Here is a 56,004-nt window from a genome sequence, read left to right on the forward strand (position 1 = left end):
TTTCAAAAGTGAGCCGCTGTAAGAGCGGAACCAATCGAAGCCGTAACCGAAGAAACGGATATGCCCCCAATCACCGCACCCGCCCTAAAAACCCCTCAATCAACCCATTCACCTCATCCGGATTCTCCAGCGCTGCGAGATGCGCAGTCCGCGCCATCACCACAAACTCCGCCCCGGGAATCACCTGTGCCATGGCCCGGGTTTCCACCACGGCAAACGTGCGATCTTCTTCACCCGCCACCACCAACACCGGCGCACGAATCGCCGCCAGCAACGCCCTCTGATCCGGCCGCTTGGGCACCACGCTGTCCACCGCCCAGGCGACCGAATCCACATCACATTCCGCCAATGCCTGATGAATCCGGGCGATCGCCTCAGGCCGTTGCCGCTCGGTAGTCGGCCCGACAAAAGCGCGGGTCGCCGTACCCACCATCCCCAGCCGAAACCCACCCAACAGCCGAATAACCACCGCCAGCAGCGGAAACTCAAGGCGATGCCGCAACCCCGCCGGCGACGCCGTACAGTTCATCAACACCGCCGCCTCGACCCGCGTCGGATACATTGCTGCAAACGTCCCGCCAATCATCCCGCCCCAGGAGTTCCCCACGAAGGTGCAGCGCTCAATCCCCATCCCATCCAACACCTCACTCACACACCGCGCACACTCGGCAAAGGTAAACGCGCGGCTCAGCGCCTCACTGTCACCATGCCCCGGCGGGTTGATCAGCACCACCCGATAGCGCGGGCTGAAATACCGCGCCTGGGCCATCCACATGCGCGCATCCATCAACAGGCTGGACCAGAACACCATCGCCGGGCCCTCGCCGACACTGCGCACGCGCAAGCGGCCGAGGCAGGTGGGGACGTCCTGAACCTGAAGATCCTGATAATCAAGCAGCGCCATGACGGCCTCGCGCACAAGGGAGATGAACGCCTTAGCCTATACCTGCCGGGCTGCAGGCGGCGTTATCAGCCCATATCAGCCGCGGTGATAAATCGCCGAGCCAGAAACCCATACAGCAGATAACCAAACGCCAACACCAGCATCGCGCCAAACACCGCTTCCTCCCCGCAGGCATAAATCGCATACAGCGAATACCCCACGGCAATCAGCATCACCGCCGTATTACGCGCATAAACCGATGCAGCCACCCGCGCCTTGTGCATGATCACCAACAACCCGGTAAGCGCGGTGACGTAGGGGATCAAATTGGTCACCACCGCCAGGTTCACCAGCTTGCTGAACTGGGCGCTGGCGGTGGGCGAGATGGTCGACAAGGCAATCAGGCTCTGCAACGCCCCGCACGCGATCAGCCCCAAAACGGGCGCCTGCGCGCCGCTCACCCGGCTGAAGAAACGCGGAAACAGGCGCTGGTCTGCCGACATCTTGGCCGTCTGCGCCAGGGTGAACTGCCAACCCAGCAGCGAACCAATACACGCCACCACCGCCAGCGCCATGATGATGTCGCCCACCAATGGCGTGAAGATCTGCGCATACACCAGGGCAAACGGCGCTGAAGACTCGGCCAGCTCGGCATTGGGCACGATGCCCTGGATCACGCTGGTGGACAGCACATACACCAGCGCCGCACCCAGGGTACCCAGCAGGCAAGCAAGGGGCACGGTGCGCCTGGGGTCTTCCACGGCGTCATAGCCCTGGGCAGCGGACTCCATGCCCAGGAAGGCCCAGAGCGTCAGCGGAATACTCGCGCCAACGGCGTCCCACAGTTGCAGTTGGTTGGGGTTCCAGGCGGCGCTGAACACCTCGGTCTTGAAATAGAACCAGCCGATCACACTCAAACCCGCCACGGGAATGATCACGCCCCACACCGTGACTACGCCGATCCGGCCGGTCAGGCGCGGGCCGCCGAAGTTGGCCACGGTGGTCAGCCAGATCAGCCCGAGGGTGCCGATAAACAACGGGATCGGCCCGCTGCCCAACCACGGGATAAAGGACGACAGATAGCCCACCGCCGAAATCGCGATCGCCACATTGGCGATGATCAGCGACAGGAAATACAGGAACGAACACAGGAAGAACCCCGACTTGCCGTGGGCCTCTTCGGTATAGGCCGACATGCCGCCCGTGCGCGTACAGAAGAGGCCGCATTGGGCAAAGCAATACGCGATCGCCATCGAGCCCACGGCGGTGATCACCCACGACAGCAGCGAGATCGCGCCCAATTGCGCCATGCTGGCCGGCAACATGATGATGCCGGAGCCCATCATGTTGATTGCCACCAGAGTGGTCAGGCCTAAAAGGCTCATCTTCTTGCGTGGTTCGGCCATCGGCAACTCCTTGTCGTGGGGGCGTGCGATGGCAGGCTAGCACGCGGTGGTCACTTCGCCTTCGGGCCGCGGTTTTCACCCAGGATTCGCGCCGCGTCCCGCGCCGGTGGCAGGCCGAACACCCGGGCGTAATCCCGGCTGAACTGGGTCGGGCTTTCATAGCCGACCTCAAAGGCGGCGCTGGTAACGTTTTTGGCGCCGGCTACCATCAGCGTGCGGGCCTGCAGCAGGCGCACGCGTTTTTGGTACTGCAACGGGCTCAGGTTGGTGACGGCCTTGAAGTGGCGGTGGAAGGCCGACACGCTCATTGCGGCTTTCTGCGCCAGGGCTTCCACCCGGATGGGCTCGGCGAAGTCCCGGCGAATCCACTGGATGGCCTGGCTCACCCGGGCCATGGCGGTGTCCGGCGCGGCTATCTCCCGCAGCATCCAGCCGTGGGGGCCTTGCAGCACGCGGTAGAGAATCTCGCGCTCGTAAACCGGGGCGAGGGCTGCGATTGCCTCAGGGTTGCCCATCAGCCGCAGCAGGCGCAGCCAGGCGTCCATCAGTTCGGGCGTAACGGCGGCCACCGAAAACCCCGCCTCGTGGTCGTAGCGCCCGGCAGGTTTGGGCAAGTCGCCGAGCAGCGTCGCGAGTATCGCCGGGTCCAGTGTCAGGCTGACCGCCAGGTAAGGTTCACCGGTGGCCACCGGGTGCACGGTGCCCACGGCGGGCAACTCGATGGACATCACAAAATAGGTCGCCGGGTCGTAGCGCAGCGTGCGGTCGCCTACGGTCATGGATTTGCTGCCCTGCAGGATCAGGTTGATCATCGGGTCATACACGGCAGCCAGCATGTGCTCGGGAATCGCGCCCTGGACCATGGCCACGCGCGGGATGCCCGTTTCAGTCCGGCGGTTTTCGGCCTTGGCAGCCAGGGCGCGCAGTTCGGTCAGTTGTGTGTTCATGCCGGCCATGCTGAGCGCCGAGGGGTTGCCTGTGCAAGCAAAAAGCAGAAACAGGCAGGTTTCGAGCAGGAACGGCTGCGCCGGTGCAGGCGGGCAAGCCTACTGTGGTGACTCATTTGAGCAAGCAGTGGAGCCACACATGGGCGTTACCCTCATTACCGGCGGCAGCCGTGGCATTGGTGCCAGCACTGCAGAGTTGTGTGCCCGTAAAGGCATGGGTGTGATCCTGACCTACAACAGTCATCCGCAAGCCGCCCAGGCGCTGGTGCAGCGCATTGAGACGGCCGGCGGCAAGGCCGTCGCGCTGCCATTGGACGTGGCTGACGTCAGTTCCTTCGAGGGTTTTGGCGAGGCGGTAAAACAGGTGCTGTCGGCAACCTTTGGTGAGAGCGGCTTGAGTGGCCTGGTGAACAACGCAGGTTTCGGCCTGTTCAACCCCCTGGAATCGGTCACCGAGGCCCAGTTCGACGGTCTGCTGAATGTGCACCTCAAAGGCCCGTTTTTCCTGACTCAAGCCTTGCTGCCGTTGCTGCAGGCACACGCCTGCATCGTCAACCTGACCAGCGCGACCACCCGCGTGGCTACCGCCGGCGTCGCGCCTTACGCCGCCTTCAAGGGCGCGCTGGATGTGCTCACCCGCTACATGGCCAAGGAGTTTGGCGAGCGGCAGATCCGCGCCAATGCCGTGTCTCCGGGGGCGATCCGCACTGAGCTGGGCGGCGGGCTCAATGATGAGTTTGAAGCGCTGCTGGCGTCACAAACGGCTCTCGGCCGAGTGGGCGAACCTGAGGACGTGGCGCGTGTGATCGCCATGTTGCTGTCGGACGAAGGCCGCTGGATCAATGCCCAGACGATCGAGGTCGCGGGCGGTTACATCATCTGAAGAGCGAGGCTACAGCATGCTGGATCATATCTTTTTGTCGGTCAGCGACATTCAACGCGCCATCGATTTCTATCAGGCCGCACTGACCCCACTGGGCATCACCACGCGCCACGACTACGCCGGCAAGGACGGCCCGCCGGGCCATCCGGACCTCAAGGGTTTCGGCGCCAACGGACGGATATTCTTCTGGTTGCGCGAGGGCGTGGTTGAGGGCAGGGCGGTGCACGTGGGTTTCGTCGCCAGCAGCCGCGCCGAGGTTGATGCGGCCTACCAGGCGGCGATGAGTGCTGGTGCCGTCGACAACGGCGCCCCGGGCGCGCGTTTGCACTATGACCCGAACTACTACGCCGCCAACGTGCTGGACCCTGACGGCTATAGCCTGGAATTCGTCTACAAGAACTGGCAGCACGCCCAGTCGTAGCAGCTGTCGGAGAGGGAGGCGATCAGCCCGCGGCCTGCGGCTGCATCCTCAACTCACCTTCCACATCCTTGACCAACCCGCTGGCCAGCAACAACGGCGCCAGGCGTTTGTGCAACTGCGGCTCGACAAACTCCTTCACCGTGTCCAGGGCCAGCGCGCCGCTCAACGGCAACTCGGCCTTGGTGTAGGACAGCCAGGCTTTCTTCAGCATCAGCAGCACATCGCTGCCGGCGGTGGAGGCGAAGCGGCGGTGGACTTTCTTGCCGTCGAACTCGAAGGTGTGCTGGAACTCGTAACCCGCCTCGTTGCCTTCGCTGGCGACGCAGCGGATGCAGGTGCAGCGGCCATCGCCGAAGGCGCTGCGCAGGTAGCTGTTGAAGTCCACCACGGGCTTGAGTGACAGGCGCTTGTCCACCTCGAACAGGTCACCGGTCATTTTTTCGTCTGTGTTCAAGGTCCATTTCCTCGCAGCGGTTTTTTCAAGGGCGGCACGATACCAGCGCAAGACGTCGGCGGGCAGTGTTTTTCGTATATCCATAGATCCCGATATTCTTTTTCGGGCGCTACGTTGATCGCTACGCTCGCAACCCTTCTCAACCTCGCGGCAGCTCCTCATGCTAATAAAACGTCCCTCATTGAACCTGTTGGCGGCCTCGCTGGTGGCAGCCGGTGTGCTCCTCAGCCCCGGCGCCCAGGCCGAAGGCAAGATCAGCATCGCCCAGCAATTCGGTATCGGCTATTTGATCCTCGACGTGGTGCGCGACCAGAACCTGATCGAGAAACACGGCAAGGAGCAGGGCCTGGACATCAAGGTGGAGTGGAACAGCATTTCCGGCGCCACCGCGATGAACGAGTCGCTGCTGGCCGGTGCGCTGGACGTGGTATCGGCGGGTGTGCCGCCGATGCTCACGCTGTGGGACCGCACCAAGGGCAAGCAGAACGTCAAGGCCATCGCCTCGCTGGGCTCGATGCCCAACTACCTGCTGACCAATAACCCGGACGTGAAGACCCTCAAGGACTTCAGTGAAAAAGACCGCATCGCGGTGCCGGCGGCAGGGGTGGGCTTCCAGTCGCGTACCTTGCAGATTGAAACGGCCAAGCAGTTCGGGAATGACAACTACAAGAAGTTCGACGACATCTCCATCAGCCTGGCGCACCCGGACGCCACCGCCGCGCTGATTGCCGGCGGCTCGGAGATCAACGCGCACTTCTCCAGCCCGCCGTTCCAGTACCAGGAGCTGTTGAATCCCAAGGTGCACAAGGTGCTGAGTTCCTACGACATTCTCGGCGGCCCGGCCACGTTCAACGTGCTGTACACCACCGAAAAATTCCACGACGAAAACCCCAAGACCTACAAGGCGTTCTATGACGCGCTGGCCGAGGCCGAAAAAATCATCAAGGCCGACAAGCCGGCTGCGGCCCAGGCTTATATTCGTGTAGAGCAGTCGAAGCTACCGCTGGCGCTGGTGGAGAAGATCGTCCAGGACCCGGAGATCGACTTCACCATCGTGCCGCAGCGTACCTACATCTATGCCGAGAAATTGCAGGAGCTTGGGGTGCTGAAAAACAAGGCGGGGAGCTGGAAGGATTACTTTTTTGAAGAGGCCCATGGCGGTGACGGGAGCTGACACCGTCCCGGATTGAAACGCGCACAAAAATGTAGGAGCTGGCTTGCCTGCGATGGCGGTGGATCAGTCAATACATGTGTTGGCTGACCCACCGCCATCGCAGGCAAGCCAGCTCCTACATTTGATCTGCGGTGTTTTCAGGTCCCCGCAAGACTGGTTTTGATCCAGTCATACAAGTGATTCCCCTCACTCGACAACTCGCTGTTGGCCCGCCGGCACAGGTAGTACTGGCGGCCATCGTCGACCTGCAAATCAAACAGTTTCACCAACTCCCCATTCGCCACATGCGGCGCCACCAAAGGCTCGCGCAGCAGTGAGCAGCCCAGCCCGGTAAGCGTCGCCGTCAGCGCCAACTGACCATCCTCCAGCAGCAAACCATTCAACGCCGTGCCGTGATGCACCTCTGCCGCCTGGAACCATTGGCTCCAGGTGCCGCGCTCTTCGTCGTGCAACAACGGCAACTCACTCAGGGCTTCGGGCGAGTCGATCGGGCCGTGTTGCTCCAGGAACGCCCGGCTGCAATAGGGCGTCACCGCTCCCGAGATCAACGGCTCGCTGTGGTACCCCGGCCAGTGCCCGGTGCCGAAGCGGATCGACAGGTCGGCCGCGTCGCTGGGGTAGCTGCGGTGGTTGGCGTAGGTGACGTTGATGTCCAGCGCCGGATGGTCCTTGAGGAACTGCGCCAGGCGCGGGATGAACAGGTTGATGCCGAACAGCGGGATCAGGCTGATGGTGACCTGGCGCGTGGCGCTTTTTTCCCGCACGTGTTCGGTGGCGCTGCGCAATACGGCAAAGGCCGAGCGGATCGCGCGGTAATACTCGCGACCTTCTTCGGTGAGCACCAGGTTGCGGCCCTGACGCAAGGTCAACGGCTGCTGCAAAAAGCTTTCCAGCAGGTGCAGTTGATGGCTCACGGCGGAGGGCGACACATCCAGCTCGCGGGCGGCGGAATTCACCCCGCCATGGCGGGCAAACGCTTCGAAGGTGCGCACGGCACGCAGCGGTGGGTCATTGGCTAACTGTTCTAAATTATTCATGTGTTGAATTAAATACCAAGTGAGTTGGTAAATAAAGAGCCATAAATGCCGTATTTATGGCGTTTATAGCGCTTTATTCGTTTGGCATAACCATATGAATTTCTGATATTTGATAAAAACAGAATAGATGCTTAGTGTGCCGCCCTCGTCAGTAGTGAGGTCGATGGTTTCCATGGATGCGTTTATCCAGCAACTGCTCAATGGTTTGATGACGGGCAGTCTCTACGCGCTAGTGGCCTTGGGTTACACCATGGTCTACGGCATTTTGCGGATCATCAACTTCGCCCATGGCGATGTGTTGATGATTGGCGCCCTGGTGGGCCTCTCGGTGATTCGCCTGTTGCAGGCGACATGGCCGGCGATGCCGCCGGTGCTGGTGCTGCTGGTGGCCACCGTGATCGCCATGGCGTTCTGCGCGGTACTTGCGGTGCTGATTGAGCGCGTCGCCTATCGACGCCTGCGCAACGCGCCGCGCCTGGCGCCGTTGATCAGCGGCATCGGGGTGTCGTTGTTGCTGCAAACCATCGCGATGCTGGTGTGGACGCGCAACCCGCAGATGTTCCCGCAACTGCTGCCGCTGGAACCGATTGAAGTACTTGCCGGCGCTTCGGCGCATCCGGCGATCACCAACGCCACAGCCCTGACCACCATTGCCGTCGCACTGTCGGTGATGGTCGCGTTGCTGGTGCTGGTGGAACGCACCCGCTTTGGCCGGGCCATGCGCGCCGTGGCCGAGAACCCGCAGGTAGCGAGCCTGATGGGCATCAACCCGAACCGCATCATCGTGCTGACCTTCGCCATCGGCGGCGCCCTGGCGGCGCTGGCCGGGATCATGATGGCGAGCAACTACGGCAGCGCGCATTTCTACATGGGCTTCCTGCCGGGCATCAAAGCCTTTACCGCAGCAGTGCTGGGCGGCATCGGCAACCTCAAGGGCGCGATGCTCGGCGGCCTGCTGCTGGGCTTGATCGAGGCCTTGGGCACTGGCTATCTGGGCGCCGCCACTAACGGTGTATTCGGCAGCAATTACCAGGATGTGTTTGCCTTTATCGTGTTGATCGCGGTGCTGGTGTTTCGTCCTTCGGGGCTGTTGGGCGAACGACTGGCGACCCGCGCATGAGTGTCCTGAATACTGCCAGCCAGCGCGCCAGCCTCGGCCTTGTGCTGTTTGCCGTGGCGCTGGTGCTGGCGCCGTGGATTGTCGGGCATGCCGGTGGCAACACCTGGGTGCGTACCCTCGATTTCGCCTTGCTGTACATCATGTTGGCCCTGGGCCTGAACATCGTCGTGGGCTACGCCGGGTTGCTGGACATGGGCTTTATCGCGTTCTACGCGGTGGGCGCCTACCTCGCGGCGTTGTTGTCGTCGCCGCACCTGCTGCAGCAATTCCCGGCGCTGATGGCGTTGTTGCCGGCGGGCATGCACACCTCGATCTGGTTGATCCTGCCATTGGCAGCATTGCTGGCGGCGGGTTTCGGCGTATTGCTGGGGGCACCCACCTTGCGCCTGCGCGGCGATTACCTGGCCATCGTCACCCTGGGCTTTGGTGAAATCATCCGCATCCTGCTGCGCAACCTCGATCGCCCGGTGAACATCACCAACGGTCCCAAAGGCATTGCCCAGGTCGACCCGGTGAGCCTGCTGGGGATCAACCTCGGGCGCACCCAGGAGCTGTTCGGCCTGCGCCTGCCTTCGGTCTATCTGTATTACTACCTGTTCGCGGCGCTGGTGGTGCTGATCCTGTTTGCCTGCATCCGTCTTGAGCGTTCACGCATCGGCCGGGCCTGGGTGGCGATCCGCGAGGACGAAGAAGCGGCCCAGGCCATGGGCGTCAACACGCTGCGCTTGAAGCTGTTGGCGTTCGCCATCGGCGCCGGGTTTGGCGGGGTGAGTGGGGCGTTATTTGCTTCGTTCCAGGGCTTTGTCTCGCCGGAATCCTTCACCCTCAACGAGTCCATTGCGGTACTGGCGATGGTGGTGCTCGGCGGCATGGGGCACATCCCGGGGGTGATTCTTGGCTGCGTATTGCTGGCGGCATTGCCCGAAGCGCTGCGCGCAAGCATGGGCCCGTTGCAGCAGGCGCTGTTCGGCCAGGTGCTGGTGGACCCGGAAATCATCCGTCAGTTGTTCTACGGGTTGGCGCTGATCCTGGCGATGCTCTATCGCCCGGCAGGCCTGTGGCCAAAAGGAGTGGCGCGATGAGTCAGCCGTTGTTGCAGATCGACCAGGTGAACAAGCATTTCGGCGGGGTGGCGGCGCTCACCGACGTGAGCCTGAGTATCCAGCCCGGAGAGATCTATGGATTGATCGGCCCCAATGGCGCCGGCAAAACCACCTTCTTCAACGTGATGACCGGCCTGTACACCCCGGATTCCGGGCGCTTCCAGCTCGACGGCCAGGACTACAAACCGGCCAGCGTGCATCAGGTGGCCCAGGCCGGCATTGCCCGGACCTTCCAGAACATCCGCCTGTTCAACGCCATGAGCGCCCTGGAAAACGTCATGGTCGGCCGCCATGTGCGCACCCGCAATGGCTTATGGGCCGCCTTGAGCCGCCATCGCCGGGCCCGGGAAGAAGAAGCGCAAACCCGCGCCCATGCCCATCGCCTGTTGGCGTATGTGGGGCTGGCGGGGTTCGCCAATTACCGCGCCGACAGCCTGTCCTACGGCCATCAACGCCGCCTGGAAATCGCCCGCGCCCTGGCCACCGAGCCGCGCTTGCTGGCCCTGGACGAGCCAGCCGCCGGGATGAACGCTGCCGAGAAAGTGCAACTGCGCGGCCTGCTGGAAAAGATCCGCGACGACGGCCACACGCTGCTGCTGATCGAGCACGACGTAAAGCTGGTGATGGGCGTTTGCGACCGCATCAGCGTGCTCGATTACGGCCAGGTGATTGCCGTGGGCGCGCCCGCCGAGGTGCGCCGCGACCCGGCCGTGATCCAGGCCTATCTGGGAGCCAGCGCGCATGTCTGAACCGCTATTGAAAGTCTCCGGCTTGCAGGTGCGCTACGGCGCCATTGAAGCGGTCAAGTCCCTGGATTTGCACATCGGCGAAGGCGAGCGCGTGACCCTGATCGGCGCCAACGGTGCCGGCAAGACCTCCAGCCTCAAGGCCCTGACCGGATTGTTGCCGGCAGCGGCGGGGCAGATCCAGTTTGCCGGGCGTTCGATCCTCGGCCAGGCGCCGGACCAATTGCTGCGCCAGGGCATCGCGATGGTGCCGGAAGGGCGCGGCATCTTTGCGCGCATGAGCGTGCTGGAAAACCTCCAGGCCGGTGCCTTCCTGCGCCGCGACACCGAACAGGTCAACCGCGAGATCCGCCAGTTGTTCGAACACTTCCCGCGCCTGGAAGAGCGCCTGCAGCAGTCCGCCGGCCTGCTGTCCGGCGGCGAGCAACAAATGCTCGCCCTGGCCCGGGCGCTGCTGTCCAAACCGCGCTTGCTGGTGCTGGACGAACCGTCCATGGGCCTGGCGCCGATCATGGTGGAGAAGATCTTCCAGGTGATCGACGACGTGTGCCGCCAGGGCATGACCCTGCTGCTGGTGGAGCAGAACGCCCGGCTCGCGCTGCAGGTCACCGACCGCGCCTATGTGATGGACACCGGGCGCATCAGCCTCAGCGGCCCGTCCCATGAATTGCTTGACCACCCCGAGGTGCGCAGTGCCTACCTCGGCGAATGAATTAACCCCTGACGCTACCGGACGCCCGGCGTGTTCCGACCAGCCCGTAAAAAAGCAGGAACCACTGATGAAGACTTTCAAGCACACCCTATTGATCGGCCTGGCCCTGAGCAGCCTGGCGAGCGCCGTGGCCCAGGCCGACCAGACTGTACTGATCGGCCTGGCCGGACCCTTGACCGGCCCGTCGGCACGGATCGGCAAGGACCTGGAAAACGGCGCGCAACTGGCCATCGACGCAGCCAACGCCAGGCACCCGAAAATCAACGGCGAGGCGGTGACGTTCAAGCTGTTGTCCGAGGATGACCAGTCCGACCCGCGCACCGCCGTCACCGTGGCCCAGCGCCTGGTGGACGAAGGCGTGGTGGGCGTGGTTGGCCACTGGAACACCGGCACCAGCATTCCGGCGGCGCGGGTTTACCACGATGCGGGCATCGCCCAGGTCGCACCGGTGGCCACCGGGCATGCCTATACCCAGCAGGGCTTCGACACCAGCTTCCGGATCATGGGCCATGACGATGATGGCGGCCAGGTGGCCGGCGACTATGCTTTGAACACCCTCAAGGCGCGACGCATTGCGGTGATCGACGACCGTACCGCGTTCGGCCAGGGCCTGGCGGACCAGTTCGTCAAATCCATCGAGGCCGGCGGCGCCAAGGTGGTGTCCCGCGAATACGTCGACGACAAGACCATCGACTTCAGCGCGGTGCTGACCAATATCCGCAGCCAGAACCCGGACCTGATTTTCTTCGGCGGCGTTGATTCCCAGGCCGCACCGTTGGCCCGGCGCATCAAGCAGTTGGGCATCAAGGCACCGTTGATGGGCGCTGGCGGGTTTGTCAGCCAGACCTTCCTGCAACTGGCGCAGAACGAAGGCGAGGGCGTGATTGCCCTGGAACCGGGTTTGGCGGTTTCGCAGATGCCAGGCGGCAAGGCGTTTGAACAGGCTTACAAGGATCGCTACAAGGCGCCGATCGAACTGCATGCGCCGTTTGCCTATGACGGCGTCGGGGTGTTGGTGGCGGCGATTGAAAAGGCCGATTCGGTGGACCCGCAAAAGTACCTGCCGGTGCTGCGCGCCATCAGCTACCAGGGCGTGACCGGGACTATCGCGTTCGATGCCGAGGGCAATCTGAAGAAACCGTCGTTCACCGTGTATCAGGTCAAGGGTAATCAGTGGCAGCCCGTCAGCGTGGCAGGCGGCAAGTAACAACCACCCTTGTAGGAGCGAGCTTGCTCGCGAAAAACGTTCAGTCAACGCAGCGATGCGCCTGAAATATCTTCGCGAGCAAGCTCGCTCCTACAGGTTTTACGGAGGCACACAATGAGCAAGCTGGAAGGTGAACTGGGCATCCTGGCCCGGCGGCGGATCGAAGCCGAAATCATCAAGCCGATCTACGAGATCTTGGTGCGCGAGCAGGGCAAGGAGTTTGCGGCGGCGGTGATCGGCGAAGCGGTGGGCAACGCGGCGATCCAGGCCGGCAAACACTTTGCCGAACTGGAAGAGCAGGGCGCCGACCTCGAGAGTTTCGTCGAGCTGCAAGTGCTCTGGGAAAAGGACGATGCGCTGAAGGTCGAGATCATCGCCAGCGACGCCGAGCACTATGACTATGACGTGAAGCGCTGCCGCTACGCCGAGATGTACCACGAGATGGGCCTGGGCGAGATCGGGCACCTGCTGTCCTGCAATCGCGACGAGTTGTTTATCGTCGGCTACAACCCGGACATCAAGCTGACCCGCACCCAGACCATCATGGGCGGCGCCCATCACTGTGACTTTCGCTACCGGGCCAAGCCCCAGGAGCCGCGTTCATGAGCGACTTGGCACGGGTCAATGGCGAGCGCCTGTGGGACTCTCTGATGGAAATGGCGCAGATCGGCGGCACGGAAAAGGGTGGGGTTTCGCGCCTGGCCCTCACCGATGAGGACCGCCGGGGTCGTGACCTGTTTGTGCAATGGTGCGAGGCGGCGGGTTGCAGCATCCGGGTGGATGCCATGGGCAATATCTTTGCCCGTCGCGCCGGGCGGCAGGATCACCTGGCGCCGGTGTTGACCGGTTCCCATGGCGACTCCCAGCCGGCGGGCGGCAAGTACGATGGCATCTATGGGGTGCTGGCCGGGCTGGAAGTGCTGCGCACCTTGAATGACCTGGGGATCGAGACCGAGCGGCCGATAGAAGTGGTGAACTGGACCAATGAAGAAGGCTCGCGGTTCGCCCCGGCGATGATTTCTTCGGGGGTGTATGCCGGGGTGTTTGACCTGGAATATGGCCTGTCCCGGGAGGACAAGGCCGGCATCACCATCGGCCGGGCGTTGCAGCAGATTGGTTATGCCGGCACGCACCCGGTGGGTGGTCAGGCGGTGCATGCCGCGTTTGAGCTGCATATCGAGCAGGGGCCGATTCTTGAGGCCCAGGACCTGACCATCGGCGTGGTCACCGGTGCCCAGGGCCAGCGCTGGTATGAAGTGGAACTGAGCGGGCGCAGTGCCCATGCCGGTACCACGCCGATGGATCATCGCCTGGATGCGTTGCTCGGGTTTGCCCGGGTGGTGGAGGCGGTCAACCAGATTGGCCTGGAGCAGGGCGCCGAAGGGCGGGCGACGGTGGGCATGGCGAATATCTTCCCCAATTCACGCAACGTGGTGCCGGGGCGGGTGTTTTTCAGTGTTGAGTTCCGGCACCCGGATGAAGCGGTGCTGGGGTATCAGGACCAGCAGCTGCACGCGGCGGTGGCGCGGATTGCCGAGGGGATTGGCTTGCAGTACAGCGTGAAGCAGATTTTCCAGTACGCGCCGATTGCCTTCGACAGCGGGTGCGTGGACGTGGTGCGGGCTTCGGCGCAAGTGCTGGGGTATAGCCATCGCGACATGATTTCCGGGGCCGGGCATGACGCCTGCTACCTGAACCGGGTGGCGCCGACGGCGATGATTTTTGTGCCGTGTGTGGATGGGCTGAGCCATAACGAGGCGGAGGAGATTTATCCGCAATGGTCGACGGCGGGGGCGGATGTGTTGTTGCAGGCGGTGTTGGCCAAGGCGGGGGAGTGAGCGAGCGCGATTCAACGGTTCAACTGTATTCCCTGTGGGAGCTGTCGAGCTTTAGCGAGGCTGCGATGGCGGCCCGACTGTCGACATCTCTATTGCCTGACAGGGCCTCATCGCAGCCTCGCTAAAGCTCGACAGCTCCCACAGGGGACCAAGTCCTCACAGGGGACCAGGTTCTCACAGGGGGCCAGGTTCTCACAGGGGGCCAGGTTCTTACAGGGGACCAGGTTCTCATTCTGGGTCTTTGTTGTCTGGTGGTCAGCGGAAGAATTCGCCGGGTGTGGCGTCGAATTGCTGGCGGAAGGCGTTGATGAAGGCTGAGGTGGATTCGTAGCCGCAGGCCAATGCCACGTCGGTCACCCGCTCGCCTTGTTCCAGCGCGGGCAGGGCACTCAGCAGTCGCAGGCGCTGGCGCCAGGCGCGGAAGGTCAGGCCGGTGTCGCTCAGGAATAGCCGGCTGAGGGTTTTTTCGCTCACTGCCAGTTTCTCGCTCCACTGCCGCAGGGTGGTTGGCTGCTCGGGGTGCAGGTTCAGGCTGCGGTAAATCTGGCGCAAGCGGCTGTCGGCGGGCAGCGGCAGCATCAGGTCGACCTTGGGCGCCGCGGCCAGTTGGTCCAGCACCACTTGGGCCAGCCGCCCGTCCGGGCCGTCCTCGGCATATTCCACCGGCAACTCACTGAAGCTGCGGATCAACTCCCGCAACAGGCTGTTCACCGCCAGCACCTGGCAGCGGTCGGCCGCCCAGCCGGTGACGCTGCAATCGAGGTACAAGCTGCGCATCTCCGTATGGGGCGAGCTGAACACCCGGTGCGGCATGCCGGCGGGGATCCATACGGCTCGCTGGGGGGGCGCGACGAAGCGGCCGGCGCTGGTCTGGATCTCCAATACCCCGGAAATCGCATAGGACAACTGCACCCACGGGTGACTATGGCGCCGCGTGAGTGCGCGGTTGGGCAGGGACTCGGTGCGCCCGTACACCGGCCTCGGCAGGCTGGAAAGCCCGGGCACGCTGCGGCGTACGGTTTTGTCATGTCCTTTAGGCGGCATTTACTGGCTCATTGGCGTTAGTCGGTAACAAGCCGTTACGTTAGAGTCGCGACGATGCTCTTGGCAACCCCTGGAAGATTGGCCTATGACCCGCCCACGCTTTTTACCTGACAACTTCACCCTGACCCTGGTGGCCACGGTGATCCTCGCGTCCCTGCTGCCCGCCAGCGGCCAGACCGCCGTGGCCTTCGGCTGGGTGACCAACCTGGCCATCGCGCTGCTGTTTTTCCTGCACGGTGCCAAGCTGTCGCGCCAGGCCATCGTCGCCGGCGCTGGCCACTGGCGCTTGCACCTGCTGGTGTTCAGCCTGACCTTCGTGCTGTTCCCGCTGCTGGGCCTGGCGCTCAAGCCGGTGCTGTCGCCGCTGATCGGCAAAGACCTGTACATGGGCATGCTCTATTTGTGTGCGTTGCCCGCCACCGTGCAGTCGGCGATTGCCTTTACTTCGCTGGCCCGGGGCAATATCCCGGCGGCGATCTGCAGTGCGGCGGCTTCCAGCCTGTTCGGGATCTTCCTCACGCCGTTGCTGGTGACCCTGCTGCTGAATGTGCATGGTGACGGCGGCTCCACTGTTGATGCGATCCTGAAGATCAGCGTGCAACTGCTGCTACCGTTCATCGCCGGGCAAATCGCTCGCCGCTGGATCGGCGAGTGGGTAGGGCGCAACAAATCCTGGCTGAAATTCGTCGACCAGGGTTCGATCCTGCTGGTGGTCTACGGCGCGTTCAGCGAAGCGGTCAATGAAGGCATTTGGCACCAGATTCCGTTGTGGGAGCTGGGCGGCCTGGTGGTGGCGTGCTGTGTGCTGCTGGCGCTGGTGCTGGTGGCCTCCACGGTGCTGGGCAAGGCGTTTGGGTTCAGCCAGGAAGACCGCATTACCATTCTGTTCTGTGGCTCCAAAAAGAGCTTGGCCACTGGTGTACCCATGGCCCAGGTGTTGTTTGCCGGGGCGAGCATGGGCGTGTTGATCCTGCCGCTGATGCTGTTTCACCAGATCCAGCTGATGGTGTGTGCGGCCTTGGCCCAGCGTTATGCCAAGCGTCCGGAATCGATTCCGGAGTTGATGGGGCAAGTCGATCCCTGAACCGTCGTGTTACTATTTTTTGCGCGCAGCTCAAGGGGCGGCATCGGGCCGGCTTGATCTGCGTGCACATGAGTACGACGACCTGTAAATGAGCATTTCCGCCGCAACACCTCAAGCCAACTGGCAACCGGTCTTCGCCCTCGCGTTGGCCGCCTTCGTTTTCAATACCACCGAATTTGTGCCGGTCGGTCTGCTGAGTGCCATCGGCGCGAGCTTCGACATGCCCATCGCCAGCGTCGGCCTGATGCTGACCATCTATGCGTGGATCGTGTCCCTGACCTCGCTGCCGGTGATGCTGCTGACCCGTAACGTCGAGCGGCGCAAGCTGTTGATCGTGCTGTTCGGCATGTTTATCGCCAGCCATATCCTTTCCAGCGTGGCCACCAGCTTTGGCATTTTGATGCTCAGCCGGGTGGGCATTGCGTTGTCCCATGCGTTGTTCTGGTCGATTACCGCCTCGCTCGCGGTGCGCCTGGCGCCGGAGGGCAAGCAGGTGCAGGCCCTCGGGTTGCTGGCCACCGGCACGTCCCTGGCGATGGTGTTGGGTATTCCGCTGGGCCGCCTGCTGGGTGAAGCCATGGGCTGGCGCACCACATTTCTGGTGATTGGCGCGTTTGCGGCCGGGCTGGTGTTCTGGCTGGCGCGCACCTTGCCGCTGTTGCCGAGCCAGAACTCCGGCTCGTTGCGCAGCCTGCCGCTGCTGTTCAAGCGCCCGGCGCTGGTGGCGTTGTATGTGCTGACGGCGATGGTGGTGACGGCGCAGTTCACGGCCTACAGCTACGTTGAGCCGTTTGTTGAAGGTGTTGCGGGTATGAGTGGCAACACGGTGACCCTGATCTTGCTGGTGTTCGGTGGTGCGGGGATCATCGGTTCGCTGCTGTTCAGTCTGGTGCACCGCTTTAACCCCCATCGTTTCCTGATCACTGCGGTGACTATCCTGGCGCTGTGCCTGGCGCTGTTGCTGCCGTTGAGTGGCGAGGTGTCGTACCTGGTGACCCTGAGTGTGTTCTGGGGCATGGCCATCATGGGCTTTGGCCTGGCGTTGCAATCGAAGGTGTTGGTGCTGGCGCCGGATGCTACCGATGTGGCCATGGCGATGTTTTCCGGGATCTACAACATTGGGATTGGCGGTGGGGCGTTGATGGGCAGTTGGGTGGGCAGCCACTTTGGGTTTGCCTGGATTGGCGCGGCGGGCGGGTTGTTGGCGGCGGTGGCGTTGATCGGGTATTGCCTGGCGATTTATCGGTTTGGGCAGGGCGTGGCGCGTCGCCCTCTTTAGGTGCGGTATTCTTGATGCAGTGTATTTTTCCAGGGATTTAGTATGAAAGCAGGGTTGCTGTTCGCTGTTTTATTGATGCTGGGTGGTTGTGTTACCAATCAGCTGCATTTCGCTTCGTATACTTCTGATGCGGAGTTGGCCAGCATTAAGAATAGTGCTGTTCAGTCGGATATTGTCGGGGTGTCGGGTTACGAACGTTGTGGGCCCTGTACCGAGCGCAGCAAGATTGTATGGCATGCCGCGAACCACGAAATGGTCAGCCTTTACGAGGGGATGGCCAATGTCCCTGTTGATGATTGGGTTGGCTTTACCAGGCAGGCGATAGGGTCTGATTCGACATCGTCCATTAAAGCCCGGGTCGAGATTGATCGGGTCTTCGTAAAAACCTGGAGTGATCCCGAATACTATGCGGCTGATGTAGAACTTTCGGTCTATATCGGCGGTGTCAAATATGCCGGGCATTCACGTATCAAGATAAAAGGCGCAGGCCAGAAGGTGCTTCAGCGGGATAAGGTGGCTTTCAATTCAGCCACGCTTGATGCAGTCAGCTTGGGGTTGAAGGCCGCTTATCTGGATGCGTTTGCGAAGTTTAAAAACTCAGTCCACTGATTAGCCCTCTGTAGGATTGGGTGTCAGGTTACCCGCGTTATCGTTGACGTCCATCGCGAGCAAGCTTGCTCCTACAGGAGGATATTTTCATGGTGGTTCGTTTGATTAAACCGGCGGTATTTGCGGTGCTCGCGGGGTTTTCCGTGTTGTGGGTAAGCCCTGTAAGCCTGGCGGCCAGTTTTGACTGTGACCGGGCGAAGGCGTCTGACGAGAAAACCATTTGTGCCACGCGTTCGCTTAATGATCAGGACGTGACCATGGCGCTGCTTTATGACCTGAACCGGCACTTTATGGCCATGGGCGGGCGCGGTTCGTTGATGGATGATCAGGCTGTGTGGCTCAAGCAGCGGCATACGTGCGGGACTCAAGTGAGCTGCCTGAGCAAAGCGTATACGCAGCGTATTGCGATGTTGCGTAGCTTTATTGATGAGCGCGTGATGACGAAGGGGCCGTTTTGAACGGCCGCTTACTGTAGGAGCGAGCTTGCTCGCGAAAAACCTGAGGGCTCCGTTGGGGGTCAGGCTTCCCGAGTTATCGTTGACGTCCATCGCGAGCAAGCTTGCTCCTACAGAAGCAGGGTGTTGGATCCGGCGGCCTATCACGTCCATCAGGTCACAGCCATCGCGTAGCGGAATGGCGAGCAGGCGTGCAAAGTCGTGAAGCACGACGGCGTCGCTGCTGATTTCTTCGCGGAAGGCAATGTTTTCCAGCAGTTGGGTCACGGCGTTGATGCGGTAAGCGGCAGCCTGGTGGAGTACGTCGAGCGGCGCCTGGGTGTCGATGAGCAGGGAAGGGATGTCGCAGTCGTTGCCTGTCAGGGGCATGTATCGATTCATGGTAAAGCCTCGGTCTAATTAATTGAGGCTGTCACCTATCGTCGCCAAACGAATGGGTGACAGCTGTACGCAGGTTGGCGAACCGGGACCGAGTTCCGGCAGACCCGAAGGTCTCCCGCGCACAGCTGCCATAAAGCAGCTTTGCGGGTGCGAAAGTGCCTGCAATCAAGCAGAGCGCTTTCGCATACGGTCAACGGATCGCCAAATCCGATCGCCATGTCGGGCGACCGGCGGACTATAAGCGCTGCCCTTCAACCCATGCAAGGCAATCGTCGACACGCTATCTATTACAGATCTTGTAATAGTTTTGCATTGTAGGAAATTACCGTTTCGCCTGTACGATTCAAGTCCTTTTTCTGCAACAGGACCTACATGAACACCCTCTCGGAGCCCCCCAGTCGTCTTTCCCCAAGACATTCGCTGCCGCCGTTCCCGTTGATCGCCTGCCTTCAGGCCAAGCACCCCGTATTCCGATTGCCTACCCTTACCCGGTCCCTCGACCGTGCGTTGCCGTGCCCGGCATTCTGAAAAACTTGAAGAGATACTGAAAAATGGAATGGTTAGCGGATCCAACGGCCTGGCTCGGCCTGTTGACTTTGATTGTGCTGGAGCTGGTGCTCGGCATCGACAACCTGGTGTTTATTGCGATCCTGGCGGCCAAGTTGCCGCCGGAGCAGCGTGACCGGGCGCGATTGATCGGTTTGTCCCTGGCCTTGCTGATGCGCCTGGGCTTGCTGGCGAGTATTTCGTGGTTGGTGACGCTGACCCAGCCGCTGTTCGAGGTGTTCGACAAGAGCTTCTCGGGCCGTGACCTGATCATGCTGTTTGGTGGTGTGTTCCTGTTGTTCAAGGCCACCATGGAGTTGCATGAGCGCCTTGAAGGGCATGTCGCCCAACGTACCGGCAACGTGGCTTATGCGATGTTCTGGCCGATCGTTGCGCAGATTGTGGTGCTGGATGCGGTGTTCTCCCTCGACGCGGTGATCACCGCCGTGGGCATGGTGGATGAGCTGGCGGTGATGATGATCGCGGTGATCATTTCCATCGGCCTGATGATCATTGCCAGCAAGCCGCTGACCCGTTTCGTCAACGCGCACCCGACAGTGATCATGCTGTGCCTGGGCTTCCTGATGATGATCGGTTTTGCCCTGACCGCTGAAGGCCTGGGTTTCCATATCCCTAAAGGCTACCTGTACGCGGCCATTGGTTTCTCGATTCTGATCGAGGTGTTCAACCAGATCGCCAGGGCGCGCCGCAAGAAGTCGGCGCAAGGCACGCGGCCGATGCGTGAGCGTACGGCCCATGCCGTGATGCGTTTGCTCGGCGGTCGCAACCTGGCGGTGGAGGAGGTGGGCGAAGAGGTGGCCGACCTGCTGGACAACCCCGATGCCAACGGCGGGCCGCTGTTTGACCGGCGTGAGCGGGTGATGATCAGTGGGGTGCTGCAACTGGCTGAACGCCCGATCCGCAGACTGATGACGCCCCGGGCCAAGGTGGACTATATAGATCTGTCGGACGATCCCGACACTATCCGCCTGAAACTGATGCATTCGTCTTACTCGCGGCTGCCCTTGATCCGCAACGGTGCTGTCGACGAGCCATTGGGTTTCGTGCACAAGAAGGAGTTGCTCAAGGAATACCTGGCCGGCAACGAGCCGAACCTGGAGCACCTGGCGCGCCGGGCGATCAACCTGCTGGAGAGTTTTTCGATCCTCAACGCCCTGGAGCAGATGCGCCAGGAGTCCACTCACATTGCCTTCGTGATCAACGAATTTGGCGACTTTATCGGGGTGTTGAGCATGACTGACATCCTGGAGTCCATCGCCGGTGAGTTGCCGGATGCGAGTGAAGTCGAAGGGCCGGATATCGTCGAGGAAGCGGGCGGTTTCCGGGTCAACGGTGCCTTGAACCTCAACCTGATCCGTCAGCGTACCGGTTTCAAGGCGGTGGCGACGGAGGATTACCAGACGCTCGCCGGGCTGGTGATGAGCCTGCTGGATCGCCTGCCGGTGGTGGGCGATAGCCTGGAACATGAAGGCTGGCGCCTGACCGTGGCTGCGGTTGAGGAGCGGCGGGTCACGCAGGTGTTGCTGGCGCCTCTGTAGCTGGATAGCATCGCCGCTCACTGAACCGTTAAGGAAGGGTTACCCGAATGACTTTGGACGTGCTTAAGATTTCTGCATTTTGTGACGGTAACCAGGGCGGTAATCCGGCAGGCGTATGGATCGGCGACAATTTGCCGGAAGCCGCAGAGATGCAACGCATTGCCCACGAAGTCGGGTTTTCGGAAACCGTATTCGCCTGCCCGCAGGACGATGGCTGGCGTGTGCGCTACTTCGCGCCAGATGCCGAAGTCGCCTTTTGCGGCCACGCCACCATCGCCCTGGGCGCCGCTTTGAGCCTGGCGCTGGGCGACGGTGAATTCCACCTGACGTTGAACAATGGCGATATTTCCGTCAGTGGCCGCAGCGAAGGCGAGCTGATCGAGGCCGCCCTGCAATCCCCGCCCACCCGCAGTGCACCGGCAGACGATGCGCTGGTGGACGCGGGCCTGACGTTGTTCGGTTACACCCGTAACGACCTGGACCCGAGTATCCCGCCGGCGATCATCCATGGCGGTATCGACCACCTGGTGCTGGCCTTCGACAGCCGCGCCAAGCTGAGCCAGATGCACTATGAACTGGAAGCCGGTCGCCGCTACATGACCGACGCTCGCCTGGGTACCGTGGTGCTGGTGTTTGCCGAAAGCCCGACGCTGTTCCACACCCGCAACCCGTTTGCGGTGGGCGGCGTGTACGAAGACCCGGCCACCGGCGCCGCGACTGCCGCATTTGCCGGCTACCTGCGGGACCTGGGCTGGCCGCACAACGGCTGCATCGACATCATCCAGGGCGAGGACATGGGCAGCCGTTCACGCTTGCAGGCGCAGATCAGCGATGAGAAGGGCGCCTCGATTCGGGTGTCCGGCACTGCTCGCCTGATGCTGGATGACCTGTAACGCTCGCCGGTTGCGTATACCGACCGAAACACGCCTCGACGGTCTTCTCGGCAAGCCCGGGGAGTGTTTCCAGTAGCACGTTATGTTGGTAGACCAGCAGCATCGGGACGCGGGTGACGCTGGGATGCCGAGGTGTGTTCGTACAGTCCAGGATCAGCACCTTCACTTGCTCCTGGTACCTGCTGGCAATCCCCGCAAACGTCGGCAGCGCGTCTTCGCATGCGGTACACCCCCGCGAAGTGAACACCACAAACACGGGCAATGGAGTGTCCAATGCCCGCTCAAACGCTGCTTTATCCTCAATGACCGCATTTACGTAGTTCATCGCGCATCTCCTGTGGCACCTCGGCTCACGCTAAGCCAGGAGATAAAAACGGTCTACTGTCAAAACCAACAGGTCCCCCAGCAAAGTGCTTTTTGTGGCGAGGGAGCTTGCTCCCGCTGGACTGCGCAGCAGTCCCATAAGCTTCAACGCTCCGCCCGTTCCCGAGCCTTCTTCGCCAACCCCACACACTGCTTATAATCGCCCTGATCCTTGGCATCCTTGGCCCGACGATAACCATGATGATTCTGCGTGGTGTAGTTCGTACTGAACGCCGCCTTCAGCTTGACCAGCTCGGCCTTGCATTCACGACGGTCATCCTTGGCGAACACCTGGGTGGCACACACCAGCGACAGCAACATAAAAACAAGGCTGATCTTCATCTGAGCGCATTCCTTGGGGGTCGATCTCCTGCAAAGGCTAGTCCAGCCACGGGATTTTTCCATTCTGCCACTGCACCCCAGCGGTGCACGGTAACGACCCGCCCCCGCACCCAAATGTGGCCTGTCACCCCGGTGTGTGGCCAACGGTAGCAATCTGATTGCAACGACTGGCCAAGCGCCTTCCCAGCAACAAAAATTTATCCCGTTGATTTAAAAAGAAATTAATCCCGCAATATTTTTCTGTTACCGCGTGTGGCACACTTTCTGCTGTCTATTCCGTTGTTACATACTAAGTTCCGGTATAGCGGAATACACAACCCCTGGAGTGCTTGTCATGCATCACCGACCTTCCGTGTTCAAAGCGTGTGTTTTTCTCTTCGCCGCATCGGCTTCCCTCGCAAGCGTAGTGCACGCGGCGGACAGCAAGCTCGATACGGTGCTCAAGCGTGGGCACCTGATCGTGGGTACAGGCAGTACCAATGCGCCGTGGCACTTCCAGGGAGCGGATGGCAAGTTGCAGGGTTTTGATATCGACATCGGCCACATCGTGGCCAAGGGTCTGTTCAACGACCCGAGCAAAGTCGAATACGTGGTGCAGTCCTCCGATGCGCGGATTCCCAACCTGTTGACCGACAAGGTCGACATGAGCTGCCAGTTCATCACCGTCACCGCCAGCCGTGCGCAGCAAGTGGCCTTCACCCTGCCGTACTACCGCGAAGGCGTGGGCCTGCTGCTGCCGGCCAACAGCAAGTACAAGGAAATCGAAGACCTGCAGGCAGCCGGCGACGGCGTCACCGTGGCCGTGCTGCAAAACGTCTACGCCGAAGAACTGGTGCACCAGGCACTGCCTAAAGCCAAGGTCGACCAGTACGACAGCGTCGACCTGATGTACCAGGCCGTGAACTCCGGCCGTGCCGACACCGCCGCCACCGACCAGTCCTCGGTCAAGTACCTGATGGTGCAAAACCCGGGCCGCTACCGCAGCCCGAGCTACGCGTGGAGCCCGCAGACCTACGCGTGCGCCGTCAAGCGTGGCGACCAGGACTGGCTGAACTTCGTCAACACCGCGCTGCATGAAGCCATGACCGGCGTGGAATTCCCGATGTACAAGGCCTCGTTCAAGCAATGGTTCGGTGTGGATCTGCCAGAGCCGGCGATCGGTTTCCCGGTTGAGTTCAAGTAATTCGTAAACCCTGGGGCGTCGCGTACGGCGCCCCAATCAGGTACTGCCGACCATGAACTATCAGTTGAACTTTGCCGCTGTGTGGCGCGACTTCCCCAGCTTGCTGGCGGGGCTCGGCCTCGGCCTTGAACTGGCACTGCTGTCCATCGCCATCGGCTGCGTGATCGGCCTGTTGATGGCGTTTGCCATGCTGTCCAAACACCGTGCGCTGCGCATCCTGGCCTCGGTGTATGTGACGGTGATCCGCAACACCCCGATCCTGGTACTGATCCTGTTGATCTACTTCGCCTTGCCCAGCCTTGGTATCCGGCTGGACAAGATCCCCTCGTTCATCATCACCCTGTCGCTGTACGCCGGTGCCTACCTGACCGAAGTATTCCGCGCAGGCCTCTTGAACATTCCCAAGGGGTTGCGTGAAGCGGGCCTGGCCATTGGTCTTGGCGAATGGCGCATTCGCGCGTACATCACCGTGCCGGTGATGCTGCGCAACGTGCTGCCGGCGCTGTCGAACAACTTCATCTCGCTGTTCAAGGACACCTCCCTGGCGGCCGCCATCGCGGTGCCGGAGCTGACCTATTACGCCCGCAAGATCAACGTCGAAAGCTACCGGGTGATTGAAACCTGGATGGTCACGACCGCGCTCTACGTGGCTGCCTGTTACCTCATTGCCATGCTGCTCCGTTACCTGGAACAGCGTTTGGCGATTCGCCGCTAAGGAGCGCCCATGTACGAATCCCCCAGCTGGCTGCATGAGTTGTGGATCGCCCGGGAAACCCTCTGGGCAGGGTTCCAGACCAGCGTCTACTGCTCGGCCCTGGCGATTATCTTCGGCACCCTGATCGGCATCGTTGCCGGGTTGGTCCTGACCTACGGCAAATTCTGGATGCGAGCACCGTTTCGCCTGTACGTCGACCTGATCCGCGGTACGCCGGTGTTTGTGCTGGTGTTGGCCTGCTTCTACATGCTGCCGGCGCTTGGCTGGCAGATCACCGCGTTCCAGGCCGGTGCCGTGGGCCTGACGCTGTTCTGTGGCTCCCACGTGTCCGAGATCGTGCGCGGCGCGCTGCAAGCCATTCCCAAGGGGCAACTGGAAGCCGGCAAGGCCATCGGCCTGACGTTCTACCAGTCCCTGGGCTACGTGCTGTTGCCCCAGGCGCTGCGGCAGATCCTGCCGACCTGGGTCAACTCGTCCACGGAAATCGTCAAGGCATCCACCTTGCTGTCGGTGATCGGCGTGGCCGAATTGCTCCTCAGCACCCAACAGGTCATCGCCCGGACGTTCATGACCCTGGAGTTCTACCTGTTCGCAGGCTTTATGTTTTTTGTCATCAACTACGCCATCGAATTGTTGGGGCGTTACATTGAAAAGCGGGTGGCTTTGCCATGAACCAACTCTCAAAAGAAAGCCAGCCACTGCTGAACATTCGCGGCCTGCGTAAACAGTACGGCCCGGTGGAAGTGCTCAAGGGCGTCGACCTGAGCATGCAGCGTGGCAACGTCGTGACGTTGATCGGCTCCAGCGGCTCGGGCAAGACCACGCTGCTGCGTTGCGTCAACCTGCTGGAAGAATTCCAGGGCGGCCAGATCACCCTCGACGGTGAGTCCATCGGCTACAGCGAAGTCGGCGGCAAGCGCGTGCGCCACCCTGAGCGGGTGATTTCCCAGCACCGTGCGATGACCGGCATGGCGTTCCAGCAATTCAACCTGTTCCCGCACCTCACCGCGTTGCAGAACGTCACCCTGGGCCTGCTCAAGGTCAAGAAAATGGGCAAGGACGAGGCGGTGGCGCTGGCGGAAAAATGGCTGGACCGTGTCGGCCTGCTGGAGCGCCGCAATCACTTCCCGGGGCAGTTGTCGGGCGGGCAGCAACAGCGCGTGGCGATTGCCCGGGCGATTGCGATGAACCCCAGCCTGATGCTGTTCGACGAAGTCACCTCGGCCCTCGACCCGGAACTGGTGGGCGAAGTGCTCAGCGTGATCAAGGGTTTGGCAGAAGAGGGCATGACCATGTTGCTGGTCACCCACGAAATGCGTTTTGCCTATGAAGTCTCGGACAAGATCGTCTTCATGAACCAGGGCCGCATTGAAGAACAGGGGCCGCCGAAAGACATTTTCGAACGCCCGCAATCGCCGCGACTGGCGGAATTTCTCAAGAACATTCGTTTTTAATTCACTCGTTTCAGGAGATCCATTATGAGCATTACTCGTTACGGCACCGGCGCCACTGCAGGCGGCGGCCAGCCTCGTCCTTTCGCCCGCGCGGTGGAAGCGGATGGCTGGTTGTACGTGTCGGGCCAGGTGCCGGCGGTGGACGGTGAAATCATCACCGGCGGGATCGTCGAGCAGACGCACCAGACCATGCGCAACGTGGTAGCGATTCTCGAAGAAGCCGGCTATGCCCTTGAAGACGTGGTGCGCGTTGGCGTATGGCTGGAAGACCCACGGGATTTCTGGAGCTTCAACAAGGTATTCGGCGAATACTTCAACCCGGAACACGCCCCGGCGCGGGCCTGTGTGCAGGCGAACATGATGGTCGATTGCAAGGTTGAGATTGATTGCGTGGCCTACAAGAAAAAGGGCTAAATGCCCGACCGCAACTTGCAGTGATGAAACTCGTTGTGGCGAGGGAGCTTGCTCCCGCTGGAGTGCGAAGCGCTCCCGTTTTTTGGGGCCGCTACGCAGCCCAGCGGGAGCAAGCTCCCTCGCCACAGAGAACTTATCTGCTGCGATTTTAAGCCTTTGACGGGACCCGAAACTGCCATGACCGAAGACACCATCAAACGCCGCGCCAAAGGCCTCGACCGGGCATTCGATATCCTCGATTTCCTCAAGGAAATCGGCCAGCCCCTGCGCCCGAATGATATCGCCAGCGGCATCGGCAGCCCCAAGTCCACGGTCTACGAGCTGGTGGCCTCGCTGCTGGAACGGCGCATCCTCGAAACCGTCGGCAAGGACGGTCACGTCTACCTCGGCCGCCAACTGTACTTCCTCGGCCAGGCCCACCTGCGTCACTTCGACCTGACCCGCGAAGCCGACCACGCCCTGCAGGAAATCGTCAGCCAGACCCACGAAACCGCCCAGATGTGCCTGCTCAATGGCCGCAAATACACCGTGGCCCTGATGCGCGAAGGCGAGCGGCATTTCCGCATCTCCTCAGACATCGGCGAAAACGCCCCAATCCCCTGGACCGCCTCCGGCCGCCTGCTGCTGGGCCACCTGAGCGACCAGCAAATCATCGACCTGATCGACTACGACGACTTCATCCTCCCGGACGGTCAGCGCCTGCCCCTGGAAACCTTCCTCGGGCAAATCCGCCAGGCCACCCTCGACGGATTCTTCTCCTTCGACAGCGTCGCCGACACCTTTACCCATTGCTTTGCCGCCCCGGTGCGGGACGCCCAAGGCATCAGCATTGCGACCCTGTGCATCGTCGCCCCACGGGCCGATGCCATCACACACTACAACGACTATCGCCGGGTGCTGATCGACAGCGCGAACAACCTGGCCCGTCGCATCAACGAATAGGAAACCCTTATGTCTGCCTTCAATGCCGTTGAAAAAGGCGCCGCCGAAGTCGGTGCACATCTGGTCCGTGACGTCAGCCTGCCGGCCCTGGTGCTGCACCGCGATGCCCTGGAACACAACATCCGCTGGATGCAGGACTTCGTCAGCAACAGCGGCGCGCAACTGGCGCCCCACGGCAAGACCAGCATGATGCCAGCGCTGTTCCAGCGGCAGATCGAGCAGGGCGCCTGGGGCATCACCCTGGCCAACGCCGTGCAGACCCGCGCTGCGTATGCCGGTGGTGTTCGCCGGGTATTGATGGCCAACCAACTGGTGGGCGCACCGAACATGGCGTTGATCGCCGACCTGCTGGCCGACCCGGAATTCGACTTCCACTGCATGGTCGACCACCCGGACAACGTCGCCGACCTGGGTGCATTCTTCGCCGCCCGCGGCCTGCGCTTGAACGTGATGATCGAATACGGTGTGGTCGGCGGGCGTTGCGGTTGCCGCACTGAACAGCAGGTGCTCGACCTGGCCAAGGCGATCAAGGCCCAGCCTGCGCTGGCCCTCACCGGCATTGAAGGCTACGAAGGGGTGATCCACGGCGAACACGCCATCAGCGGCATCCGCGACTTCGCCGCGTCCCTGGTGCGCCTGGCCGTCGACCTGCAAAACAGCGGCGCGTTCGACCTCGGCAAGCCCATCATCACTGCCTCGGGCTCGGCCTGGTACGACCTGATCGCCGAATCCTTCGAAGCCCAGAATGCCGCCGGCCGCTTCCTCAGCGTATTGCGCCCGGGCAGCTACGTGGCCCACGACCACGGCATCTACAAAGAAGCGCAGTGCTGCGTACTCGACCGTCGCAACGACCTCAACGAAGGACTGCGCCCGGCGCTGGAAGTCTGGGCCCATGTGCAATCCTTGCCGGAGCCGGGCTTTGCCGTGATCGCCCTCGGCAAGCGTGATGTGGCCTACGACGCCGGCCTGCCGGTGCCGCTCAAACGCTACAAGGCCGGCGTGCTGCCGGCGGTGGGTGATGACGTGAGCGCGTGCAAGGTCACCGCCGTGATGGACCAGCATGCGTTCATGGTGGTGGCGCCGGGGGTTGAGTTGCGTATCGGCGACATCATCTCCTTTGGTACTTCCCACCCGTGCCTGACGTTCGACAAGTGGCAAGTGGGTAATTTGGTGGATGAGCAACTGCAAGTGATCGAAAGCCTGCATACCTGCTTCTAGACCGAGTCGCGCCCATCGCAGGCAAGCCAGCTCCCACATTGACCGTGTTCCTTCAGGTACAACCCGGTCAACTGTGGGAGCCGGGCTTGCCCGCGATGAGGCCCTCAAGCACCCCCGAGAATCCCCAGCCATGAACACAAAACCCCGCATCGCCCTCATCGGCGAATGCATGATCGAACTCCAACACCGCGCCGATGGCAGCCTGCAACAAAGCTTCGGCGGCGACACCCTGAACGCCGCCGTCTACCTGCGCCGCGAACTGGGCGAGCCCAGCACCGTCGACTACGTCACCGCCCTGGGCGATGACAGCTTCAGCGACGCCATGTGCAAGCACTGGGCTGAAGAAGGCCTGGGCCTGGGCATGGTCCAGCGCCTGCCCGGACGTCTGCCGGGCTTGTACTGCATCCAGACCGATGCCAGGGGCGAACGCAAATTCCTCTACTGGCGCAACGAAGCGGCGGTACGCGACTGCTTCACCACACCGGCGGCCGAGCCGATCCTGGCAGCACTGCCGACCTACGACGTGGTGTATTTCAGCGGCATCACCCTGGCGGTATTGGGAGAAGTGGGCCGTGAGCGGTTGCTGAAAACCCTGATCGAAACCCGTAAGCGCGGCGGCAAGGTGGTGTTCGACAACAACTACCGACCCCGTTTGTGGGCCAGTCTGGAAGCCGCGCGCGCGGCATATCACACGGTATTGGCCGAGGTGGATATCGCCTTGCTGACCGAAGATGACGAGCGCGCGTTGTTTGGTTATGAGGACAGCGAACAGGTGTTTGCGGCATACCCGACGATTGCCGAAGTGGTGCTCAAGCGTGGCGCGGATGCGTGTTTGATTCGCTGCGAAGGTGAGCGATTCGAGGCGCCGGCGCTGGTGGTGGAGAAGGTGGTCGACACCACCGCGGCGGGGGATTCGTTCAGCGCGGCGTACCTGGCCAGTCGGCTCAAAGGTGGTTCCCCGCAAGAGGCCGCACTGGCCGGGCATCGCCTGGCGAGCCGGGTCATTCAAGTACCCGGTGCACTGATTCCCCGAGATTGAGGTGTTTGGCCGCCTGCGGCGGATCGCGGGCAAGCCCGGCTCCCACAGTTGACCGTATTCTTGAGAGAGAACTCGGTCAACTGTGGGAGCTGGCTTGCCTGCGATGGCGGCCTAAAGCCAACCCCTCAATCTCGGTAAAACACCTGCACCAGGTGATACCCGAACTTGCTCTTGATCGGCCCATGAACCACCTTCACCGGCTTCTTGAAGATCACCGCATCAATCACCCCCACCATCTGCCCCGGCCGCACTTCACCCAAATCACCGCCGCGCTTGGCAGACGGGCAGGTGGAGTACTTCTTGGCCAGCACATCAAACGCTTCGCCCTTGGCAATACGCTGCTTGAGCTGTTCGGCTTCCTCGCTGGTTTTCACCAGAATGTGACGGGCTTGGGCTTTCATTGATCGGTCCTGATGTGAAACGGCGCGCGATTATGCCTGAAGTCAGGCCTCTGAGCTGATCATGCTGCGGATTTTGTTAGCCAGAAGGTCTATCGAAAACGGCTTGGCTACCATGTCCATGCCTGCCTCCAGGAACCCTTGGCGTTCGGCGGCTTTCTCGGCATAACCGGTCATGAACAGCACCTTGAGTTCCGGCCGGTGTTGCCGGGCGATCTCCGCCAACTGCCGGCCATTCATCCCCGGCAAGCCCACATCGGTCACCAGCAAGTCCACCCGCAAATCAGACTCCAGCAACGGCAGCGCCGCCCGTGCATCGGCGGCCTGGTGCGCGGTGTAGCCGAGTTCATCCAGTACATTCACCACCAGCATGCGCACCGCCGGGTCATCCTCGACCACCACCACTGCTTCGCCCGCCAGCGCCACCGGGGCTTCGCCCTGGCTGGCGGGCACGCTCCGTTCCAGCGCCGTGCCATGCAGGCGCGGCAAATACAGGCGTACGCAAGTGCCTTGGCCTGGTTCACTTTCAATGGTGACGTGGCCACCGGATTGCTGGGCAAACCCGTAGATCATCGACAACCCAAGGCCCGTGCCCTGGCCGATGGGCTTGGTGGTGAAGAACGGGTCGAAGGCCTTGGCGAGGATCTTCGCGGTCATGCCGGCGCCGTTGTCGCTCACGCCGAGCATCACGTAGTCGCCGGCCTTGACTGGCTCCAGCGTGGTGATATCCGTGCCGTCGAGGTAGCTGTTGGCGGTCTCGATGCACAGTTGCCCGCCGTCGGGCATCGCATCCCGGGCGTTGATCACCAGGTTGAGCAGGGCGTTTTCCAGCTGGCTGGCGTCGGTGTTCACCGGCCACACGTCGGCGCCCAGGTTCACCTTGAGTTCGATGTGCGCGCCCTTGGTGCGGCGGAACAGGTCTTCCAGGGACGCCACCAACTGATTCGGGTCCACCGGCTTGCGGTCCAGCGACTGGCGCCGGGAGAAGGCCAGCAAGCGATGGGTCAGTGCGGCGGCGCGATGGGCCGAGGACACGGCGGCGTCGGTGAATCGGCCGATCTCGTCGCTGCGCCCGGCGGCGATGTAGCGTTGCATCAGGTCCAGGCTGCCGATGATCCCGGTGAGCATGTTGTTGAAGTCATGGGCGATGCCGCCGGTGAGCTGGCCGACCGCTTCCATTTTCTGGGCATGGCGCAGGGCGTCTTCGGCGCGCTCGCGTTCGAACATCTCGTTTTGCAGGCGCTGGTTGGCTTCGGCCAGGGCCTGGGTGCGCTGGCTGACGCGCTCTTCGAGGTTCTCATTGAGGTGACGCAGCGCTTCTTCGGTGAGTTTGCGCTCGGTCTCGTCGATCACAAAAATGTAGAAGCCGTTGACCGAACCGTCGGCACTGAACCGCGGCAGGTACTTCATCAGCGCGTGGCGCGGCCGCCCGTCATGGTGCGGCGTGACGGTGACAAAGCTGCAGGCCTTGCCCTTGAGCGCCGCTTCGATTTTGTCGACGCGCCCGGCATAGACTTCATCCCCCAGCACCTCGCGGATGGACTTGCCATACAGCTCCTGCGGGGTCATGCCGTACCAGTCCAGGTAGGCGCTGTTGTTCAGGCGAAAACGCTGCTCATGGTCGACATAGCCGATCAGCACCGGCATGGCGTTGATGATCAACTGCAGCTCGGTCTGGCTTTGGCGCAGGGCCTGCTCGGTGTGCTTGCGTTCGGTCAGGTCGAGGGCCGCGCCGAGAAAGCGCGCCGGGCGGCCATGATGGTCCTTGTAGCAGCGGCCCCGGGCGAACACCCAGCGCACTTCGCCATCGGCTTGCAGCAGGCGGTATTCCTCGGCGTATTCGGTGCCGTGGGTGATGCAGTGCTTGATGCTGCGGGCCACCATGCCGCGGTCTTCGGGGTGCACGCCTTGCAGGTAGTCGCTGATGGGCAGCAGGCCGGCATCGCAGGGATCAACGCCGTGCAACTGGGCAAAATGCGCGTCGGCGATAAACCGGTCTTCGCCGATGTCCCAGTCCCAGGTGCCCACGGCGTCGGTGGCGGCCAGGGCCAGTTGCAGGCGCTGCTCGGTGTTGCGCTGGGCCTTGAGGCTGTTTTCGGTGCGCTGCTGCAGTTCCAGGGCGATGCGCCGGCGTTCGTTGGTTTCGATGGCGGTGATCAGGATCCCGGCGACCTCGCCACGTTCGTCCCGGATGGGACTGTAGGTCAGGTCGAGCCAGATCTCGGTGTCGCGGTGGTTGCGCTGCAGGACAAATCGCTGCTCGGTGAAGGTGCGCACCTGGCCGGTGAGGACGGCGCTGTAGATCGGGTCGGTGAATGGCTTGAGTTCCGGCCAGATCAGGTCGGCGGGCTGGCCGAAGGCGGCAGGGTGCTTGTTGCCGGCCAGCATCGCGAAGCCGTCGTTGTAGATCTGGGTGAGTTCGGCGCCCCACAGCAACAGCATCGGCATGGGTGAATGGATCACGATGTCGACGGCTGTACGGAGGCTTTGCGGCCAATCAATGGCGTCACCGAGGGGGCTTCGTGCCCAGTCCAGCCGCGCAATCAGTGCCGCGGCCTCGCTGCCGGTGGGTGATACGTTCATGTAGATGCCCTGCGCGTAACGCTTGAAGAATGACAAAATCCGATTATCCCGTGAGTGGGGAACGGCTTTCCACCCCCGAAAAATAGCATGCTTGAGGGGTTTGTCTTCAAATGAGTGCCTAAGGGCTAAAACGTTTCATCTTTCTGCCAGCTCCCGACGGTCGCGAAATTGCTCCAGGGCTTCGGGGTTGGCCAGGGCATCGGTGTTCTTGACCGGCTCGCCGTGCACCACGTTGCGCACCGCCAGTTCGACGATCTTGCCGCTGATGGTGCGCGGGATGTCCGTCACCGCGAGGATCTTCGCCGGCACATGGCGCGGCGTGGTGTTGGCGCGGATCACCTGGCGGATCTGCTGCTCCAGGGCGTCATCCAGTTCGATGCCGTCGTTGAGCCGCACAAACAGCACCACTCGCACATCGTCCTGCCAGCGTTGGCCGATGGCCAGGCTTTCCAGGACCTGGGGCACCTTTTCCACCTGGCGATAAATCTCTGCGGTACCGATGCGCACGCCGCCGGGGTTGAGCACCGCGTCTGAACGGCCGTGGATCAGCAGGCTGCCATTGGGCCGTTGTTCGGCGTAGTCGCCCTGGGCCCATACGCCGGGGAACTGGCTGAAATACGAGGCCCGCAGCTTTTCCTGATGCGGGTCATTCCACAGGCCGATGGGCATCGCCGGGAAGTGTCGGGTGCACACCAGCTCGCCTTTTTCGCCCACCAGCGGGCGGCCCTGGTCGTCCCACACTTCGATGGCCATCGCCAGGCTCTTGCACTGCATCTCGCCACGGCGCACCGGCAGCACCGGGTTGCCGATCACAAAGCAGGAGACGATGTCGGTGCCGCCCGACATCGACGACAGGCACAGCTCGGGCTTGATCTCGCGGTACACGTAATCGTAGCTCTGGGGCGACAGCGGCGAGCCGGTGGAGATCAAACCCTTGAGGCTGCCCAGGTCATGGCTCAGGCGCGGTTGCAGCCCGGCTTTTTCCAGGGTCGCGAGGAATTTCGGGCTGGTGCCGAATACGCTGATTTTCTCCTGATCGATCAGGTCCATCAGGCGTTCCGGCCCCGGGTGAAACGGCGAGCCGTCATACAGCACCGCCGTGGCGCCGATGGCCAGCACCGACACCAGCCAGTTCCACATCATCCAGCCGCAGGTGGTGTAGTAGAACAGGCAGTCGTTGCGGGACAGGTCGGCGTGCAGGCCGTGTTCCTTGAGGTGGGTGAGCAGCACGCCGCCGGTGCCATGGATGATGCACTTGGGCACGCCGGTGGTGCCGCTGGAATACAGGATGTACAGCGGGTGGTCGAAAGGTACGGCGACGAAGTCGGGCTCACCGCCGGGGGTGTAGAAGTCGTCCCAGAGTGCGACGCTGGCTTGGGTTTGATAGTCCTCGGGGCGCGCTTGCGGGCGGGCGTACGGCACGATGATCAGTTGTTGCAGGGACGGCAGCCGCTCGAGGATTTCATTGAGCTTGCTGCTCTGGTCAATGACCTTGCCGGCATAGCGGTAGCCGGCGCAGGTGATCAGCACCTTGGGTTCGATCTGGCCGAAGCGGTCGATCACGCCCTGGGTACCGAAATCCGGCGAGGAGCATGACCAGATCGCTCCAAGGCTGGTGGTGGCGAGCATGCCCACCAGGGTTTGCCAGGTGTTGGGCATGCACGCGGCCACCCGATCACCCACGCCCACCCCGGCGGCCCGCAGGCTGCGTTGCAGGCCGGCGACGTGGTGGGCGAGTTCGGCGTAGGTCAGTTGTTCGCGCTGGCCGTCTTCGCCAATGGCGACCACGGCGGGGTGATCATCGCGGCGGCGCAGCAAGTGTTCGGCAAAGTTCAGGGTAGCGCCGGGAAACCACTGGGCGCTGGGCATCTCGGCGTCTTCAATCAGCACTGCGCTGGGCGGTGTGCGGAATTGCACGTCGAAGAACTCGACAATCGCCCGCCAGAAGTCCGGGCGCTGGTCGATGCTCCATTGGTGCAGGGCCGGGTAATCGCTGATCTGCAAGGCGTGGCGATCATTGATGAAGCGCCGGAACTGGTCCATCCGGGTGGCGTGGATGCGTTCGGGGGAGGGTTGCCAGAGTATTTCGGACATAAGGAAATCTCTTGTTCTTGTGTCAAATCTGCCAAACAACACAGGTCAAAAATGTGGGAGCTGGCTTGCCTGCGATAGCGGTGTGTCAGGTGCCAGTGATGCAAGCTGACTCACCGCTATCGCAGGCAAGCCAGCTCCCACATTTGATCTCCGGTGTCTTGGGGGTCGTCGTTTACTGGGCCAGCCAGCCGCCGTCGATATTCCACGCCGCGCCGCGCACCTGGCTGCCGGCTTCGCTGCACAGGAACAGCACCAGTTCCCCCAGTTGCGGCGGCGTCACGAATTCCAGCGACGGCTGCTTCTCCGCCAGCAAGTCATGCTGCGCCTGTTGCGGGTCCACCCCGGTCGCAATGCGATCATCAATCTGCTTCTGCACCAGCGGCGTCAACACCCACCCCGGGCAGATCGCGTTGCAGGTGACATTACTCTGGGCGGTTTCCAGCCCCACCACCTTGGTCAACCCGATCACCCCGTGCTTGGCAGCGACGTAAGCCGCCTTGCCCACCGACCCCACCAGCCCATGCACCGAAGCGATATTCACGATCCGCCCCCAGCCCCTGGCCTTCATGCCCGGCAAGCTCAGGCGGGTGCTGTGGAACACCGAAGACAGGTTGATCGCAATGATCGAATCCCAGCGCTCCACCGGGAACTCATCCACCGGCGCCACATGCTGGATCCCGGCGTTGTTCACCAGGATGTCCACGCCACCAAACTCGCGCTCGGCGTAGGCGATCATCTCGGCGATCTGTGCCGGGTCGCTGACGTCGGCCGGGTGATGCCCGACCTTGCCGCCGAAGGCCTGCACCTGGGCGATCACCGCGCTGGCGTCGCCGAAGCCGTTGAGGATCAGGTTGGCGCCGGCCTTGGCCAGGCTCAGGGCGATGCCCAGGCCGATGCCGCTGGTGGAACCGGTGACCAGGGCGGTCTTGCCGTTCAATGTCGTCATATCAACCTCACACAATGCCGGTGGCGTAGAAAGTACCAATCACCACGAACACCGCGAGGGTCTTGATGATCGTGATGCCGAAAATATCTTTATAGGCTTCGCGGTGGGTCAGCCCGGTGACCGCCAGCAGCGTGATCACGGCGCCGTTGTGGGGCAGGGTGTCCATGCCGCCACTGGCCATGGCCGCGACCCGGTGCAGTACTTCAAGGGGGATATTGGCCGCATGGGCCGCTGAAATAAAGCTCTCCGACATGGCTGCCAGCGCGATGCTCATGCCGCCCGAAGCGGAACCGGTGATACCGGCCAGCAGGGTCACGGTAATCGCTTCGTTGACCAGCGGGTTGGGGATGCCCTTGAGCCAGTCGGCCAGTACCAGAAAGCCCGGCAACGAGGCGATCACCGCCCCAAAGCCGTATTCCGACGCAGTGTTCATCGCCGCCAGCAGTGCACCGCTGACCGCGCTCTTGCTGCCTTCGGCAAGCTTGCTGCGAATCGCCGAGAAGCCGAACACCAGCACCACGATGATCCCCACCAGCAAGGCCGCCTGCACCGCCCAGATCGCTGTGAGCTTGGCGACTTCGGTCTGCACCGGCGCGCTCATGCCCGGCAGGCTGAGGGTGTGGGTCTTGCCGTACCACAGCGGAATCCAGTGGGTGAACAGCAGGTTCATGATGCCCACCAGCAACAGCGGCGACAGGGCGATCCACGGGTTGGGCAGCTGGATATCTTCGGCGGTTTCCGGCTCGTTGCGCAGGTTGGTGCCATAGCCTTCACCGGCGCGCTGGGCCTTGTTGCGCTGGCGGGCCAGGTACAGCATGCCGACGCAGAACACGAAGATCGTGCCGATCAGCCCCAACCACGGCGCGGCCCAGGCGGTGGTGTTGAAGAAGGTGCTGGGGATGATGTTCTGGATCTGCGGCGTGCCGGGCAGAGCGTCCATGGTGAACGAGAACGCACCGAGGGCGATGGTCGCCGGCAACAGGCGCTTGGGGATATTGCTTTGGCGGAACATCTCGGCGGCAAACGGGTACACCGCGAACACTACGACGAACAGCGACACGCCGCCGTAGGTCAGCAGGGCGCACACCAGCACGATCACCAGCATCGCCTGGCGGGTGCCAAGCAAGCGGATGGCGGCGGCGACGATGGAGCGCGAGAAGCCGGAGATCTCGATCAGCTTGCCGAACACCGCGCCGAGCAGGAACACCGGGAAATACAGTTTGAGGAAGCCGACCATTTTCTCCATGAACACCCCGGTGAAGGCAGGGGCGACGGCGGACGGGTCGGTGAGCAGCACGGCGCCGAGGGCGGCGATGGGGGCAAACAGGATGACGCTGTAGCCACGGTAGGCGGCCAGCATCAGCAACGCCAGGGCTGCGAGGGCAATGATCACACTCATGGTGTGTCTCCATCTGATTGTTATTTTTGTGGGGGTGAGGCTGTGGGGAGGGGCTATAGCGAGATGTGTGCCAAGTACTTAACTTGTTGAAATATATAGATAATATTGTTTTTTGAGTTTTGGGTTCTGAAGTTTGTCTCTGACTTGAGACTGACGGTGATCAAATGTGGGAGCTGGCTTGCCTGCGATGGCGGTTTGTCAGTTGATGAATGTGTTGGCTGACCCACCGCTATCGCAGGCAAGCCAGCTCCCACAGTAGATTGTCTTTGATATGAGATTTGTGTCTCTTTTTTGAGACTAGGCGATACCCAGAGCAACCATCTTCTTGTACAAGGTCGACCGGCCGAGCCCCAGCCGCTTCGCCGCCTCCACCACATTCCCCTCACACTGCTTCAACGCCGCCCCAATCACCTGCCGATCAAACCGCTCCCGGGCCGCACTGAAACTCTCGCCCTCAACGGTCTCTACCGAACTGTGCTCCACCGGACTGAACGTACCAATGGCTGCGCGAATTTCACTGGCATCCAGCACCAGGTCGTCACTCAACAACGCCGCCCGCTCCAGCACATTGCGCAGCTCGCGGATATTGCCCGGCCACGCATGCTGTGCCAACAACGCCAAGGCCTCGCGGTCCAGCTCATGCTGGCTGCGCAACTCCTCCAGAATCGCTTCACTCAACGCCGGCAAATCATCCAGCCGGGCGCGCAACGGCGGCACCTGGATCGGCAGCACATTCAGCCGGTAATACAGGTCTGCCCGAAACTCGCCGCGCTTGATCGCCGCTTCAAGATCCATCGACGTGGCGGCAATCACCCGCACATCACTGTGGATCATCTCGTTGGAGCCCACCGGCTCGAACTCTTTCTCCTGCAACACCCGCAGCAGCTTGCTTTGCAGCGGCAGGGGCATGTCGCCGATCTCATCGAGAAACAGCGTGCCGCCCTGGGCGATTTGCAGCTTGCCGGGACGACCCTTGCGGTCGGCCCCGGTAAACGCGCCCGGCGCGGTACCGAAGAATTCTGCTTCCAGCAGGTCGTGGGGAATCGCCGCGCTGTTGATGCTCACAAACGCCTTGTGCGCCCGGGGCGATGCACCGTGAATCGCCTGGGCCAGCAATTCCTTGCCGGTACCGGTTTCCCCCAGCAGCAACACTGGCGACTCCGCGCTCGCACTGCGCCGTGCCCGGCGTTTGACTTCCAGGCTGGCCGCGCTGGTGCCGATAAAGTGCGCGAAGTTGTACTTGCTCTGCCGCGACCTCAGCAGCGAACGGGTAGAGGCCAGTTCCTGCTGCATGCTCAGGTAGCGCTCGATCAGCGGCGACAGGTTGCGCAGCTCATCAAACAGCGCAAACCCGATGGCGCCGATCACCTTGCCCCCATCGTCGTGGATCGGCAGGCGCATCACCACCAGCGGGCCCTTGGGGGTGTCCTGGATATCCAGCAGAATCGGCTGGTCATTGCGCACCACCTGGCGCAGCAGGCTGTTGGAAATCACCTGCTCGCAGGGTTGGCCGATGGCTTCGTCGGCGCTTTTCAGGCCGAAGCGCTTGGCGTAGCGCTCGTTCATCCAGACGATATTCGCGTCGCCGTCGACAATCACCGTGCCTTCGCTGGACTGCTCGATGATCTCGAACAACGACTGGATCGCCAGGCCGCGAACGTGCTGGTAGTCCTTGAGGCTTTCGCTGTTGTTCATGGGCGGGACCGCTAAAAATAATGATGAGAATATGCCCCTGCAGGAGCCGGCTTGCCGGCGATGGCAATCTTGAGGACGCCATCGCCGGCAAGCCGGCTCCTACAGGGGGATGTGCGCTGCGGCCAGCAGTTCCCGGGTGTAGGGGTGTTGAGGCGCGGCAAACACTTCATCGCTCGGCCCGCGTTCCACCACCTTGCCGTCCTTGATCACGATCATGTCGTGGGCCAGGGCCCGCACCACGGCCAGGTCATGGCTGATAAACAGGTAGGTCAGGCCGTACTTTTCCTGTAGCTCAAGCAGCAGGGAGACTACCTGTTTCTGCACGGTACGGTCCAGCGCCGAGGTGGGCTCGTCCAGCAGGATCAGCGCCGGCTTGAGCACCAGGGCGCGGGCGATGGCGATGCGCTGACGCTGGCCGCCGGAGAATTCGTGGGGGTAGCGATGGCGGCTGGCGGGATCCAGGCCCACATCCTCCAGCACGCGGATCACTTGGGCTTCGCGGTCCTTGAGGCTGCACGGGGCATGCACTTCCAGGCCTTCGCTGATGATCTGCGCCACCGACATCCGCGGGCTGAGGCTGCCGAACGGGTCCTGGAACACCACCTGCATCTGCTTGCGCCACGGCTGCATCTGCTTTTGCGTCAGGCCCTCGAGCGCTTCGCCCTGGAAGCGAATCGCGCCGCTGGCATCCAGCAGGCGCAAGATCGCCTGGCCCAGGGTGGACTTGCCCGAGCCGGACTCGCCGACAATCCCCAGCGTCTTGCCGCGCTGCACCGTCAGGCTGATGCCGTCCACCGCCTGCAGGTACTGTTTGCGCCGGAACAGCCCGCCGCCCAGCGGGAACTGCACGCTCAGGTCATCCACCTGCAGCACCGTCTCGCGAACCTCGTGATTCAAGACGATGCCTGCCGGCTCGGCATCCAGCAGCAGGCGGCTGTAAGGGTGCTGCGGGGCGCAGAACAGGGTCTCGCATTCGGCTTGCTCGACAATCTCCCCGGCCTTCATCACGCACACCCGTTGGGCAATGCTGCGCACCAGGTTGAGGTCGTGGCTGATCAGCAGCAGCGACATGCCCAGGCGTTGTTGCAGGGACTTGAGCAGCAGCAGGATCTTGCGCTGCACCGTCACATCCAGCGCGGTGGTGGGTTCGTCGGCAATCAACAGTTCCGGCTCGCAGGCCAGGGCCATGGCGATCATCACCCGCTGGCGCTGGCCGCCGGAGAGTTGATGAGGGTAGGCCTTGAGGCGTTCCCGGGGCTTCTGGATGCCCACCAGTTCCAGCAATTCAAGGATCCGCGCCTGGGCTTGTTTGCCGCCCAGGCCCTTGTGCAGCAGCAGGGTTTCGCCGATCTGCTTCTCGATGCTGTGCAGCGGATTGAGGGAGGTCATCGGCTCCTGGAAGATCATCGCAATCCGGTTGCCCCGCAGTTTTTGCAGGGTGGCGGGGGAGGCGCCGAGCAGTTCCTGGCCGCGATAGCGCACCGAGCCGGTGGTTTCGGTGCCGGCCTCGGGCAGCAGTTGCAGGATCGAATGGGCGGTCACCGATTTGCCCGAACCCGACTCGCCCACCAGCGCCAGGCATTCGCCGGGGCGCACGTCGAGGCACAGTTTGCGCACCACGGCCTGGCCATTGAAGGCGACGCTCAGATCGCGAATCTCGATCAGGTTTTCAGTCATCTCAAAGCCCTTCATGAGCGTGGGTCGAAGGCGTCACGCAACGCCTCGCCGATAAACACCAGCAACGACAGGATCAGCGCCAGGGTGAAAAACGCGGTCAGCCCCAGCCACGGCGCCTGCAGGTTTTGCTTGCCCTGGGCGATCAGTTCCCCCAGTGACGCGCTGCCGGTGGGCATGCCGAAGCCAAGGAAATCCAGGGCGCTCAAGGTGGAAATCGCCCCGGTCAAAATGAACGGCAAGTAGCTCAGGGTGGCGGTCATCGCGTTCGGCAGGATATGCCGGCGGATGATCTTGCCGTCCCCCAGGCCCAGCGCCCGCGCAGCCTTGACGTACTCCAGGTTGCGCCCCCGCAGGAACTCGGCGCGCACCACGTCCACCAGGGCCAGCCACGAAAACAGCGCCATGATCCCCAGCAACCACCAGAAATTCGGCTCGACAAACCCCGACAGGATGATCAGCAAATACAGCACCGGCAGCCCGGACCACACCTCCAGGATGCGTTGCCCGAGCAAGTCGACCCAGCCTCCGTAGTAACCCTGCAAGGCCCCGGCGGCGATGCCGATGGCGGCGCTGATGGCGGTGAGGGCCAGGGCAAACAGGATCGACACCCGTGCGCCGAAGATCACCCGCGCCAGCACGTCGCGGGACTGGTCGTCGGTGCCCAGCCAGTTCACGCTCGAGGGCGGGCTGGGGGCAGGGCGGGTCAGTTCATAGTTGGGCGTGTCGTCGCTGAACGGGATCGGCGGGAACAGCATCCATCCGCCGTCCTTCTTGATCAGGTTCTGCACGTACTCACTGCGGTAATCCGCCTGGAACGGCAGTTGCCCGCCGAACTCCTGCTCGGTGTAGCGCTTGAACACCGGGAAATACAGTTCGTTCTGGTAGCTGAGCACCAAGGGTTTGTCGTTGGCGATCAACTCGCCGCCGAGGGTCAGGATAAACAGGCCGATAAACAGCCACAGCGACCACCAGCCGCGTCGGTTTTTCTTGAAGCGTTCAAAGCGTCGACGGGCCACGGGAGAAAGCTTGAGCATCAGGCGTTCCTCGCGGCGAAGTCGATACGCGGGTCCACCAGGGTGTAGCAGAGGTCACCGATGAGTTTTATCAAGAGGCCAAACAACGTGAAGATAAACAACGAACCGAATACCACCGGGTAGTCCCGTGAAACTGCGGCTTCGTAGCTCATGCGGCCGAGGCCATCGAGGGAGAAAATCACCTCGATCAGCAGCGAACCGGCAAAGAACACCGCGATAAACGCTTGGGGAATCCCCGAGATCACCAGCAGCATGGCGTTGCGAAACACATGCCCGTACAGCACCCGGCGCTCGCTCAAGCCTTTGGCTCGGGCGGTGACCACGTATTGGCGGGTGATTTCATTGAGGAACGAGTTTTTGGTGAGAATGGTCAAGGTGGCGAAACCGCCGATCACCAGGGCGCTGACCGGCAACACCAGGTGCCAGAAGTAGTCGGCGATCTTGCCGACGGTGCTCAACTGGTCGAAGTTTTCCGAGACCAGCCCGCGCACCGGGAACCAGTTCAGCGAGGTGCCGCCGGCGAATACCACGATCAGGAACATCGCAAACAGGAATGCCGGCATCGCATAGCCAATCACGATCGCGGTGCTGCTCCACACATCAAAACTGCTGCCATGACGCACCGCCTTGCGTATCCCCAGGGGGATCGACACCAGGTAGGTGATCAAGGTGGCCCACAGCCCGAGGGAAATGGTCACCGGCATCTTTTCCAGGATCAGGTCGATCACACTTTTGCCACGGAAGAAGCTGTTGCCGAAATCCAGTTGGGCGTAGCTCTTGAGCATCAGCCACAGGCGTTCCGGGGCGGATTTGTCGAAGCCGTATTGTTTTTCGATTTCCTGGATCAGTTTCGGGTCCAGGCCACGACTGGCCCGTGAGCCGACGGCGGCACCATCACCGCCGCCCGTACCGATGCCGCCGCCGCCAATCCCCTGGAGGTGGGCGATGGCTTGTTCCACCGGCCCGCCGGGCGCGGCCTGGACGATGACGAAGTTCACCAGCAGGATAATCACCAGGGTGGGAATGATCAGCAGCAAGCGCCGCACGATATAGGCAAACATCAGCGGGCTCCCGGGCGTTTGGTCAGTTCGGCTTTCATCTGTTCATTGGTCAACGGCGTGGGGCTGATTTCCCACCAGGTTTCCAGGGCTTCATCGGTCTTGGCCTCTACGGCCGGGCGGCCGAAACGGTTCCACCACGCGGCGGAAGTGCCGGGCGGGTAGTAGTTGGGAATCCACAGGTAATTCCATTGCAGCACGCGGTCCAGGGCATGGGCGTAACTGAGCATCTGCGACTGGGTGTTGGCCTTCACCAGGCCGTTGATCAGGCTGTCGACGGCCGGGTCCTTGAGCACCATGTAGTTGTTGGCGCCGGTATCAAACGCTGCGGCGGAACCGAAGTAGTTGTACAGCTCCATCCCCGGCGAGGTGGTGACCGGGAAGCCGGTGACGATCATGTCGTAGTCCCGGGTCATCAGGCGGTTGACGTATTGCGAGGAGTCGATACGCCGGATGTTGAGGGTGATGCCGATCTGCGCCAGGTTGCGCTTGTACGGCAACAACAGGCGCTCAAGGCCGTTCTGGGCGTTGAGGAAGGTGAACTCCAGCGGCTCGCCCTCGGCATTCACCAGCTTGTCACCGTCAGGCTTCCAGCCGGCCTGCTCCAGTAGCGCCAGGGCTTGCAGCTGCTTGTCGCGGATCATCCCGGTGCCGTCGGTGGTGGGGGCCTTGAATACCTGGGTGAAGACTTCGTCGGGAATCTGCCCGCGCAGGGGTTCCAGGATCGCCAGCTCCTGGGCGTCCGGCAGTTGGGTCGCCGCCAGCGGGCTGTTGGAGAAAAAGCTCTGCTGGCGGATGTACATGTTGCGCATCATCTGCCGGTTGGCCCACTCGAAGTCCCACAGCATCGCCAGGGCCTGGCGCACGCGGCGGTCCTTGAACATCGGTTTTTGCACGTTGAACACGTAACCCTGGGCCGGCTGCGGCGCCTCCTTGGCCAGGTGCGCACGTTGCAGGCGGCCATCATCGAGGGCCGGGCCGTTGTAGCCGATGGAGTAGCCGGTGGCGGAGAATTCGCGGTTGAAGTCGTAGGCGCCGCCCCGCAGGACCTGGCGCGCCACTTCGGTGTCGCCGAAGTATTCCAGGCTCAGGTGATCGAAGTTGTACAGGCCACGGCTGATGGGCAGGTCCTTGCCCCACCAGTTCGGGTCGCGCTTGAAGGTGATGGTGTTGCCGGCATCCACCTTGCTGATGGTGTAGGGGCCGCTGCCGAGGGGAATCTCGTAGCCGCCGCCGTCGGCGAAGTCGCGGGTCTTCCACCAATGCTCGGGAAACACCGGCAGGGTGGCGACGTCCAGGGGCAGGGTGCGGTTTTCATTGCTTGCGAAATCGAAGCGCACCTGGCGCGGGCCTTCGACCTCGACGTGTTTCACGTCGGCGAACAGCGTGCGGTAGCGCAGGCTGCCCTGGGTCATCAGCAGGTTGAAACTGTAGCGCACGTCTTCGGCGGTGATCGGCTGCCCATCGGCGAAGCGCGCCTTGGGGTTCAGGTAAAAACGCAGGGACAGACCGTCGTCTGACCGCTCCATCTTTTCCGCCACCAGGCCGTAGACCGTGTAGGGCTCGTCCAGCGAGCGCAGGGCCAGGGGCGAATACAGCCAGCCGTCGACCTGGCTCACGCCAATGCCTTTGTCGCCATAGGGCAGCACATGGTCGTAGCGCCCGATCTCGATGGCCGAGCGTCGCAGGCTGCCGCCCTTGGGGGCGTTGGGGTTGGCGTAGTCGAAGTGGGTGAAGCCGGGTTGGTATTTGGCCGGTTCGCCATACACGGTCAGCGCCGATTGCGGCGCGGCGATCACGGCGGTGCTGGCCAGCAGCAGGGCCAGGGTGGAGCAAAACAGGGTAGAAAAAGCGACTCGCATTATCAGCCTTGGGCGCCGGGTGAAGAGGTAAAGGGATTTGTACGCTAAGCGCGTACGCCTCGCCAGTCATCACACTGTCTCGGATGCACAACGGCCCACCAAAAGGCGGGCCGTTGTTTTAAACATTAGCGCGGACCGAATCAGTCCTGACGGCTGGTCACTTCCAGCAGGTGATAACCGAACTGGGTTTTCACCGGGCCTTGCACGGTGTTGACCGGGGCGCTGAACACGACGGTGTCGAATTCCTTGACCATTTGGCCCGGGCCGAACGAACCCAGGTCGCCGCCTTGACGGCTGGACGGGCAGGACGAGTTGGCTTTGGCAACTTCGGCGAAGTCGGCGCCGCCTTCGATTTGCGCTTTCAGTTCGTTGCACTTGTCTTCGGTGGCAACGAGGATGTGACGGGCGGTGGCTTTGGCCATGAGGGGTATCTCCTTGGGTAAAAATGCTGAGCGTACCGGATTCAGGTGGTTATTTCCTGGCAAAGTTCCCCAAGAATGACCCGCAGCCTCACGAGCGCCCCCCCGTAGCAGCTGTCGAGCCCCAGCGAGGCTGCGTTAGCCGCACCACCGCTGTTGCGCCAGGCACGAGATCGGGTCGCTCCCAACGCAGCCTCGCTGGGGCTCGACAGCTGCTACCCGGGGGGGGGGGTCAGGTGTGGCGGGCCATTACGCCGCTGTGGGTCAGCCAATCGATAAACAGCGCAAACAGCTCCGCCTGGGAATTGATCTCAAGCTTCGTGTACAGATGCTTGCGGTGCATGCGCACGGTTTCCGGGGAGATGCCCAGCACCTGCGCGGTGGATTTCACCGAGTGCCCGCGCAGGATCAGGTGGGCAATTTCCCGCTCGCGTACCGTCAACACGCCGCTGCCAAAATGCATGAACGCCGCTTCGATCTGCTGATGCACCTGGGTCTGGGTGAAGGCCTCGTCGCTGAGCACCTTGCACAGCCCGCCCGTGGTGCCGAAGCGGCGCAGCAGTTCGCGCACGATCGGTTGTGCGGTTCGCTGCAGCGCCAGTTGTTCGTCGCTGAACTGGCCGGCACTCAGGCCCTGGAACATGCACAGGGAAATCTTGCTGTTGGGGCACAGGTCGACGATGTAGTAGCTCTCCTGGGCGCCGCCGCTGCGCAGGTAGTAGGTCTTGTAGTACTCGCTGTTGAAGAAGTCGTCCGGGGCAATCTGGGCCAGGTGGTAGAAGCCTTCGGCCAGGCCCTTGTCTACCGCGAGGCAGAAGGGGTCCAGCAGGTAGCCCCGGGAAAAGTAGCGGTTGATGATTTCTTCGTAGTGCGGCCGGGGGATGCCTTGCTGGTAGAGCAAGTGCGGCGCCTGGCCCTGGCGCTCCAGGCTGATCATCATCGATTCGATCGGGGTCAGGGCGCTGAGGGCGCAGGCCAGGTGTTCAAGGAAGGTCGCTTCGTCAACGCTGGCGAAGGCATGGGCCAACGCGCCATTCCAGGCGTCAAGCATCTGGAAAGACGGGGCAGGGCAGTGATCGGCATGCTGGTTCATGCCGGCCAGTCTACCCGCCGGCCAGGGCCCCGGCAAAAGCACCGAGGCGCCGGGGTTCATCGGCCTTGATACTCGCCGCTTTGGCGCAGCTCTTGGGCGGTGTCGAGGATGCACTGGCGCAGGATCTCCACCACCTCATCCACCTGGGCGTGGGTGATGATCAGCGGTGGCGACATCACATTCAGGTGGCCGATGGGCCGCACCAGCAAGCCTTTGGCCTGGGCCCTCAGGTGGATTTTCTCGCCGATGTTCACCGCGTCGGGCAGCAGCGCCTTGGTGTGTTTGTCGGCGACAAACTCAATGCAGGCCATCAGGCGCTGGCAGCGCACGTCGCCCACCAGCGGCAGGCTGGCCAGGGTTTGCAGGCGCTGTTCCAGGTACACACCGACGTCCTCGACATGGGCCAGCAGGTTTTCCCGCTCGATGATCTCGATGTTCTTCAGCGCCGCCACGCAACTGACCGGGTGGCCGCTGTAGGTGAAACCGTGGGTAAAGCAGCGGCCCTTGCCCGGTTCGCCGATCACTTGCCAGATGCGATCCGAGAAAATACACGCGCCCAGGGGCAGGTAGCCGGAGGTCAGGCCCTTGGCGGTGGTGATGATGTCCGGCTGCATGTCGAACACCTCCTGGGAGGCGAAGAATTTTCCCAGCCGGCCGAAGGACGTCACCACTTCATCGGCCACGTACAGCAGGTCATAACGTTGGCAGATTTCCCACATGCGCCGGTGATAACCCTTCGGCGGGATGATCACGCCGCCCGAGCCCATGATCGGCTCGGCAAAGAACGCCGCCACCTTGTCGGCGCCGATGGTCAGGATCTTGTCTTCGAACTCATCCACCAGGAAGTCGAGGAACTGCGCCTCGCTCATGCCCGCAGGCGCCCGGTAATAGTTGGGGCACGAGATGTGGTGGAACAGGTCGCTCATGAAATCGAATTCCGGCGCGCGGTCGGCGGCCTTGTTGCCGATGGACATCGTCAGGAACGTGGAGCCGTGGTACGCGCTGAAGCGCGAGATGATGTGTTTCTTCTCATGCTTGCCGCGACTGTTCTGATAGAACTGCACCAGGCGGTAGGCGGTATCGACGGCGGTGGAGCCACCGGTGGTCAGGAACACATGGTCGAGGTCGCCGGGAGCCAGGCTGGCGAGTTTGGCGCACAGTTCAATGGCGGTGACGTTGGCCATGTCGCAGAACGGGTTGGAGTACGCCAGTTGGCGGACCTGGTTGGCGATGGCATCGGCCATTTCCTCGCGCCCCAGGCCGATATTCGTGCACCACATGCCGCCGACCGCGTCCAGGTAGCGGTTGCCGGCAGTGTCGTAGATGTAGGCGCCGTCACCGGCTGCGATGTTCAGCGAGCCTTGTTCGCGGTGCTCGTCGAACATGTGGAAGCCGTGCATGTAATGGGCCTTGTCGGCGGCGTCCAGCTGGTCGTGGTCGAACTGGGCGAAAAAGGCAGGATTTGGCAGAGTCATGGCATTTACCTTCAATGGCTGGGTTTCACTTGCCGGTCTTCACGGCATTCCAGGTACGGGTGATCAGGCGCACGGCGGCTTGGGACTGGCTTTTCTGGGTGAACAGGCGCTGCATCGTCGCCGCGTCCGGGTAGATGGCCGGGTTGTCGCGTATGTCTGCATTCACCAGGGGCTTTGCGGCCAAGTTGCTGTTGGCGTAGTGAATGGTGTTGCTGACGCCGGCGATAACCTCGGGTTGCAGGAGGAATTCGATGAACTTGTGGGCATTCGCCACGTGAGGCGCGTCTGCCGGGATGTAGAAGTTATCGAACCAGATCAGCGAGCCTTCCTTGGGAATGAAGTAGCCCAGGTTGACCTTGGCCCCGGCTTCCGCCGCCCGGGCCTGGGAGGTGGCGTAATCGCCGGACCAGGTGGTGGCCATGCACAGCTCACCGTTGGCCAGGCCGTTGATAAAGCCACTGGAGTCGAATTTACGGATGTAGGGCCGCACGGCTATCAACACATCCTGGGCGGCCTTGAGGTCTTTGGGCGCCACACTGTTGGGGTCCAGGCCCAGGTAAGTCAGGGCCAGCGGGATCATGTCGGTGGGGGAGTCGATAAAAGTGATGCCGCAGTCGGCGAAGCGCGAAATGATCTTGGGGTCGAAGATCATCGCCAGGGAGCCGATGGGCGCGTCCGGCATGCGCTCCTTGATCTTGTCGATGTTGTAGGTCACGCCATTGCTGCCCCAGGTGTAGGGCGCGGAATAGGTCACGCCCGGGTCATGGGTTTCCAGGCTTTTCAGCACTTGCGGGTCGAGGTTATTCCAGTCGGGCAGCAGCGCTTTGTTGAGGGGCTGGAAGGCCTTGGCCTTGATCAGCAGCGGCACCAGTGAAGCGTTGAGCACCACCAGGTCATAACCCGAACGCCCGGAGAGCAGCTTGCCTTGCACGGTTTCGTAGGAATCGTAGGTGTCGTAGATCACCTTGATGCCGGTGGCCTTTTCGAAGTCGGCGAGGGTGTGTTCCCCGATGTAATCGGCCCAGTTGTAGATGCGCAAGGTGTTGCCCGGGTCGTCAGCGGCCTGGCTGAAGGACGTTGAGGCAAGCAAGACAGCGCTGAACAGGGCGATAACGGCTTTATGCATGGCGAACCCACCTTGATGTTGTGCTTGTTGTCAGGCCGAGGGGCTGATTGCACTTTCAGGCAGGTAGCGGGTGGGCGCCATACCCCGTTCGGGTAGGAGACGGTCAGGGCAGGACGATGTAGTCGTTTCGCGTGGTGACCGGACGGTGGGCGCCGGGTTCCAGGTGGATGTAGCGCCCGTCTACCAGGTCGATGGGCAGGCAATCGTCGATGTCCAGCACGCCGTCGGTGTGGGATTGTGTCCAGTGGCTGAGCATCTGCCGTTTGCCTTGGGTTGCGGCTTCCCTGGCGGTGCGGGCCACCACCAGCAGGTAGTGGTGGGCTTCGCCAAAGACGTTCGATTCATAACCGCCCAGGTTGATGAAGTACAGGCGTTGCGCCCCGGCTTCGGGTGCCAGCGGGCTGAGCCGGACTTTCCAGCCATCGACGCCGTCGACCGTCATCCAGGAATCGATATGCACACCTTTCTGGCTGCCGAACCAGCCGTCGCGCAGTTGCGGGTAGGCGGCTTCCAGGGTGTCGGCGACGGCAAACACCACGTCGTGTACTTCGATTTTTGCCCGAGGGTGTTTGCCCCCGAGCATGACCACAAACAGCATTGCACGTCCTTTTTAAGGCCCGGATGAAAGGTGCCACCATCGTTCGATTGAACCCTTTTGTCCAGTCAGTGCCACACTGTTAATTGGCGAATTCATCAGGAGGTTGTCATGCGTACCATTGATCTGGCCGGCGTACCCGTCCCTGTCATCGGCCAGGGGACCTGGCGCATGGGCGAGGATCCCGGCCAACGCAGCGCCGAGGTCGCCGCGTTGCAATTGGGCATCGATGAGGGCCTGACCCTGATCGACACCGCTGAGATGTATGGCGAAGGCGGCGCCGAAGAAGTCGTCGGCGAGGCGATTCGCGGCAAACGCGACCAGGTATTCCTGGTGAGCAAGGTGTACCCGCACAATGCCAGCCACAAAGGCGTTCCACGTGCGTGTGAGGCCAGTCTCCAGCGCCTGGGCACCGACTATATCGACCTGTATCTGCTGCATTGGCGTGGGCAGTATCCCCTTGAAGAAACGGTGGAAGCCTTCGAGCGCTTGCGTGAGGCGGGCAAGATCGGCCGTTGGGGCGTGTCCAACTTTGATGTGGCCGACCTGCAGGAACTGGCGTCCCCGGCCTGCGCCACCAATCAGGTGCTCTACAACATCGAAGAGCGCGGTATCGAATTCGACCTGCTGCCGTGGTGGCAGCAACATAACCTGCCCTTGATGGCCTACTGTCCCATCGCCCAGGGCGGCGAGCTGCTGGCCAGCCCGACCCTCAAACAAATTGCCCGTCGCCACGAGGTCACACCCGCCCAGGTTTCCCTGGCCTGGGTATTGCGCCAGGACGGCGTGATCGCCATCCCCAAGGCCGTGACGCCCGAGCATGTGCGGCTCAATGCTGCGGCGGCAAAGCTTGTGCTGGATGAGCACGACCTGGATGCGATCGACCGGGTATTTGGCGCGCCCAAGCGCAAGCATCCGTTGGCGATGGTCTAGAGCCTGGCAGAAACGGCGCCGCCCATGGCGTTGCCGTATCTGTTTCGGCTTGTGCTTAGCCTGCTACCGGGCTGCGCCAGTCATCAGAGCCCGAGGTGCCGGACACCTCATGGGTCCAGACGATTTTCCGGTAAGTGAAATACACGTCCTCCAGGTGCGTGAAGTGCGCGTTGTTCGGGTCCTGGCAGTTAGGCATCCGTGACTGGATGTCCACCAGGATCGCGTCCTCCAACTCGATGGTGAAATAGTGCTCCTGGGTGCCGGCTGAAGAGGTGCGGTACCACTCCAGGCGGCACTTGACCATTTCCCCGGAGGTCAACGCGCTGAACAGCAGTGGCGAAGACTTATCGAACACCTTGCTGATCATCAGGGGTTTGTGCACGCGCTGACCGGTTGGCTGGCCGGATTGCGGGTCGCGGGGAATGATCACCTGATGCTGGAATGCTTCCACCAGGATCTGGTCCTCGTGGCCTTCCTGATAAATGTTGCCGACCGAGTCCTGGGTGAACGTGCCTGCCGTAATCAAGCCTTGCTTGGTGCCGGTGATGGAGAGATACGCGGGTGTTGGCATGACGGGTTTCCTTGCCTGATAAATGAGGTCGCCCCAATCGGCTGATCTGCCGAGCGGGTAATGCTCGATATCAAGAAGTGTGCCGGAAAGTTAAAGGGTTAATAAAAACAGCGAGTTAAGGTGTTGTGGGCTTGTGTTTTAAAGTGGGTTGTCTGTTTGCAGGTTGAATTAGTTGTATTTGTTTGCGCAGGGGTGCGCAGTTAGTTGCTCATGTCGATACGGGTTTTGTTTGTTGGGTTTGCTTCTGCTGTAACGTTAGTTTCTGATTTTACTGTGCAAATTACTGCGCATTACCTCGGTTTGTATTTTTGTAGGATATTCCTTAACTCTCGTTTCGTGGCTTGAACATTGCTTTTTTCATGGATAAGGTTCGTGCTCTTTCCGCCGGTAAGGCGAATTTAAAACAGTGTTCTAATCCGGGTTTGAATTGCTATTAGTTCGCTGGACATGTCCTGAAAAGTAAAGCGCGGCCCTTAATGGTTTATTCAGACAGAATTTCCGATTATTACCTGGAACTTGCACGGGCACCCAACTCGAAAGCGAGTTTTGCGGGCGCTGATATGCGTTTTTCTACGGAGTATGAGGCGCTTGAAGTCGAACTGGGAAAGGCGCATTCCATACACGGTAACAGTCAGCCTGACTGGCAGTGGGTCGTGGAAAAAAGTGAAGCGCTGTTGCGTCATAAGTCCAAGGACTTGCGGGTCGCTGTCTGGTTGACCTGGGCATTGCATCAGCGCGAATCCTTCCCGGGGCTGCTCGCGGGCCTGGGGTTGTTGCGCTACCTCTGTGAGCATCATTGGGCAGTTGTGTATCCGGGCAAGCTGCGCACCCGCGGTGCCGCCTTTGGCTGGCTGGTCCCGCGCCTCGAGCAGGTGCTTGGGCAACACCTTTCATTCAAGGATCAGCGGCCCTTGTTCCACTGCATGCTCGAGCACCTGACCCGGCTCGATGAGCTGTGGACCGAACATCTCTGTGCAGACGCGCCACTGTTATTGCCGATTCGCAGGCAGTTGTCGGACAGGTTGCAGCAGGTCACCGAGAGCGATCCCCCGCCGGGCGGTACCGCAGGTGTGATCGCCCAGATCAGGCATGTAGCGACTCAGCTACTGGCACCTGAGCCGGTGGTGGATAACGAAAAGGATGCCCATAAGCTGCTGCGCACGCTGCAGGAGAGTGCCCGGCCGTTGTGTGCCTGGTGGCAGCGCCAGAACGCCACTGACCTGCGCGCGCTGCGCCTGAGTCGAACGTTGACCTGGTTGACGATCACCAGTCTGCCGGACTGTGACGCGGAGCTGGTCACGCCGTTGCGGGGTCCCGCGCCGGACAAGCTCAAGCGCTTCCAGGAGCGCCTTGCCCAGGGGCAGCACGCCGACCTGTTGCTGGAGCTTGAGGCCAGCCTGGCCTGCGCACCTTTCTGGTTTGACGGCTTGTACAGGGTTTGGGAGTGCCTGCAGGCACTTCAGGCGGATTTGGCCATGACCGAGCTGGAAGTGCACTTCGCCTTGTTGCTCCAGCGATTGCCAGGGCTCGTCCAGTTGCGCTTTCACGATGGCACACCCTTCGCCGACCCCGTTACCCGAGGCTGGATCAACACCCAGGTTGCCCGTCATTTGCAAGCTCCGGTATCCCCCAAGTCAGTGCTTGATACCCAGGCTGCGCCCTGGGACATCGCATTGAGCGAGATCATGCCCGTGCTGCGCAAGGACGGGATCAAGGTAGCCGTCCGGTCGCTCAAGCAAGGCATGCAAACCGCAACAGGTGAGCGTGCACGATTCCATTGGCGGCTTGGCCTGGCCAGGTTGTGTGTGCTGGCGGGCAAGCACGATCTCGCCAAAGTCCAGCTCGACCACCTGGACCACGAACTTCAGCAATCAGGCTTGCAGCGTTGGGAGCCCGAACTGGCGGTTGAAGTGCTGCAACTCTTGTATGGCTGTTGTGATGCGTTGCCGCAAAGCCATTCCGTGCGTGAGCGCAAGGAAGAAGTCCATCGCAGGCTGTGCCACTTCGATCTTGAAGCGGTACTTGAATAGGCTTTCGAGTCACCCGAAAAAGGAGAAACACCATGGCGAAAGAAGGTTCGGTAGCCCCCAAGGAGCGTATCAATATCACGTTCAAACCCGCCGTCGGCGGCGCACAGGAAGAGGTTGAGCTGCCGTTGAAGTTGCTGGTGCTTGGCGACTTCACCCAGCGTGAAGACCTGCGCAAGCTCGAAGACCGCAAGCCCGTCGGTATCGACAAGAACAGCCTTGACGAGGTGCTGGCCAAACAGGCCTTGAGCCTGACCTTGAGTGTCCCCAATCGGCTCCAGGATTCTGCGGAACCCGACGAGCTGGCGGTCCAGGTCAGGATCAATTCGATGAAGGACTTCAACCCTGCGCACCTGATCGAACAAATACCCGAGCTGAAGAAACTGATGGACCTGCGCGATGCACTCGTGGCGCTCAAGGGGCCCCTGGGCAACACACCGAGTTTTCGAAAAGCCATTGAAAACGCCCTTGCAGATGACGAGTCCCGCAGCCGGGTACTGGCTGAACTGGGGCTGACCAGCTCCGCCGTATGAATCTCTCAGTAAAAGGACACTGACCCCATGACTACCCGCCAAAGCCCGTTGCATGCACAGGCAACAGACGAATACAGCATCCTCGACAACATCATTGCCCAGACCCGCCTCAGCGCTGACGATGAGGCCTATGGCATCGCAAAGCGCGGGGTCTCTGCATTTATCGAGGAACTGATCAAACCGCAAAACAGGGGCGAACCGGTCAAGAAGCGCCTGGTTGACCGGATGATTGCCGAGATTGATGCAAGGCTCAGCCAGCAGATGGACGAGATTCTTCACCATGCCGATTTCCAGGCACTGGAGTCATCCTGGCGCGGCCTGCAGTTGCTGGTTGATCGCACCAATTTCCGTGAAAACATCAAGATCGAATTGCTGAGCGTCTCCCGGCAGGACCTGCTGGATGACTTTGAGGACTCGCCTGAGGTGACCCAGTCCGGGCTCTACAAGCATATCTACAGTGCTGAATACGGCCAGTTCGGCGGTCAGCCCGTGGGTGCAATCATCGCCAACTATTTCCTTTCGCCCAGCGCCCCCGACGTCAGGCTGATGCAGTACGTTTCCAGCGTGGCCTGCATGGCCCATGCGCCGTTCATTGCGGCCGCTGGCCCAGGCTTCTTTGGCCTGGAGAGTTTCACCGGCCTGCCTGACCTGAAGGACCTGAAAGACCATTTCGAGGGGCCACAGTTTGCCAAATGGCAGAGCTTTCGCCAGAGCGAAGACGCCCGATATATCGGCCTCACCGTTCCGCGCTTTTTGCTGCGTACGCCCTACGATCCCGTTGATTGCCCGGTCAAGACCTTCGCCTACCAGGAAAACGTGGCCAACAGCCATGAGCACTATCTGTGGGGCAACACGGCGTATGCCTTTGCTACCCGCTTGACGGACAGCTTTGCCCGGTTTCGCTGGTGCCCGAACATTATCGGCCCGCAAAGTGGAGGCGCGGTGGAGGACTTGCCGCTGCATCATTTTCACAGCATGGGCGAGATCGAAACCAAGATTCCCACCGAAGTACTGGTATCCGACCGGCGTGAATATGAACTGGCGCAAGAGGGTTTCATTGCGCTGACCATGCGCAAGGGCAGCGACAATGCGGCGTTCTTTTCCGCCAGCTCGGTGCAGAAACCCAAGTCCTTTGGCATCAGCGCCGAGGGCAAGGCTGCCGAACTGAATTACCGGCTTGGCACCCAGTTGCCGTACATGATGATCGTCAATCGCTTGGCTCACTACCTCAAGGTTCTGCAGCGTGAGCAGTTGGGGTCGTGGAAGGAACGGACCGACCTGGAACTGGAACTCAATAAATGGATTCGCCAGTACGTAGCTGACCAGGATAACCCCAGCGCCGAAGTGCGTGGGCGGCGGCCGCTGCGGGCGGCACGCATTGTGGTCAGCGATGTTGACGGTGAGCCTGGCTGGTACCGCGTCAACCTGAGCGTTCGCCCGCATTTCAAATACATGGGGGCGGATTTCACGCTGTCTCTCGTCGGTAAGCTCGATAAAGAATGAGCCTCAGACACGTGACAACCCAAAACTGTAGCCTTTTCGAACGCCTGGAGTCCGGTGCGGGTCGTCGTCCCCACGGCGGCATCGTGGAGTCCGTGGCGCGCCATCTGGCGAAAATGCTCAGCACCCGTATGGGCAGTGTGCAGACGCTACCGGATTATGGGTTGCCTGACCTGAACGCCATGCACCTCAGCCTGCATGACTCGGTGAGTCAGGCACGCTTTCTGATTGAGCGTTTTATCCAGGCCTATGAACCGCGTCTGAAGGATGTACGTGTCAAGGTATTGCCTCAGGACCGCGATCCCCTGGCCCTGGCTTTCGCCATCGAGGGCGCAATGGACATCGATGGGGTGACGCAAGCGATCACCTTCTGCGCAAGCCTGGTTCACGGGGCACAGGTTGAGGTCACGCCTGATGTCCTTTAACCGCTACTACCAGGGTGAACTGAGTGCACTGCGACAGTTGGGGCGACGCTTCTGCGAGCGCAACCCGGCACTTGCGCCGTTCCTTGGGAGTGCCGGCCAGGACCCGGATGTAGAGCGATTGCTTGAGGGGTTTGCATTCCTCACCGGTCGCCTGCGCCAGAAGCTTGATGACCAGTTGCCGGAGTTGAGTCACTCGTTGATGCATTTGCTGTGGCCCAACTATATGCGGCCACTGCCTTCGTTCAGCATGCTGCAGTTCGATCCGCTCAGGCGGGCAGGACCTGCCATTCAAGTCGAACGGGATACGCCGGTGGAAAGTGTTGCGATCAACGGTGAGCGTTGCCGTTTGCGTACCTGCTACCCCACGGAAGTTTTACCCCTGCAACTGGCCGCCCTGGAGTACTCGGCGCAGGGCGAGGGTGCGTTACTGTGCCTGCGTCTGGAAATGACGGTCGAGGGCAACTTCAGTGAGCTGGCATTGGGTCGCTTGCGCCTGCATCTCGCGGGGGACCGACCTGTCAGCCAGGCGCTTTACCTGGGCCTTTTGCGTCACTTGGACGGGTTCCAATTGCAGCCCTTGGGCAGCGATGGACTACCGATTATCGGCGGTGACGGGCAGGTCATGTCGTTACGCTTGCCGAGTAACGAGATCAGTCCGGTGGGTTTTTCCGAGGATGAGGCACTGATCCCTTATCCGTTGAATACCTTCCGTGGCTATCGCCATCTCCAGGAGTACTTCGCCTTTCCGGACAAATACCTGTTTGTCGAGGTGGGTGGCCTTGATGTGCTCAACAGGCTGCCCGTTGATGTGCTCAAGCAGGTACATGGCCTGGCGTTGCGCTTCAACCTGCGTGGGCGTGGCCTTGAGCGACTGATGCCGACCCTGGACAACGTGAAGCTGTATTGCACGCCCATCGTCAATCTGTTCAAGCACGATGGTGTGCCGATTCGCCTGGATGGCACGCAGGACGAATACCTGTTGTTGCCTGGCGAGTATGCCCGGGACAACTGCGGCGTGTTTTCCGTCGACAAGGTAACGGGATGGCGGCCGGGAGGCCTGGGCTACCAGGACTATGTGCCATTCGAGTCGTTTGAACACGACTTTGGCAG

General features: G+C 61.7%; 53 protein-coding genes and 2 pseudogenes (1 of these 55 only partly in view). 30 read left to right on the forward strand and 25 right to left on the reverse strand.

The window, feature by feature from the left end:
• Window positions 1-70: 70 nt before the first annotated feature.
• From V3W39_RS23405 to V3W39_RS23415, 3 genes are all read right to left on the reverse strand, one after another.
• Window positions 71-904 carry an alpha/beta fold hydrolase gene (locus V3W39_RS23405; RefSeq protein ID WP_218171967.1) on the reverse strand — a complete coding sequence of 278 codons (834 nt, stop codon included), beginning with the start codon at window positions 902-904 and terminating at the stop codon, window positions 71-73.
• 65 nt (window positions 905-969) lie between these two features.
• Entirely contained in the window at window positions 970-2,289 is a 1,320-nt protein-coding gene (gene potE / locus V3W39_RS23410) for a putrescine-ornithine antiporter (protein WP_330213402.1), read from the reverse strand.
• Window positions 2,290-2,339: 50 nt separating this feature from the next.
• Window positions 2,340-3,236, reverse strand: coding sequence for an AraC family transcriptional regulator (locus V3W39_RS23415; RefSeq protein WP_330213403.1), 897 nt, complete (start codon window positions 3,234-3,236; stop codon window positions 2,340-2,342).
• A gap of 139 nt (window positions 3,237-3,375) precedes the next feature.
• Here V3W39_RS23415 and V3W39_RS23420 point away from each other — a divergent pair, with 139 nt between their 5' ends.
• The gene (locus V3W39_RS23420; RefSeq protein WP_330213404.1) at window positions 3,376-4,119 is read left to right on the forward strand and encodes an SDR family NAD(P)-dependent oxidoreductase; all 744 of its coding nucleotides are present in this window, start codon (window positions 3,376-3,378) and stop codon (window positions 4,117-4,119) included.
• A gap of 16 nt (window positions 4,120-4,135) precedes the next feature.
• A complete protein-coding gene (locus V3W39_RS23425) occupies window positions 4,136-4,540 on the forward strand; it encodes a VOC family protein (protein WP_177120843.1) in 405 nt (134 codons plus the stop codon).
• Between the two features lie 22 nt (window positions 4,541-4,562).
• Here V3W39_RS23425 and V3W39_RS23430 read toward each other — a convergent pair whose 3' ends face one another.
• Window positions 4,563-4,994, reverse strand: a complete 432-nt coding sequence (locus V3W39_RS23430; protein WP_330213405.1) for a hypothetical protein — start codon at window positions 4,992-4,994, stop codon at window positions 4,563-4,565.
• 160 nt (window positions 4,995-5,154) lie between these two features.
• On the opposite strand from V3W39_RS23430, the gene V3W39_RS23435 reads away from it, so the two are divergent.
• Window positions 5,155-6,168, forward strand: a complete 1,014-nt coding sequence (locus V3W39_RS23435) for an ABC transporter substrate-binding protein (RefSeq protein ID WP_330213406.1) — start codon at window positions 5,155-5,157, stop codon at window positions 6,166-6,168.
• A 137-nt stretch (window positions 6,169-6,305) separates the two neighbouring features.
• Here V3W39_RS23435 and V3W39_RS23440 read toward each other — a convergent pair whose 3' ends face one another.
• A complete protein-coding gene (locus tag V3W39_RS23440; RefSeq protein WP_177044404.1) occupies window positions 6,306-7,205 on the reverse strand; it encodes a LysR substrate-binding domain-containing protein in 900 nt (299 codons plus the stop codon).
• Window positions 7,206-7,377: 172 nt separating this feature from the next.
• Here V3W39_RS23440 and V3W39_RS23445 point away from each other — a divergent pair, with 172 nt between their 5' ends.
• The 7 genes from V3W39_RS23445 to V3W39_RS23475 all read left to right on the forward strand — a co-directional run bounded on the left by V3W39_RS23445 (window position 7,378) and on the right by V3W39_RS23475 (window position 13,931).
• Complete coding sequence (locus V3W39_RS23445) at window positions 7,378-8,325, forward strand: branched-chain amino acid ABC transporter permease (RefSeq protein ID WP_010173388.1); 948 nt, start codon at window positions 7,378-7,380, stop codon at window positions 8,323-8,325.
• Window positions 8,322-9,407 carry an ABC transporter permease subunit gene (locus tag V3W39_RS23450; RefSeq protein WP_330213407.1) on the forward strand — a complete coding sequence of 362 codons (1,086 nt, stop codon included), beginning with the start codon at window positions 8,322-8,324 and terminating at the stop codon, window positions 9,405-9,407. The genes V3W39_RS23445 and V3W39_RS23450 overlap by 4 nt, the downstream gene beginning before the upstream one ends.
• Window positions 9,404-10,177, forward strand: coding sequence for an ABC transporter ATP-binding protein (locus V3W39_RS23455; RefSeq protein ID WP_330213408.1), 774 nt, complete (start codon window positions 9,404-9,406; stop codon window positions 10,175-10,177). The genes V3W39_RS23450 and V3W39_RS23455 overlap by 4 nt, the downstream gene beginning before the upstream one ends.
• The gene (locus V3W39_RS23460) at window positions 10,170-10,886 is read left to right on the forward strand and encodes an ABC transporter ATP-binding protein (RefSeq protein ID WP_330213409.1); all 717 of its coding nucleotides are present in this window, start codon (window positions 10,170-10,172) and stop codon (window positions 10,884-10,886) included. Before V3W39_RS23455 ends, V3W39_RS23460 begins: the two co-directional genes overlap by 8 nt.
• Before the next feature lie 67 nt (window positions 10,887-10,953).
• The gene (locus V3W39_RS23465) at window positions 10,954-12,093 is read left to right on the forward strand and encodes a branched-chain amino acid ABC transporter substrate-binding protein (RefSeq protein WP_177044411.1); all 1,140 of its coding nucleotides are present in this window, start codon (window positions 10,954-10,956) and stop codon (window positions 12,091-12,093) included.
• A 114-nt stretch (window positions 12,094-12,207) separates the two neighbouring features.
• Window positions 12,208-12,699, forward strand: coding sequence for an L-2-amino-thiazoline-4-carboxylic acid hydrolase (locus V3W39_RS23470; protein WP_177044413.1), 492 nt, complete (start codon window positions 12,208-12,210; stop codon window positions 12,697-12,699).
• Complete coding sequence (locus tag V3W39_RS23475; RefSeq protein WP_330213410.1) at window positions 12,696-13,931, forward strand: Zn-dependent hydrolase; 1,236 nt, start codon at window positions 12,696-12,698, stop codon at window positions 13,929-13,931. The genes V3W39_RS23470 and V3W39_RS23475 overlap by 4 nt, the downstream gene beginning before the upstream one ends.
• Window positions 13,932-14,186: 255 nt before the next feature.
• Here the strand turns inward: V3W39_RS23475 and V3W39_RS23480 are convergent, their stop codons facing one another.
• Window positions 14,187-14,975 (reverse strand): AraC family transcriptional regulator, encoded by a 789-nt coding sequence (locus tag V3W39_RS23480; RefSeq protein ID WP_177078540.1) that lies wholly within the window; start codon window positions 14,973-14,975, stop codon window positions 14,187-14,189.
• Window positions 14,976-15,060: 85 nt separating this feature from the next.
• Here V3W39_RS23480 and V3W39_RS23485 point away from each other — a divergent pair, with 85 nt between their 5' ends.
• The 4 genes from V3W39_RS23485 (at window position 15,061) to V3W39_RS23500 (ending at window position 18,405) form a co-directional block, all read left to right on the forward strand.
• On the forward strand, window positions 15,061-16,059 hold the full coding sequence (locus tag V3W39_RS23485) for a bile acid:sodium symporter family protein (protein WP_087694198.1): 999 nt from the start codon (window positions 15,061-15,063) through the stop codon (window positions 16,057-16,059).
• Window positions 16,060-16,147: 88 nt separating this feature from the next.
• Window positions 16,148-17,338 carry a sugar transporter gene (locus V3W39_RS23490; RefSeq protein ID WP_177116088.1) on the forward strand — a complete coding sequence of 397 codons (1,191 nt, stop codon included), beginning with the start codon at window positions 16,148-16,150 and terminating at the stop codon, window positions 17,336-17,338.
• A 42-nt stretch (window positions 17,339-17,380) separates the two neighbouring features.
• Complete coding sequence (locus V3W39_RS23495; protein ID WP_177078538.1) at window positions 17,381-17,947, forward strand: hypothetical protein; 567 nt, start codon at window positions 17,381-17,383, stop codon at window positions 17,945-17,947.
• An 89-nt stretch (window positions 17,948-18,036) separates the two neighbouring features.
• A complete protein-coding gene (locus V3W39_RS23500) occupies window positions 18,037-18,405 on the forward strand; it encodes a lysozyme inhibitor LprI family protein (protein WP_177078536.1) in 369 nt (122 codons plus the stop codon).
• Window positions 18,406-18,531: 126 nt separating this feature from the next.
• Here V3W39_RS23500 and V3W39_RS23505 read toward each other — a convergent pair.
• Window positions 18,532-18,783: pseudogene (locus V3W39_RS23505) on the reverse strand (hypothetical protein); the annotation flags it as partial.
• 551 nt (window positions 18,784-19,334) lie between these two features.
• Here V3W39_RS23505 and V3W39_RS23510 point away from each other — a divergent pair.
• Window positions 19,335-20,888, forward strand: a complete 1,554-nt coding sequence (locus tag V3W39_RS23510; protein WP_330213411.1) for a TerC family protein — start codon at window positions 19,335-19,337, stop codon at window positions 20,886-20,888.
• 47 nt (window positions 20,889-20,935) lie between these two features.
• The gene (locus V3W39_RS23515; protein ID WP_330213412.1) at window positions 20,936-21,781 is read left to right on the forward strand and encodes a PhzF family phenazine biosynthesis protein; all 846 of its coding nucleotides are present in this window, start codon (window positions 20,936-20,938) and stop codon (window positions 21,779-21,781) included.
• Here the strand turns inward: V3W39_RS23515 and V3W39_RS23520 are convergent.
• Together V3W39_RS23520 and V3W39_RS23525 are read right to left on the reverse strand one after the other, a co-directional pair.
• Window positions 21,714-22,106: a thioredoxin domain-containing protein gene (locus V3W39_RS23520; protein WP_177120833.1), complete on the reverse strand. Its 393-nt coding sequence runs from the start codon at window positions 22,104-22,106 to the stop codon at window positions 21,714-21,716. The genes V3W39_RS23515 and V3W39_RS23520 overlap by 68 nt on opposite strands.
• Before the next feature lie 143 nt (window positions 22,107-22,249).
• Window positions 22,250-22,486 carry a hypothetical protein gene (locus tag V3W39_RS23525; RefSeq protein ID WP_177044433.1) on the reverse strand — a complete coding sequence of 79 codons (237 nt, stop codon included), beginning with the start codon at window positions 22,484-22,486 and terminating at the stop codon, window positions 22,250-22,252.
• Window positions 22,487-22,820: 334 nt separating this feature from the next.
• Here V3W39_RS23525 and V3W39_RS23530 point away from each other — a divergent pair, with 334 nt between their 5' ends.
• The 8 genes from V3W39_RS23530 to V3W39_RS23565 all read left to right on the forward strand — a co-directional run bounded on the left by V3W39_RS23530 (window position 22,821) and on the right by V3W39_RS23565 (window position 29,451).
• Complete coding sequence (locus tag V3W39_RS23530) at window positions 22,821-23,669, forward strand: transporter substrate-binding domain-containing protein (RefSeq protein WP_177044435.1); 849 nt, start codon at window positions 22,821-22,823, stop codon at window positions 23,667-23,669.
• Window positions 23,670-23,721: 52 nt separating this feature from the next.
• Complete coding sequence (locus tag V3W39_RS23535) at window positions 23,722-24,384, forward strand: amino acid ABC transporter permease (protein ID WP_177044438.1); 663 nt, start codon at window positions 23,722-23,724, stop codon at window positions 24,382-24,384.
• Window positions 24,385-24,393: 9 nt separating this feature from the next.
• Window positions 24,394-25,056 carry an amino acid ABC transporter permease gene (locus V3W39_RS23540; RefSeq protein ID WP_003207996.1) on the forward strand — a complete coding sequence of 221 codons (663 nt, stop codon included), beginning with the start codon at window positions 24,394-24,396 and terminating at the stop codon, window positions 25,054-25,056.
• Complete coding sequence (locus tag V3W39_RS23545) at window positions 25,053-25,838, forward strand: amino acid ABC transporter ATP-binding protein (RefSeq protein WP_003207998.1); 786 nt, start codon at window positions 25,053-25,055, stop codon at window positions 25,836-25,838. The genes V3W39_RS23540 and V3W39_RS23545 overlap by 4 nt, the downstream gene beginning before the upstream one ends.
• 24 nt (window positions 25,839-25,862) lie before the next feature.
• Window positions 25,863-26,252 carry a RidA family protein gene (locus V3W39_RS23550; protein WP_003208000.1) on the forward strand — a complete coding sequence of 130 codons (390 nt, stop codon included), beginning with the start codon at window positions 25,863-25,865 and terminating at the stop codon, window positions 26,250-26,252.
• A gap of 177 nt (window positions 26,253-26,429) precedes the next feature.
• On the forward strand, window positions 26,430-27,194 hold the full coding sequence (locus V3W39_RS23555; protein WP_177044440.1) for an IclR family transcriptional regulator: 765 nt from the start codon (window positions 26,430-26,432) through the stop codon (window positions 27,192-27,194).
• A 9-nt stretch (window positions 27,195-27,203) separates the two neighbouring features.
• The gene (locus tag V3W39_RS23560) at window positions 27,204-28,412 is read left to right on the forward strand and encodes an amino acid deaminase (RefSeq protein WP_330213413.1); all 1,209 of its coding nucleotides are present in this window, start codon (window positions 27,204-27,206) and stop codon (window positions 28,410-28,412) included.
• A 130-nt stretch (window positions 28,413-28,542) separates the two neighbouring features.
• Window positions 28,543-29,451 (forward strand): sugar kinase, encoded by a 909-nt coding sequence (locus V3W39_RS23565; protein WP_330213414.1) that lies wholly within the window; start codon window positions 28,543-28,545, stop codon window positions 29,449-29,451.
• Between the two features lie 125 nt (window positions 29,452-29,576).
• On the opposite strand, the pseudogene V3W39_RS23570 reads toward V3W39_RS23565, so the two are convergent.
• The 15 genes and pseudogenes from V3W39_RS23570 to V3W39_RS23640 form a co-directional block, all read right to left on the reverse strand.
• Window positions 29,577-29,867 (reverse strand): annotated as a pseudogene (locus V3W39_RS23570) (peptidylprolyl isomerase); the annotation flags it as partial.
• A 27-nt stretch (window positions 29,868-29,894) separates the two neighbouring features.
• Complete coding sequence (locus tag V3W39_RS23575; protein ID WP_177044453.1) at window positions 29,895-32,432, reverse strand: PAS domain-containing hybrid sensor histidine kinase/response regulator; 2,538 nt, start codon at window positions 32,430-32,432, stop codon at window positions 29,895-29,897.
• A gap of 135 nt (window positions 32,433-32,567) precedes the next feature.
• Window positions 32,568-34,526 carry an acetoacetate--CoA ligase gene (locus tag V3W39_RS23580; protein WP_330213415.1) on the reverse strand — a complete coding sequence of 653 codons (1,959 nt, stop codon included), beginning with the start codon at window positions 34,524-34,526 and terminating at the stop codon, window positions 32,568-32,570.
• Between the two features lie 172 nt (window positions 34,527-34,698).
• On the reverse strand, window positions 34,699-35,472 hold the full coding sequence (locus V3W39_RS23585) for a 3-hydroxybutyrate dehydrogenase (RefSeq protein WP_177044457.1): 774 nt from the start codon (window positions 35,470-35,472) through the stop codon (window positions 34,699-34,701).
• Between the two features lie 7 nt (window positions 35,473-35,479).
• Entirely contained in the window at window positions 35,480-36,871 is a 1,392-nt protein-coding gene (locus tag V3W39_RS23590; protein ID WP_177044460.1) for a GntP family permease, read from the reverse strand.
• Between the two features lie 297 nt (window positions 36,872-37,168).
• Window positions 37,169-38,566, reverse strand: coding sequence for a sigma-54 interaction domain-containing protein (locus tag V3W39_RS23595; protein WP_177133357.1), 1,398 nt, complete (start codon window positions 38,564-38,566; stop codon window positions 37,169-37,171).
• Between the two features lie 99 nt (window positions 38,567-38,665).
• Entirely contained in the window at window positions 38,666-40,243 is a 1,578-nt protein-coding gene (locus V3W39_RS23600) for an ABC transporter ATP-binding protein (protein WP_330213416.1), read from the reverse strand.
• Between the two features lie 11 nt (window positions 40,244-40,254).
• Window positions 40,255-41,277 carry an ABC transporter permease gene (locus V3W39_RS23605; protein ID WP_330213417.1) on the reverse strand — a complete coding sequence of 341 codons (1,023 nt, stop codon included), beginning with the start codon at window positions 41,275-41,277 and terminating at the stop codon, window positions 40,255-40,257.
• Window positions 41,277-42,338: a microcin C ABC transporter permease YejB gene (locus V3W39_RS23610; protein ID WP_177044466.1), complete on the reverse strand. Its 1,062-nt coding sequence runs from the start codon at window positions 42,336-42,338 to the stop codon at window positions 41,277-41,279. The genes V3W39_RS23605 and V3W39_RS23610 overlap by 1 nt, the downstream gene beginning before the upstream one ends.
• Complete coding sequence (locus V3W39_RS23615) at window positions 42,338-44,197, reverse strand: extracellular solute-binding protein (RefSeq protein ID WP_330213418.1); 1,860 nt, start codon at window positions 44,195-44,197, stop codon at window positions 42,338-42,340. Before V3W39_RS23615 ends, V3W39_RS23610 begins: the two co-directional genes overlap by 1 nt.
• A gap of 140 nt (window positions 44,198-44,337) precedes the next feature.
• Window positions 44,338-44,619, reverse strand: a complete 282-nt coding sequence (locus tag V3W39_RS23620; RefSeq protein ID WP_003208024.1) for a peptidylprolyl isomerase — start codon at window positions 44,617-44,619, stop codon at window positions 44,338-44,340.
• 229 nt (window positions 44,620-44,848) lie between these two features.
• Window positions 44,849-45,709, reverse strand: a complete 861-nt coding sequence (locus tag V3W39_RS23625; protein ID WP_330213419.1) for a response regulator transcription factor — start codon at window positions 45,707-45,709, stop codon at window positions 44,849-44,851.
• Between the two features lie 56 nt (window positions 45,710-45,765).
• Complete coding sequence (locus V3W39_RS23630; RefSeq protein ID WP_177044472.1) at window positions 45,766-47,184, reverse strand: aminotransferase; 1,419 nt, start codon at window positions 47,182-47,184, stop codon at window positions 45,766-45,768.
• Window positions 47,185-47,209: 25 nt separating this feature from the next.
• Complete coding sequence (locus tag V3W39_RS23635) at window positions 47,210-48,310, reverse strand: polyamine ABC transporter substrate-binding protein (RefSeq protein WP_330213420.1); 1,101 nt, start codon at window positions 48,308-48,310, stop codon at window positions 47,210-47,212.
• Between the two features lie 103 nt (window positions 48,311-48,413).
• Window positions 48,414-48,908: a DUF1543 domain-containing protein gene (locus tag V3W39_RS23640; protein ID WP_330213421.1), complete on the reverse strand. Its 495-nt coding sequence runs from the start codon at window positions 48,906-48,908 to the stop codon at window positions 48,414-48,416.
• 108 nt (window positions 48,909-49,016) lie between these two features.
• Between V3W39_RS23640 and V3W39_RS23645 the strand changes: the two genes are divergently transcribed.
• Entirely contained in the window at window positions 49,017-49,838 is an 822-nt protein-coding gene (locus tag V3W39_RS23645; RefSeq protein WP_177078506.1) for an aldo/keto reductase, read from the forward strand.
• Window positions 49,839-49,893: 55 nt separating this feature from the next.
• Here the strand turns inward: V3W39_RS23645 and V3W39_RS23650 are convergent, their stop codons facing one another.
• A complete protein-coding gene (locus V3W39_RS23650) occupies window positions 49,894-50,409 on the reverse strand; it encodes an Hcp family type VI secretion system effector (RefSeq protein ID WP_003208034.1) in 516 nt (171 codons plus the stop codon).
• A gap of 476 nt (window positions 50,410-50,885) precedes the next feature.
• Here V3W39_RS23650 and tssA point away from each other — a divergent pair, with 476 nt between their 5' ends.
• The 5 genes in view from tssA to tssF are tightly spaced (at most 32 nt apart) and all read left to right on the forward strand, a layout consistent with a single transcriptional unit that may run on beyond the window.
• Window positions 50,886-52,439, forward strand: coding sequence for a type VI secretion system protein TssA (tssA, locus tag V3W39_RS23655; protein ID WP_330213422.1), 1,554 nt, complete (start codon window positions 50,886-50,888; stop codon window positions 52,437-52,439).
• 32 nt (window positions 52,440-52,471) lie between these two features.
• On the forward strand, window positions 52,472-52,969 hold the full coding sequence (gene tssB / locus V3W39_RS23660; RefSeq protein WP_177044496.1) for a type VI secretion system contractile sheath small subunit: 498 nt from the start codon (window positions 52,472-52,474) through the stop codon (window positions 52,967-52,969).
• Window positions 52,970-52,996: 27 nt separating this feature from the next.
• Window positions 52,997-54,472: a type VI secretion system contractile sheath large subunit gene (tssC, locus tag V3W39_RS23665; protein WP_177044504.1), complete on the forward strand. Its 1,476-nt coding sequence runs from the start codon at window positions 52,997-52,999 to the stop codon at window positions 54,470-54,472.
• Window positions 54,469-54,894: a type VI secretion system baseplate subunit TssE gene (gene tssE / locus V3W39_RS23670; RefSeq protein ID WP_177078502.1), complete on the forward strand. Its 426-nt coding sequence runs from the start codon at window positions 54,469-54,471 to the stop codon at window positions 54,892-54,894. Before tssC ends, tssE begins: the two co-directional genes overlap by 4 nt.
• Window positions 54,884-56,004, forward strand: partial view of a type VI secretion system baseplate subunit TssF gene (gene tssF, locus V3W39_RS23675; protein ID WP_330213423.1) — the 5' portion only. The gene runs 655 nt beyond the window's last position; only the first 1,121 of its 1,776 coding nucleotides appear in the window; the start codon lies at window positions 54,884-54,886; its stop codon lies off the right edge, out of view. Before tssE ends, tssF begins: the two co-directional genes overlap by 11 nt.

It is taken from the genome of Pseudomonas sp. Z18(2022) (assembly GCF_036346535.1).
GTDB classification, from domain to species: Bacteria; Pseudomonadota; Gammaproteobacteria; order Pseudomonadales; family Pseudomonadaceae; genus Aquipseudomonas; species Aquipseudomonas yamanorum_A.

Excerpts from the sequence above, each read along its gene's own strand:
- V3W39_RS23405 (WP_218171967.1), bottom strand. The coding sequence starts at position 904 with ATGGCGCTGCTTGATTATCAGGATCTTCAGGTTCAGGACGTCCCCACC.
- potE (WP_330213402.1), bottom strand. The coding sequence starts at position 2,289 with ATGGCCGAACCACGCAAGAAGATGAGCCTTTTAGGCCTGACCACTCTG.
- V3W39_RS23415 (WP_330213403.1), bottom strand. The coding sequence starts at position 3,236 with ATGAACACACAACTGACCGAACTGCGCGCCCTGGCTGCCAAGGCCGAA.
- V3W39_RS23420 (WP_330213404.1), top strand. The coding sequence starts at position 3,376 with ATGGGCGTTACCCTCATTACCGGCGGCAGCCGTGGCATTGGTGCCAGC.
- V3W39_RS23425 (WP_177120843.1), top strand. The coding sequence starts at position 4,136 with ATGCTGGATCATATCTTTTTGTCGGTCAGCGACATTCAACGCGCCATC.
- V3W39_RS23435 (WP_330213406.1), top strand. The coding sequence starts at position 5,155 with ATGCTAATAAAACGTCCCTCATTGAACCTGTTGGCGGCCTCGCTGGTG.
- V3W39_RS23440 (WP_177044404.1), bottom strand. The coding sequence starts at position 7,205 with ATGAATAATTTAGAACAGTTAGCCAATGACCCACCGCTGCGTGCCGTG.
- V3W39_RS23445 (WP_010173388.1), top strand. The coding sequence starts at position 7,378 with ATGGATGCGTTTATCCAGCAACTGCTCAATGGTTTGATGACGGGCAGT.
- V3W39_RS23450 (WP_330213407.1), top strand. The coding sequence starts at position 8,322 with ATGAGTGTCCTGAATACTGCCAGCCAGCGCGCCAGCCTCGGCCTTGTG.
- V3W39_RS23455 (WP_330213408.1), top strand. The coding sequence starts at position 9,404 with ATGAGTCAGCCGTTGTTGCAGATCGACCAGGTGAACAAGCATTTCGGC.
- V3W39_RS23460 (WP_330213409.1), top strand. The coding sequence starts at position 10,170 with ATGTCTGAACCGCTATTGAAAGTCTCCGGCTTGCAGGTGCGCTACGGC.
- V3W39_RS23465 (WP_177044411.1), top strand. The coding sequence starts at position 10,954 with ATGAAGACTTTCAAGCACACCCTATTGATCGGCCTGGCCCTGAGCAGC.
- V3W39_RS23470 (WP_177044413.1), top strand. The coding sequence starts at position 12,208 with ATGAGCAAGCTGGAAGGTGAACTGGGCATCCTGGCCCGGCGGCGGATC.
- V3W39_RS23475 (WP_330213410.1), top strand. The coding sequence starts at position 12,696 with ATGAGCGACTTGGCACGGGTCAATGGCGAGCGCCTGTGGGACTCTCTG.
- V3W39_RS23480 (WP_177078540.1), bottom strand. The coding sequence starts at position 14,975 with ATGCCGCCTAAAGGACATGACAAAACCGTACGCCGCAGCGTGCCCGGG.
- V3W39_RS23485 (WP_087694198.1), top strand. The coding sequence starts at position 15,061 with ATGACCCGCCCACGCTTTTTACCTGACAACTTCACCCTGACCCTGGTG.
- V3W39_RS23490 (WP_177116088.1), top strand. The coding sequence starts at position 16,148 with ATGAGCATTTCCGCCGCAACACCTCAAGCCAACTGGCAACCGGTCTTC.
- V3W39_RS23495 (WP_177078538.1), top strand. The coding sequence starts at position 17,381 with ATGAAAGCAGGGTTGCTGTTCGCTGTTTTATTGATGCTGGGTGGTTGT.
- V3W39_RS23500 (WP_177078536.1), top strand. The coding sequence starts at position 18,037 with ATGGTGGTTCGTTTGATTAAACCGGCGGTATTTGCGGTGCTCGCGGGG.
- V3W39_RS23510 (WP_330213411.1), top strand. The coding sequence starts at position 19,335 with ATGGAATGGTTAGCGGATCCAACGGCCTGGCTCGGCCTGTTGACTTTG.
- V3W39_RS23515 (WP_330213412.1), top strand. The coding sequence starts at position 20,936 with ATGACTTTGGACGTGCTTAAGATTTCTGCATTTTGTGACGGTAACCAG.
- V3W39_RS23520 (WP_177120833.1), bottom strand. The coding sequence starts at position 22,106 with ATGAACTACGTAAATGCGGTCATTGAGGATAAAGCAGCGTTTGAGCGG.
- V3W39_RS23525 (WP_177044433.1), bottom strand. The coding sequence starts at position 22,486 with ATGAAGATCAGCCTTGTTTTTATGTTGCTGTCGCTGGTGTGTGCCACC.
- V3W39_RS23530 (WP_177044435.1), top strand. The coding sequence starts at position 22,821 with ATGCATCACCGACCTTCCGTGTTCAAAGCGTGTGTTTTTCTCTTCGCC.
- V3W39_RS23535 (WP_177044438.1), top strand. The coding sequence starts at position 23,722 with ATGAACTATCAGTTGAACTTTGCCGCTGTGTGGCGCGACTTCCCCAGC.
- V3W39_RS23540 (WP_003207996.1), top strand. The coding sequence starts at position 24,394 with ATGTACGAATCCCCCAGCTGGCTGCATGAGTTGTGGATCGCCCGGGAA.
- V3W39_RS23545 (WP_003207998.1), top strand. The coding sequence starts at position 25,053 with ATGAACCAACTCTCAAAAGAAAGCCAGCCACTGCTGAACATTCGCGGC.
- V3W39_RS23550 (WP_003208000.1), top strand. The coding sequence starts at position 25,863 with ATGAGCATTACTCGTTACGGCACCGGCGCCACTGCAGGCGGCGGCCAG.
- V3W39_RS23555 (WP_177044440.1), top strand. The coding sequence starts at position 26,430 with ATGACCGAAGACACCATCAAACGCCGCGCCAAAGGCCTCGACCGGGCA.
- V3W39_RS23560 (WP_330213413.1), top strand. The coding sequence starts at position 27,204 with ATGTCTGCCTTCAATGCCGTTGAAAAAGGCGCCGCCGAAGTCGGTGCA.
- V3W39_RS23565 (WP_330213414.1), top strand. The coding sequence starts at position 28,543 with ATGAACACAAAACCCCGCATCGCCCTCATCGGCGAATGCATGATCGAA.
- V3W39_RS23575 (WP_177044453.1), bottom strand. The coding sequence starts at position 32,432 with ATGAACGTATCACCCACCGGCAGCGAGGCCGCGGCACTGATTGCGCGG.
- V3W39_RS23580 (WP_330213415.1), bottom strand. The coding sequence starts at position 34,526 with ATGTCCGAAATACTCTGGCAACCCTCCCCCGAACGCATCCACGCCACC.
- V3W39_RS23585 (WP_177044457.1), bottom strand. The coding sequence starts at position 35,472 with ATGACGACATTGAACGGCAAGACCGCCCTGGTCACCGGTTCCACCAGC.
- V3W39_RS23590 (WP_177044460.1), bottom strand. The coding sequence starts at position 36,871 with ATGAGTGTGATCATTGCCCTCGCAGCCCTGGCGTTGCTGATGCTGGCC.
- V3W39_RS23595 (WP_177133357.1), bottom strand. The coding sequence starts at position 38,566 with ATGAACAACAGCGAAAGCCTCAAGGACTACCAGCACGTTCGCGGCCTG.
- V3W39_RS23600 (WP_330213416.1), bottom strand. The coding sequence starts at position 40,243 with ATGACTGAAAACCTGATCGAGATTCGCGATCTGAGCGTCGCCTTCAAT.
- V3W39_RS23605 (WP_330213417.1), bottom strand. The coding sequence starts at position 41,277 with ATGCTCAAGCTTTCTCCCGTGGCCCGTCGACGCTTTGAACGCTTCAAG.
- V3W39_RS23610 (WP_177044466.1), bottom strand. The coding sequence starts at position 42,338 with ATGTTTGCCTATATCGTGCGGCGCTTGCTGCTGATCATTCCCACCCTG.
- V3W39_RS23615 (WP_330213418.1), bottom strand. The coding sequence starts at position 44,197 with ATGCGAGTCGCTTTTTCTACCCTGTTTTGCTCCACCCTGGCCCTGCTG.
- V3W39_RS23620 (WP_003208024.1), bottom strand. The coding sequence starts at position 44,619 with ATGGCCAAAGCCACCGCCCGTCACATCCTCGTTGCCACCGAAGACAAG.
- V3W39_RS23625 (WP_330213419.1), bottom strand. The coding sequence starts at position 45,709 with ATGAACCAGCATGCCGATCACTGCCCTGCCCCGTCTTTCCAGATGCTT.
- V3W39_RS23630 (WP_177044472.1), bottom strand. The coding sequence starts at position 47,184 with ATGACTCTGCCAAATCCTGCCTTTTTCGCCCAGTTCGACCACGACCAG.
- V3W39_RS23635 (WP_330213420.1), bottom strand. The coding sequence starts at position 48,310 with ATGCATAAAGCCGTTATCGCCCTGTTCAGCGCTGTCTTGCTTGCCTCA.
- V3W39_RS23640 (WP_330213421.1), bottom strand. The coding sequence starts at position 48,908 with ATGCTGTTTGTGGTCATGCTCGGGGGCAAACACCCTCGGGCAAAAATC.
- V3W39_RS23645 (WP_177078506.1), top strand. The coding sequence starts at position 49,017 with ATGCGTACCATTGATCTGGCCGGCGTACCCGTCCCTGTCATCGGCCAG.
- V3W39_RS23650 (WP_003208034.1), bottom strand. The coding sequence starts at position 50,409 with ATGCCAACACCCGCGTATCTCTCCATCACCGGCACCAAGCAAGGCTTG.
- tssA (WP_330213422.1), top strand. The coding sequence starts at position 50,886 with ATGGTTTATTCAGACAGAATTTCCGATTATTACCTGGAACTTGCACGG.
- tssB (WP_177044496.1), top strand. The coding sequence starts at position 52,472 with ATGGCGAAAGAAGGTTCGGTAGCCCCCAAGGAGCGTATCAATATCACG.
- tssC (WP_177044504.1), top strand. The coding sequence starts at position 52,997 with ATGACTACCCGCCAAAGCCCGTTGCATGCACAGGCAACAGACGAATAC.
- tssE (WP_177078502.1), top strand. The coding sequence starts at position 54,469 with ATGAGCCTCAGACACGTGACAACCCAAAACTGTAGCCTTTTCGAACGC.